Annotated in this window: 46 protein-coding genes (2 of these 46 cut by a window edge); 26 read left to right on the top strand and 20 right to left on the bottom strand. The window is 61.6% G+C overall.

Annotated features, from left to right (window positions below; translation table 11 throughout):
• Positions 1-476, bottom strand: the start of a protein-coding gene (locus CWE01_RS27355) for a hypothetical protein (protein ID WP_177410519.1). The gene continues 1024 nt to the left of window position 1, outside the view; 476 of the gene's 1500 nt are visible here — the first part of the coding sequence; it begins with the start codon at positions 474-476; the stop codon falls past the left edge of the window.
• Between the two features lie 626 nt (positions 477-1102).
• A complete protein-coding gene (locus CWE01_RS27350) occupies positions 1103-2125 on the bottom strand; it encodes a zinc-dependent alcohol dehydrogenase family protein (protein ID WP_100943678.1) in 1023 nt (340 codons plus the stop codon).
• A 201-nt stretch (positions 2126-2326) separates the two neighbouring features.
• Between CWE01_RS27350 and CWE01_RS27345 the strand changes: the two genes are divergently transcribed.
• Positions 2327-3241, top strand: a complete 915-nt coding sequence (locus tag CWE01_RS27345; RefSeq protein ID WP_100943677.1) for a LysR family transcriptional regulator — start codon at positions 2327-2329, stop codon at positions 3239-3241.
• A gap of 23 nt (positions 3242-3264) precedes the next feature.
• Here CWE01_RS27345 and CWE01_RS27340 read toward each other — a convergent pair whose 3' ends face one another.
• Complete coding sequence (locus tag CWE01_RS27340; protein WP_157815286.1) at positions 3265-3711, bottom strand: hypothetical protein; 447 nt, start codon at positions 3709-3711, stop codon at positions 3265-3267.
• Between the two features lie 319 nt (positions 3712-4030).
• Between CWE01_RS27340 and mexE the strand changes: the two genes are divergently transcribed.
• From mexE to CWE01_RS27290, 10 genes are all read left to right on the top strand, one after another.
• On the top strand, positions 4031-5290 hold the full coding sequence (gene mexE, locus CWE01_RS27335; protein ID WP_100943675.1) for a multidrug efflux RND transporter periplasmic adaptor subunit MexE: 1260 nt from the start codon (positions 4031-4033) through the stop codon (positions 5288-5290).
• A gap of 12 nt (positions 5291-5302) precedes the next feature.
• On the top strand, positions 5303-8482 hold the full coding sequence (locus CWE01_RS27330) for an efflux RND transporter permease subunit (RefSeq protein ID WP_100943674.1): 3180 nt from the start codon (positions 5303-5305) through the stop codon (positions 8480-8482).
• Positions 8479-9906 (top strand): efflux transporter outer membrane subunit, encoded by a 1428-nt coding sequence (locus CWE01_RS27325; protein WP_100943673.1) that lies wholly within the window; start codon positions 8479-8481, stop codon positions 9904-9906. Before CWE01_RS27330 ends, CWE01_RS27325 begins: the two co-directional genes overlap by 4 nt.
• Before the next feature lie 237 nt (positions 9907-10143).
• Positions 10144-11433 (top strand): HAF family protein, encoded by a 1290-nt coding sequence (locus CWE01_RS27320; protein WP_100943672.1) that lies wholly within the window; start codon positions 10144-10146, stop codon positions 11431-11433.
• 150 nt (positions 11434-11583) lie between these two features.
• Positions 11584-11847, top strand: coding sequence for a hypothetical protein (locus tag CWE01_RS27315; protein ID WP_100943671.1), 264 nt, complete (start codon positions 11584-11586; stop codon positions 11845-11847).
• A 187-nt stretch (positions 11848-12034) separates the two neighbouring features.
• On the top strand, positions 12035-14134 hold the full coding sequence (locus tag CWE01_RS27310) for an EAL domain-containing protein (protein ID WP_100943670.1): 2100 nt from the start codon (positions 12035-12037) through the stop codon (positions 14132-14134).
• Between the two features lie 112 nt (positions 14135-14246).
• On the top strand, positions 14247-15146 hold the full coding sequence (locus tag CWE01_RS27305) for a bestrophin family protein (protein WP_100943669.1): 900 nt from the start codon (positions 14247-14249) through the stop codon (positions 15144-15146).
• Between the two features lie 88 nt (positions 15147-15234).
• Positions 15235-16287 carry a lipopolysaccharide assembly protein LapB gene (locus CWE01_RS27300; protein ID WP_100943668.1) on the top strand — a complete coding sequence of 351 codons (1053 nt, stop codon included), beginning with the start codon at positions 15235-15237 and terminating at the stop codon, positions 16285-16287.
• Positions 16288-16407: 120 nt separating this feature from the next.
• Entirely contained in the window at positions 16408-17910 is a 1503-nt protein-coding gene (locus CWE01_RS27295) for an ATPase domain-containing protein (RefSeq protein WP_100943667.1), read from the top strand.
• Entirely contained in the window at positions 17907-19580 is a 1674-nt protein-coding gene (locus CWE01_RS27290; protein ID WP_100943666.1) for an ATP-binding protein, read from the top strand. Before CWE01_RS27295 ends, CWE01_RS27290 begins: the two co-directional genes overlap by 4 nt.
• A gap of 10 nt (positions 19581-19590) precedes the next feature.
• Here the strand turns inward: CWE01_RS27290 and CWE01_RS27285 are convergent, their stop codons facing one another.
• The 5 genes from CWE01_RS27285 to CWE01_RS27265 all read right to left on the bottom strand — a co-directional run bounded on the left by CWE01_RS27285 (position 19591) and on the right by CWE01_RS27265 (position 26132).
• Positions 19591-19968: a response regulator gene (locus tag CWE01_RS27285; RefSeq protein ID WP_100943665.1), complete on the bottom strand. Its 378-nt coding sequence runs from the start codon at positions 19966-19968 to the stop codon at positions 19591-19593.
• 77 nt (positions 19969-20045) lie between these two features.
• Positions 20046-21227: a hybrid sensor histidine kinase/response regulator gene (locus CWE01_RS27280; protein ID WP_100943664.1), complete on the bottom strand. Its 1182-nt coding sequence runs from the start codon at positions 21225-21227 to the stop codon at positions 20046-20048.
• Complete coding sequence (locus tag CWE01_RS27275; RefSeq protein WP_100943663.1) at positions 21221-21826, bottom strand: chemotaxis protein CheB; 606 nt, start codon at positions 21824-21826, stop codon at positions 21221-21223. The genes CWE01_RS27280 and CWE01_RS27275 overlap by 7 nt, the downstream gene beginning before the upstream one ends.
• The gene (locus tag CWE01_RS27270; protein ID WP_100943662.1) at positions 21823-22638 is read right to left on the bottom strand and encodes a protein-glutamate O-methyltransferase CheR; all 816 of its coding nucleotides are present in this window, start codon (positions 22636-22638) and stop codon (positions 21823-21825) included. Before CWE01_RS27270 ends, CWE01_RS27275 begins: the two co-directional genes overlap by 4 nt.
• A complete protein-coding gene (locus tag CWE01_RS27265) occupies positions 22638-26132 on the bottom strand; it encodes a response regulator (protein ID WP_100943661.1) in 3495 nt (1164 codons plus the stop codon). Before CWE01_RS27265 ends, CWE01_RS27270 begins: the two co-directional genes overlap by 1 nt.
• Before the next feature lie 263 nt (positions 26133-26395).
• Here CWE01_RS27265 and CWE01_RS27260 point away from each other — a divergent pair, with 263 nt between their 5' ends.
• From CWE01_RS27260 to CWE01_RS27245, 4 genes are all read left to right on the top strand, one after another.
• Positions 26396-26752 carry a response regulator gene (locus tag CWE01_RS27260; protein ID WP_100943660.1) on the top strand — a complete coding sequence of 119 codons (357 nt, stop codon included), beginning with the start codon at positions 26396-26398 and terminating at the stop codon, positions 26750-26752.
• A 68-nt stretch (positions 26753-26820) separates the two neighbouring features.
• Entirely contained in the window at positions 26821-27246 is a 426-nt protein-coding gene (locus CWE01_RS27255) for a cobalamin biosynthesis protein (protein WP_100943659.1), read from the top strand.
• Positions 27247-27306: 60 nt separating this feature from the next.
• A complete protein-coding gene (gene cobM / locus CWE01_RS27250; protein WP_100943658.1) occupies positions 27307-28053 on the top strand; it encodes a precorrin-4 C(11)-methyltransferase in 747 nt (248 codons plus the stop codon).
• A gap of 19 nt (positions 28054-28072) precedes the next feature.
• The gene (locus CWE01_RS27245; protein WP_100943657.1) at positions 28073-28498 is read left to right on the top strand and encodes an NUDIX hydrolase; all 426 of its coding nucleotides are present in this window, start codon (positions 28073-28075) and stop codon (positions 28496-28498) included.
• A gap of 78 nt (positions 28499-28576) precedes the next feature.
• Here the strand turns inward: CWE01_RS27245 and nfuA are convergent, their stop codons facing one another.
• Positions 28577-29161, bottom strand: a complete 585-nt coding sequence (gene nfuA, locus CWE01_RS27240; protein ID WP_100943656.1) for a Fe-S biogenesis protein NfuA — start codon at positions 29159-29161, stop codon at positions 28577-28579.
• A gap of 57 nt (positions 29162-29218) precedes the next feature.
• Positions 29219-30097 carry an EamA family transporter gene (locus CWE01_RS27235; protein WP_100943655.1) on the bottom strand — a complete coding sequence of 293 codons (879 nt, stop codon included), beginning with the start codon at positions 30095-30097 and terminating at the stop codon, positions 29219-29221.
• 115 nt (positions 30098-30212) lie between these two features.
• On the opposite strand from CWE01_RS27235, the gene CWE01_RS27230 reads away from it, so the two are divergent.
• The gene (locus CWE01_RS27230; RefSeq protein ID WP_100943654.1) at positions 30213-30977 is read left to right on the top strand and encodes a helix-turn-helix domain-containing protein; all 765 of its coding nucleotides are present in this window, start codon (positions 30213-30215) and stop codon (positions 30975-30977) included.
• Between the two features lie 9 nt (positions 30978-30986).
• On the opposite strand, the gene CWE01_RS27225 is transcribed toward CWE01_RS27230, so the two are convergent.
• The gene (locus CWE01_RS27225; RefSeq protein ID WP_100943653.1) at positions 30987-33278 is read right to left on the bottom strand and encodes a fatty acid cis/trans isomerase; all 2292 of its coding nucleotides are present in this window, start codon (positions 33276-33278) and stop codon (positions 30987-30989) included.
• Positions 33279-33432: 154 nt separating this feature from the next.
• On the opposite strand from CWE01_RS27225, the gene metH reads away from it, so the two are divergent.
• A complete protein-coding gene (gene metH, locus CWE01_RS27220) occupies positions 33433-37143 on the top strand; it encodes a methionine synthase (protein ID WP_100943652.1) in 3711 nt (1236 codons plus the stop codon).
• 47 nt (positions 37144-37190) lie between these two features.
• On the top strand, positions 37191-37409 hold the full coding sequence (locus tag CWE01_RS27215) for a DUF2970 domain-containing protein (protein ID WP_100943651.1): 219 nt from the start codon (positions 37191-37193) through the stop codon (positions 37407-37409).
• A gap of 7 nt (positions 37410-37416) precedes the next feature.
• Here CWE01_RS27215 and CWE01_RS27210 read toward each other — a convergent pair whose 3' ends face one another.
• On the bottom strand, positions 37417-38490 hold the full coding sequence (locus CWE01_RS27210; protein ID WP_100943650.1) for an ABC transporter substrate-binding protein: 1074 nt from the start codon (positions 38488-38490) through the stop codon (positions 37417-37419).
• 579 nt (positions 38491-39069) lie between these two features.
• Between CWE01_RS27210 and CWE01_RS27205 the strand changes: the two genes are divergently transcribed.
• Together CWE01_RS27205 and CWE01_RS27200 are read left to right on the top strand one after the other, a co-directional pair.
• Entirely contained in the window at positions 39070-40728 is a 1659-nt protein-coding gene (locus tag CWE01_RS27205) for a nitrite/sulfite reductase (RefSeq protein ID WP_100943649.1), read from the top strand.
• On the top strand, positions 40712-41206 hold the full coding sequence (locus CWE01_RS27200; protein ID WP_100943648.1) for a DUF934 domain-containing protein: 495 nt from the start codon (positions 40712-40714) through the stop codon (positions 41204-41206). Before CWE01_RS27205 ends, CWE01_RS27200 begins: the two co-directional genes overlap by 17 nt.
• Before the next feature lie 39 nt (positions 41207-41245).
• On the opposite strand, the gene CWE01_RS27195 is transcribed toward CWE01_RS27200, so the two are convergent.
• Entirely contained in the window at positions 41246-46099 is a 4854-nt protein-coding gene (locus CWE01_RS27195; RefSeq protein WP_256579423.1) for an NEL-type E3 ubiquitin ligase domain-containing protein, read from the bottom strand.
• A gap of 124 nt (positions 46100-46223) precedes the next feature.
• Positions 46224-47246 carry a protease SohB gene (gene sohB, locus CWE01_RS27190; protein WP_100943646.1) on the bottom strand — a complete coding sequence of 341 codons (1023 nt, stop codon included), beginning with the start codon at positions 47244-47246 and terminating at the stop codon, positions 46224-46226.
• A gap of 207 nt (positions 47247-47453) precedes the next feature.
• Here sohB and CWE01_RS27185 point away from each other — a divergent pair, with 207 nt between their 5' ends.
• The 5 genes from CWE01_RS27185 (at position 47454) to CWE01_RS27165 (ending at position 51888) form a co-directional block, all read left to right on the top strand.
• The gene (locus CWE01_RS27185) at positions 47454-48164 is read left to right on the top strand and encodes a histidine phosphatase family protein (RefSeq protein ID WP_100943645.1); all 711 of its coding nucleotides are present in this window, start codon (positions 47454-47456) and stop codon (positions 48162-48164) included.
• Between the two features lie 60 nt (positions 48165-48224).
• On the top strand, positions 48225-48539 hold the full coding sequence (locus CWE01_RS27180) for an SCP2 sterol-binding domain-containing protein (RefSeq protein ID WP_100943644.1): 315 nt from the start codon (positions 48225-48227) through the stop codon (positions 48537-48539).
• 282 nt (positions 48540-48821) lie between these two features.
• Positions 48822-49889 (top strand): phosphotransferase family protein, encoded by a 1068-nt coding sequence (locus CWE01_RS27175; RefSeq protein ID WP_100943643.1) that lies wholly within the window; start codon positions 48822-48824, stop codon positions 49887-49889.
• A 26-nt stretch (positions 49890-49915) separates the two neighbouring features.
• Positions 49916-50683, top strand: a complete 768-nt coding sequence (locus tag CWE01_RS27170; protein ID WP_100943642.1) for an SDR family oxidoreductase — start codon at positions 49916-49918, stop codon at positions 50681-50683.
• 89 nt (positions 50684-50772) lie between these two features.
• Positions 50773-51888 carry a Gfo/Idh/MocA family protein gene (locus CWE01_RS27165; protein ID WP_100943641.1) on the top strand — a complete coding sequence of 372 codons (1116 nt, stop codon included), beginning with the start codon at positions 50773-50775 and terminating at the stop codon, positions 51886-51888.
• Between the two features lie 16 nt (positions 51889-51904).
• Here the strand turns inward: CWE01_RS27165 and CWE01_RS27160 are convergent, their stop codons facing one another.
• The 3 genes from CWE01_RS27160 to CWE01_RS27150 all read right to left on the bottom strand — a co-directional run bounded on the left by CWE01_RS27160 (position 51905) and on the right by CWE01_RS27150 (position 53697).
• Entirely contained in the window at positions 51905-52921 is a 1017-nt protein-coding gene (locus CWE01_RS27160; RefSeq protein ID WP_100943640.1) for an ABC transporter substrate-binding protein, read from the bottom strand.
• A gap of 105 nt (positions 52922-53026) precedes the next feature.
• Positions 53027-53230: a hypothetical protein gene (locus CWE01_RS27155; protein ID WP_100943639.1), complete on the bottom strand. Its 204-nt coding sequence runs from the start codon at positions 53228-53230 to the stop codon at positions 53027-53029.
• The gene (locus CWE01_RS27150; RefSeq protein WP_100943867.1) at positions 53230-53697 is read right to left on the bottom strand and encodes a hypothetical protein; all 468 of its coding nucleotides are present in this window, start codon (positions 53695-53697) and stop codon (positions 53230-53232) included. Before CWE01_RS27150 ends, CWE01_RS27155 begins: the two co-directional genes overlap by 1 nt.
• Positions 53698-54213: 516 nt before the next feature.
• Here CWE01_RS27150 and CWE01_RS27145 point away from each other — a divergent pair.
• Complete coding sequence (locus CWE01_RS27145) at positions 54214-54612, top strand: hypothetical protein (RefSeq protein ID WP_100943638.1); 399 nt, start codon at positions 54214-54216, stop codon at positions 54610-54612.
• On the opposite strand, the gene CWE01_RS27140 is transcribed toward CWE01_RS27145, so the two are convergent.
• From CWE01_RS27140 to CWE01_RS27130, 3 genes are all read right to left on the bottom strand, one after another.
• The gene (locus CWE01_RS27140; RefSeq protein WP_371917164.1) at positions 54609-56018 is read right to left on the bottom strand and encodes a methyl-accepting chemotaxis protein; all 1410 of its coding nucleotides are present in this window, start codon (positions 56016-56018) and stop codon (positions 54609-54611) included. The genes CWE01_RS27145 and CWE01_RS27140 overlap by 4 nt on opposite strands.
• A gap of 400 nt (positions 56019-56418) precedes the next feature.
• A complete protein-coding gene (locus CWE01_RS27135; protein ID WP_100943636.1) occupies positions 56419-56823 on the bottom strand; it encodes a TraR/DksA family transcriptional regulator in 405 nt (134 codons plus the stop codon).
• 264 nt (positions 56824-57087) lie between these two features.
• On the bottom strand, positions 57088-57671 hold the final stretch of the coding sequence (locus CWE01_RS27130) for an AMP-binding protein (RefSeq protein WP_100943635.1). The gene runs 1138 nt beyond the window's last position; only the last 584 of its 1722 coding nucleotides appear in the window; the start codon falls outside the window, past its right edge; it ends in the stop codon at positions 57088-57090.

Below are 57671 nucleotides of genomic sequence, written 5' to 3'. Positions count from 1 at the left end.
GTCAGGTGGCCGCTCATCAGCAGGTTGCGGCGGTTGATATCGCGATTGAGTTCCGACATCGGCAGGCGATGATTGAACGGTCGGACATGTTTGTTATCCACCATCAACAACTCGACCCGGGGATCGTCATAGACAAACAAGGCACTGTAACTACGATGGATATTGTGCATGACCGTGGCCGTCACACCGGCATGGCGCAACGTGGCGACCCGCAGGTTGAAGGTGGCCGGCGAACGTCCGGCAATACTCAATTGCGCCGCCCGCAAGAACGCCAGTGTATAGCTGCTGTCCTTGCCGCCGCCGTGGGCCACCATGACCTTGAATTCACCAATACGCTCGATACCGCCCGCCGCTACGATCAGACGTTGAATCAACAACTGCAGTGCAATACGTTCAGCGCGCGTGAAATAACTCATCAGACGCTGCAACACCTGCTGATAAACATAATTCATTGCCTGCTCATGAATGGAGCTCATAGCCTTTATACACCTGGTTTGAGTTCAGTGTCGGGCAAACAGCGCTCTCATTACCGGCAGTGGCCGGATCAGACGGAAGATTGCCTGCCCCTGTAACCCTGATTGCGGACAGACAACACCCGAAGTATTGCACAGGTCTGAAACACCCACAGCAAGAGCTTTCGAGCATGACCGACGTCACTGATTGCCAGTTAGCGTTGGGAGTCTGCGTGCCAATAACAATATCTTAGGAAGATTCTTACGGCGACCTACAACTATCAACTACCCGCAAGAGATTAACGACATAAGGGGGCGGTTTTCGCCCACTTCCCTGAAGACAAGATATTCCAGGCAGTGTATCCAGGCGGCCCCGAACTGAAACTTCGGAAAACAACAGGACCCTGATAAAGCGGCTGATATTGAACCATAACTCATTCCTTGAGCTGTAAGTGACGGTTCAATTATCAGCACTTACCCGGCGATTAACAGATACAGAATCTGGCAAAAAACCGGTTCAGTTGATGACAGGCCTGGGCGTGAGAAAAAGCCCGGAAAAGTTGTTAAAATATATTTCAGAACAGCCATAAAAAAACCCCATATCGCCTGACGACACGGGGTTTATTCTGGCTCAAACAGTTTGAGTCGACTCAGTTGGGCTCAACTTGCAGCGCTACCCGACCGCGGCACGGACAACCATCCATGAAACGGTGCGCCTCGATAAACTCGTCGAACGGGAAGGTACGGATTTCCAGCGGCGGCAACACACGGTCGGCCGTCAACTGGTTGATATCGCGCAAGGCCCTCTGCAGCGCCGCCTGGTCCTGGACAATGCCCAGTTCCGGCTTGCCGGTGAAGTTGCCGATGCAGTGAACGAAGAACTGGATGTTCTTCTGGAACGCCGCACACGCCGGGAACGGGGTCTGGTTGCCGCCTTGCAGGCCATAGAGCACCAGGCTGCCACGGGGCGCCAGGACATCGCCGAGCATCGACATCTGCGGGCCGCCAAGGCCGTCGAAGACCATGTCGACGCCGCGCCCATCGGTGTACTTGTTGACCTGCATCAGCAGGTCCTGCTCTTCGGTGACAATCACCTTGTCGGCACCCAGGGACAACAGGTACTCGCGCTCTTCCGGGATCTTGGTCGCGGCAATCACCTTGGCCCCCAGGGCCTTGCCCAGTTGCACGAAGGACGGCCCGGCGCAGTGGCTGGCATCGGTGACCAGGGCGTACTGCCCCGGCTTGACCCGCGCCAGGTCGACATAGGCGAAATAGGCGATCAGCAGCGGCGTGTAGTGCACGCTGGCCTCGACCGGGGTCAACACATCCGGATAACGGGTCAGGGCCGAGCGTGGCAGGATGATCTGCTCGCCATAGACCGGGTAATCGTTGGGGCTCTGGGCCGGGAAGCTGGCGACCTTGTCGCCGACGGCCAGGTCATCGACGCCATCGCCGATGGCGGTGACCACACCGGCCATTTCATGACCGATACCGGCCGGCAAGCGGGCCTGGGACGATGCCAGGTTCTGCCGCCAGAGAACGTCATACCAACTGATGCCAATGGCCTCGACACGCACCTGCACTTCGCCCGGCGCAGGCAGGGTGGCCGTATGCTCTTCGCATTTGAGCACCTCGGCCGGACCAAACTTGTGAAAACGGATCGTGCGGGACATCGCAAACCTCGTCAAATGAACCTCTAATGCCACGAACTCTATCCGGGCTTTTCGTGCAAGACCATCAGTGGCTATTAATAGTCGACATGCCTGTCATTGATTGGCGACCATTGTACACAGTTCAAATTTCCGTGCGAATCAACCACTTTTGCCCGTAAGATTGTCCTTCCCCGCCAGTGAATATCCTGTGAAGCGAGCCCGATGAACCGTAACGACTTGCGTCGCGTCGATCTGAACCTGCTGATCGTATTCGAAACCCTGATGCACGAGCGGAGCGTGACCCGGGCCGCGGAAAAGCTGTTCCTCGGCCAGCCGGCCATCAGCGCGGCGTTGTCGCGCCTGCGCAGCCTGTTCGATGACCCGTTGTTCGTGCGCACCGGCCGCAGCATGGAGCCGTCGGCCCGCGCCGTGGAGATCTTCGCCCTGCTCTCCCCGGCCCTGGACTCGATTTCCACCGCGGTCAGCCGCGCGTCTGAGTTCGACCCGGCCACCAGCACCTCGGTGTTTCGTATCGGCCTGTCGGATGACGTCGAGTTCGCCTTGCTGCCGCAGTTGCTCAAGCGCCTGCGCGCCGAGGCGCCCGGCATCGTGCTGGTGATCCGCCGCGTCAACTACCTGCTGATTCCGGCCAAGCTGGGCTCCGGCGAGATTTCCATTGGTGTGTGCTACACCACCGACCTGCCGGCCAACGCCAAGCGCAAGGTCCTGCGCCGCAGCTCGCCGAAGTTGCTGCGGGCCGACACCATGCCCGGCCCGATGTCGCTGGATGACTTCTGCGCACGGCCCCATGCGCTGGTGTCGTTCGCCGGTGACTTGAGTGGTTTTATCGATACCGAATTGGAGAAGCTCGGGCGCAAGCGCCATGTGGTGCTTGCAGTGCCGCAGTTCAACGGCCTGAGTACCCTGATCTCCGGCACCGACATCATTGCCACCGTGCCGGACTACACCGCCGATGCGCTGACGGCGGCCGGTGGTGTGCGCGCCGAGAACCCGCCCCTGGACACCCAGTCCTTCGAACTACACATGGCCTGGCGCGGTTCCCAGGACAACGATCCGGGCGAGCGCTGGTTGCGCTCACGGATCCAGATGTTCTGCGGGGATCCGGACAGCCTCTGACGGTTCTCAGGGGCGGGGCATCATCACGCGCTCCGGCTCGCGGACGAAAAGCTTTTCGGCAAGGCTGTCGCCGTGGCGTGGGTGCCCTCTGCTTTCGTAGAAAACCTCGGCACTTCGAGCAACCGCACCTTGTTACCGCCCTCTTGGGCGGCAGACTGAAACCGCGCCTTCATCTGCTGCGCGACCTTGAAGAGGTCCTGCACGCACTGCCGATCGAAGACACCGTGAAGCTCAAGGTGCTGGCCGCTTTTATCGTGGTAGATCTGCAGCGAGTAGTGGTGCGAACCCGACTCCCCGCCGCGGCCCAGCAATACAAGGGTAAACCCACGCCCCAGGTAGCCACGTAGCTGGTCCTGCAAGGCGTCCTGAATGTCGATGGGCGTTTCCCCGGCCCAGCGCTCGGCGGTAAAAGAGGGAAATAGCGAATCCACTGCTCGTATCATGCTGTTCATCATCACCTCGATGCGCACTCAGCGCTGTCGAGTCCAGCTTACCCTCGTGTCGCACCGGCGGCCGTCAAGTCCCTGTAATCTTGAGTAAAGATTCCCTGACATGTCTGCTACCCATGGGGAGCCGCGGCACGTGAACCGGCGGCGTCCTTTGCATTCCACGCAACAGTGATTTGTCATATCGAGAATAGATAGCCCCCTAACGAAAGGCGCATGCTAGAGGGCTCGAGTCGGATTGATATCATTCCGAATGATAGTTACCTTCGCTTCATTCGATTCGTGCGCAACCGCCCCGCCACAGCATGATCCGCCCATCTCAATAGATTGGCGGACTCCCCCCATGGAACAGTCACTTAAACTTTTGCGCTTTCCTCTGGCTGCCCTGGCGGTCGTGGTGATGAGCGCCTGCGGTAAAGCGCCGGTGGCGGCAGGTGGTGGCGCGATGCCGGCAGCCAAAGTCAGCGTGGCCAAGGTCATCGAGCAGCCCGTCAATGAATGGGACGAGTTCACCGGTCGCCTCGAAGCCCCGGAAACCGTCGAGATCCGTCCGCGCGTTTCTGGCCAGATCGACTCGGTGGCCTTCACCGAAGGCGCCCTGGTGAAGAAAGGCGACCTGCTGTTCCAGATCGACCCACGCCCTTACCAGGCTGAAGTCCATCGCCTCGAAGCCCAGCTGCAACAAGCCCGCGCCAGCGCCAGCCGTAGCGCCAACGAAGCCGAGCGCGGCAAGCGCCTGTTGACCAGCAACGCGATTTCCGCCGAACTGGCCGACACCCGCAGCAGCTCCGCCCAGGAATCCAAGGCCGCGGTCGACGCCACCCAGGCGCAACTGGACCTGGCCAAGCTGAACCTGAGCTTCACCCGCGTCACCTCGCCGATCAGTGGCCGCGTCAGCCGTGCCGAAATCACCGCCGGCAACATCGTCACCGCCGATGTCACCCCGCTGACCAGCGTGGTGTCGACCGACAAGGTCTACGCCTACTTCGACGCCGACGAGCGGGTCTACCTCAAGTACACCCAGCTCGCGCGCCAGGGCAAACGTGGCCAGACCACCCCGGTCTACCTCGGCCTGTCCAACGAAACCGGCAACCCGCACCAGGGCGTGATGAACTTCGTCGACAACCAGGTCAACCCGAAGACCGGCACCATTCGCGGTCGCGCGGTATTCGACAACGCCGACGGCGCCTTCACCCCGGGCCTGTATGCACGCCTGAAGCTGGTCGGCAGCGGCACCTACGCCGCCGTGCTGATCAACGACGAAGCCGTGGGCACGGACCTTGGCAAGAAGTTCGTGCTGGTCATGGACGCCGACAAGAAGACCGTCTACCGCTCGGTCGAACTGGGTCCGAAAATCGAAGGGTTGCGCATCGTGCGCAATGGCCTGAACAAGGATGACACCATCATCGTCAAGGGCCTGCAACGCGTTCGCCCTGGTTCGCCCGTGGATCCGGAAGTGATCCCGATGGCCTCCAAGGAAACCCTCGCGGCCCTGGCCCTACAAAAACAGACCCTGGAAGCCAGCAACCTGCCCCAGGTCACGCCCGCCAAGAGCGCACCGGCACCGGCTACCAAGCTGGCCGTAGCGACTCCACGCGGTTAAGGGATACACACGATGAATTTCTCCCAGTTCTTCATATCAAGACCGATCTTCGCGGCGGTGCTTTCGCTGCTGATCCTGATCGCGGGCGCCATCTCGCTGTTCCAGTTGCCCATCAGTGAATACCCGGGAGTGGTACCGCCGACCGTGGTCGTGCGTGCCAACTTCCCTGGCGCCAACCCCAAGGTCATCGGTGAAACCGTGGCCGCGCCGCTGGAACAGGCGATCACCGGTGTCGAGAACATGCTCTACATGTCCTCGCAATCCACCGCCGACGGCAAGCTGACCCTGACCATCACCTTCGCCCTGGGTACCGACCTGGACAACGCGCAGGTGCAGGTGCAGAACCGTGTGACCCGTACCGAGCCCAAGCTTCCGGTGGAAGTGACGCGGATCGGTATCACCGTCGACAAGGCCTCGCCCGACCTGACCATGGTTGTGCACTTGACCTCGCCGGACAAGCGCTACGACATGCTCTACCTGTCCAACTATGCCTTTCTCAATATCAAGGACGAATTGGCCCGCCTCGGCGGCGTCGGTGACGTGCAACTGTTCGGCATGGGCGACTACTCCCTGCGGGTCTGGCTCGATCCGAACAAGACCGCTTCGCGCAACCTGACCGCCACCGATGTGGTCAACGCCATTCGCGAGCAGAACCGCCAGGTCGCGGCCGGTCAGTTGGGCGCACCGCCCGCCCCCAACGCCACCAGCTTCCAGCTGTCGGTCAACGCCCAGGGTCGCCTGGTCTCCGAAGAAGAGTTCGAGAACATCGTGATTCGCGCCGGCGACGACGGCGAGATCACGCGCCTGAAAGATATCGCCCGGGTCGAGCTCGGCTCCAGCCAGTACGCCCTGCGCTCGCTGCTGAACAACCAGCCGGCGGTAGCAATCCCGATCTTCCAGCGTCCGGGCTCCAACGCCATCGACATCTCCAACGAAGTCCGCGCCAAGATGACCGAGTTGAAGAAAAACTTCCCCGAAGGCATGGACTTCAGCATTGTCTATGACCCGACGATCTTCGTCCGCGGCTCCATCGAGGCAGTGGTCCACACCCTGTTCGAAGCACTGATCCTCGTGGTGCTGGTGGTGATCCTGTTCCTGCAGACCTGGCGTGCCTCGATCATCCCACTGGTCGCCGTACCCGTGTCGCTGATCGGTACCTTCGCGGTCATGCACCTGTTCGGCTTCTCGCTCAACGCCCTGTCGCTGTTCGGCCTGGTATTGGCCATCGGTATCGTGGTGGACGACGCCATCGTGGTGGTGGAGAACGTCGAACGAAACATCGGCCTGGGCCTCAACCCGGTGGAAGCCACCAAGCGCGCCATGCGTGAAGTGACCGGTCCGATCGTTGCCACGGCGCTGGTGCTGTGTGCGGTGTTTATCCCCGCGGCCTTCATCTCCGGGCTGACCGGGCAGTTCTACAAGCAGTTCGCCCTGACCATTGCCATCTCCACCGTGATCTCGGCGTTCAACTCGTTGACCCTGTCGCCGGCACTGGCTGCCGTACTGCTTAAAAGCCACGACGCACCGAAGGATGGTTTCTCCAAGGTCCTCGACAAACTGCTGGGCGGTTGGTTGTTCCGTCCGTTCAACCGCTTCTTCGACCGCGCCAGCCATGGTTATGTCGGTACCGTGACCCGTGTCATCCGTGCCAGCGGCATCGCCCTGGTGCTGTACGCCGGCCTGATGGTCCTGACCTGGTTCGGTTTCGCCAGCACCCCGACCGGTTTCGTTCCGGCCCAGGACAAGCAATACCTGGTGGCCTTTGCTCAACTGCCGGATGCGGCGAGCCTGGACCGTACCGAAGACGTGATCAAGCGCATGTCCGACCTGGCCCTGAAACAGCCGGGCGTGGAAAGCGCCGTGGCCTTCCCTGGCCTGTCGATCAACGGTTTCACCAACAGCCCGAACGCCGGTATCGTGTTCGTGACCCTGAAGCCTTTCGACCAGCGCAAGGACCCGAGCCAGTCGGCCGGTGCCATTGCCGGCGCCCTGAACGGCAAGTTTGCCGGGATCCAGGAAGCCTACATGGCGATCTTCCCGCCTCCGCCGGTACAAGGCCTGGGCACCATCGGTGGCTTCCGCCTGCAGATCGAAGACCGTGGCAACCTTGGTTACGACGAGCTGTACAAGGAAACCATGAACATCATCGGCAAGAGCCGTAGCGTGCCGGAACTGGCCGGGTTGTTCACCAGCTACACGGTCAACGTGCCACAGGTCGACGCCGCTATCGATCGGGAAAAGGCCAAGACCCACGGCGTTGCCGTCAGCGACATCTTCGACACCCTGCAGATCTACCTGGGGTCGTTGTATGCCAACGACTTCAACCGCTTCGGTCGCACCTATCAGGTCAACGTCCAGGCCGACCAGCAGTTCCGCCTCGAGTCCGACCAGATCGGCCAGCTGAAAGTGCGTAACAACAAAGGCGAGATGATCCCGCTGGCGACCTTCATCAAGGTCAGCGACACCTCGGGTCCGGACCGCGTGATGCACTACAACGGCTTTATCACCGCGGAAATCAACGGCGCGGCGGCACCGGGCTACAGCTCCGGCCAGGCCCAGCTGGCGGTCGAGAAACTGCTCAAGGAAGAACTGCCCAACGGCATGACCTACGAGTGGACCGACCTGACCTACCAGCAGATCCTCTCGGGCAACACCGCGCTGTTCGTCTTCCCGCTCTGCGTACTGCTGGCGTTCCTGGTACTGGCCGCCCAATACGAAAGCTGGAGCCTGCCGCTGGCGGTGATCCTGATCGTACCGATGACCTTGCTGTCGGCGATTACCGGGGTGATTGCTTCCGGTGGCGACAACAACATCTTCACCCAGATCGGCCTGATCGTACTGGTGGGCCTGGCGTGTAAGAACGCGATCCTGATCGTCGAGTTCGCCAAGGATAAACAGGAAGAAGGCCTCGACCCGCTGAGCGCGGTACTGGAAGCCTGCCGCCTGCGTCTGCGGCCGATCCTGATGACCTCCTTCGCCTTCATCATGGGTGTGGTTCCCCTGGTGTTCTCCAGCGGTGCCGGTGCCGAGATGCGTCATGCCATGGGTGTGGCGGTGTTCTCCGGGATGCTCGGGGTGACCTTCTTCGGTCTGCTGCTGACGCCAGTGTTCTACGTATTGATTCGCCGCTTTGTCGAGCGCAGCGATGCTCGCAAAGCCGCCCGGGCCCTCAAGCTGGAGGCGCAACAATGAGTAATCTGAAAGCCTTTCTGCCGAGCCTGCTGGTACTGGCGCTGGCCGCCTGTACGGTCGGCCCGGACTACAAGGCCCCGGCCACGGAGAAGGCGAACATCACCGCCGCCACCGATGGCAGCGCCGGTCAGAAGAACTATGACCGCGCACGTTTCCAGGGTATCTGGTGGCAGCAGTTCGACGATCCGACCCTGAACCAGTTGGTGACCCAGTCACTGGCCGGCAACCGTGAATTGCGCGTGGCCTTCGCCCGCCTGAAAGCGTCGCGGGCGATCCGCGACGATGTCAGCACCGAAACCATGCCGACCATCACCAGCCGCGCCAGCGCCGACCTCGCCAAGGGCCAGGTGCCGGGCACCACCGAGCAGCGGGTCAACAGCGAACGCTATGACCTGGGCCTGGACATGGCCTGGGAAGTCGATTTGTTCGGCCGTATCCGCCGCAACCTGGAAGCCGCCGATGCCGACCAGCAAGTAGCCGAAGCCGACCTCTACCAACTGCAAGTCACCATGATTGCCGAACTGGTGGATGCCTACGGTCAACTGCGTGGTGCGCAACTGCGGGAAAAGATCGCCCTGGCCAACCTGAAGAACCAGCAGGAATCCAAGGGTATCACCGAGAGCCTGCGTGACGCCGGTGTCGGCGATCAGCTCGACGTGGTCCGCGCCGATGCGCGCCTCGCGGCGGTCGAAGCCACGGTGCCGCAATTGCAGGCCGAGCAGGCCCGTGAGCGCAACCGTATCGCGACCTTGTTGGGCGAGCGTCCGGACACCTTGACGGTGGATCTGGGGCCGAAGGACCTGCCGGCGATTTCCAAGGCCCTGGCCATTGGCAATCCGGGCGACCTGCTGCAACGTCGTCCGGATATCGTCAGCGCCGAACGCAAGCTGGCCGCCGCCACCGCGCGGATCGGCGTGGCCAAGGCCGATCTGTTCCCCCGGGTCAGCCTCAGTGGCTTCCTCGGCTTTACCGCCGGGCGTGGTTCGCAGATCGGCTCGCCGGCCGCCAATGCCTGGGCCCTGGGCCCGAGTATTACCTGGCCGGCGTTCAACCTCGGTAGCGTCAGGGCCCGTTTGCGCGGTGCCAACGCCGAGGCCGAAGGCGCCCTGGCCAGCTACGAGCAGCAAGTGTTGCTGGCCCTGGAAGAAACCCAGAACGCCTTCAGCGATTACGGCAAGCGTCAGCAACGCCTGATCTCGCTGATCCGCCAGAGCGAATCGAGCCGTGCCGCCGCCGATCTGGCTGCGATTCGCTACCGCGAAGGCACTGCCGACTTCCTGGTCCTGCTCGACGCCCAGCGCGAACGCCTGGCCGCCGAAGACAGCCAGGCCCAGGCCGAGACCGATCTGTATCGCGGCATCGTGGCGATCTACAAGTCCCTCGGTGGCGGCTACGAGCCGCAGACGGTCGCCAGCAGCAACTGATTCAAGACCTCCCGGGGTTGGATGCCCTCCGACCCTTTTTCAGCCCCGCGCCACCTTGGTCGCGGGGCTTTTTTTCGCCCGTGAATAAACACCGGCGATAGCGTTACTGGATATTTCACAAGCTTCGAAATGCTCTAACGAACTGTCATTTCTGACAGTTACCAGCGCGATAAGCCCAGGGGTACGGTAAGCGCGCGCATAGACCCTGCGCACTCACTCATCGCAAGGAGAAGCGTTATGAAACTCCCCTCTCGTCTACTGACTTCGCTCGGATTGGTGATCGCCGGTGTCAACCTGATCACAACGGCCCAGGCTGCCACCTGGACCTATGACGTTACCAATAGCGGGCTTCTCAACACCAATATTACCGATACCAATAATAGTCATCTGTCAGTTGGCGGCGGCACTACAACGGACTTCATCCACATAGCCATATTGAACAGCGCGTCTGGCGCGACCACGGCCCTGCAGTCTTTGTACACCTCCAGCGCGGGAGAACCCGGGGCCTGCACCGCCGAAGCGGTCAGCAATGGTTCGGCAACCACGGCCGTGATCGTCGGCAGTTGCGAAGATGGCAGGAGCGTCAAGCAGGGCGTCAAATGGCTCGCCAGCAATACAGCCGCAGCGCCTCAGCAACAGCTACCGCTGCCCATCCTCGCCGGGCTGCGCCTGGTAGCCGACGTGCAGACCGTGGTGACCGCCGTCAATCTGGCGGGTGTCGTGACAGGCGTCAGCGTCAGCCCCACGGGTGAGCTCACACCGGTGGTCTGGACCTCCGCCGGGGCAGCGAACAGCCTGCTCCCGCCGCTGCTCGGTTCGGTCACCAACTGCAGCGTGGCGGACATCAATGACGCCGCCACCCCGTCGATTATCGGCAATTGCCCGGCGGGTGCCGGAGGCTTTGGGACAAACCAGGCCGTGCTCTGGGCGAATGCCAGTTCCGGCTATAGCACCTTATCCGTACCCAGTGGGGCCAGTTACTGCGTAGCCAGTGAAATCAACCTTAGCGGGCAGATCCTAGGCACCTGCTATTACCTCGGCAGTGGCAGCGGCACTCCCGATACTTACAAAACCGTGCAATGGGCCGCCGGCGGCGGCAGTGCGCCCACGGTGATGTCGACCATCAACGGCAGCACCTCGCTACGTAACTCCGGGGTAGCCATGAATGCCTCGGGGCAGATCGCCGGCAACCGGCTGAAGTCCGAAGGTTTTGTCACCGGGTTCATCTGGGATACTTCAACCGGCACCAACGGGACGTCGATCCCACTCTTGCCAGGCAGCTCAAAAGCAACCGCCAAGGCCATCTCCGACAACGGTATCGTCGTCGGTTGTGGTGAGGTCGCCGGCACCAGCGAAGCCTTCGCTTATCACAGCTCCGGCGGCACCCTCGTCGCGATCACTCCTCTGGCGTCCGGTGGTAACGACTGTGCCAACACCATCTCTCCGAATGGTGCCAATGCGGCGGGCATCAGCGAAAGCAGTAGCGTCAGCGAAGAAAACGACGGGGTGGTCATCAACGGCCCTTAGGGCGAACACGTGAACGATTCAGGGCTGCTATCGAAGACAATTGGTTTGATCCAGAGGAATACTGAAATGACTTCTATCGTTCTTTCCCCATCAGCCTGTCTCCGGGAGACGAAAGCGATGCACACTTCGTCCCCCAAAAGAGGGCCTGCATTGGCCATCCTGATCGCAGCGGGGGTTATCTGCCCGCTGATCGCGACATCCAGCTATGCCAAGCCTGTCTGCGAGCTCATTTGCTACATCGACGACCCCTTCGCAAGCACCCTTTCCTCCCCTTCGGGCCCCAGTGCCAGTGTCAGCTTTGCAGGCGACCCTCGTCCCTATCCCATCGAATACAACTACAGCTACAGCGCCGGCAATAGCTACAGCATCAATCTCCCCGCCGCCATCCCGTCTTACACCCATTTCCGTAACTAAAATCGAACGGGTGCCAACTCCATCTTGATTCGGATTCCAACCCACCCGCCCCGAGCGCCTTTGGCCTCGGGGCTTTTTCCTCCGACGACTTGGCCTTTTCAGGCCATCTCGGGATATGCTCCCGTCCAGGGGCCGAGCCTAGTGGCCATATGCCCCAACAAGACTGAAGGTCTAAAGGGGTTGGGCAATGTCACAATCAGTCTTCCAGTTGTTCCTGACCCGGCGCCTGGCCGCGCTGGCCGGGGCTGATTCGCTACGGGCGATCCGTGAAGGGTTGCTGTGGCTGCTGCCGTGCCTGCTGGTGTCGACGGCGTTCCTGATCCTGTCCGCCTGCGCCCGCCTGGCGGGCCTGCCCGACGACTGGGTGAATTTCCTCGCCGGGCTGCACGAGAAAATCAGCGCCATCCTGCCCTTGCTGGTGGCCGCCTCCATCGGCTATATGCTCGCCATCCGCTATCGCCTGCCCCAGGTGCCGGTGGCGTTCCTTTGCCTGGCCCATGTGGAAATCGCCATCTACCTGCTCAGCGATTTTCCCCGAGCCGCGGCAACCCTGGTGCTGTTTATCGCCATCGCCTCGCCGCTGATCAACGTGCCGATCATGGCCTGGCTGTACCGACAATCCTGGACAAGGCTGGTACGGGAGAACGTGGTCGGCTTCAATGTCCGCGACAGTATCAACGTGGTGCTCCCTGGCCTGATCGCCACCGCCCTGCTGGTCACCGTGCTGTCGCTGCTGCTGGAAATCCCCCTGGTCGCGCAGATGCAGGTGCCCTTCGACCGCGAGGCGCTGGACCATCCCTACCGCTACGGCGCCCTGATCAGCGCCACCAACTCGGTCCTGTGGTTCTTCGGCATCCACGGCCTGCACGCCATGCAGCCGGTGTTCAGCGTCCTCGACGAGGCGGTGAATATCAATCAGATCAACCTCGCCGCCGGGGAACCCCACCGCTATATCCTCAACAGCGGCCTGCTGGGCTGTTTCGCCTTTATCGGCGGCTCCGGCGCCTCGCTGTCGCTGATCGTCGCCGTGCTGCTGTTTACCCGCGACCGCTCCCTGCGCCTGCTGGCCCTGGCCGCGGTGCCGCTGTCGTTGTTCAACGTCAATGAAATCCTCCTGTTCGGCCTGCCGATCATCCTCAACCCGCGCCTGTTCATCCCTTTTCTGATCGCCCCGGTACTCAATGCGCTGATCGCGGTGGCGGTGACCCAGGCCGGCTGGATCGCACCGATGGTCACCGGCATGCCGCTGAACTCGCCGGTGCTGCTCAACGCCTACCTGAGTACCAACGGCGACTGGGCCGCGGTGATCCTGCAACTGACGCTGCTGGGTATCGGCAGCCTGATCTACGCCCCCTACGTGATTGGCCTGCACCGTCACCAGGACGCCGACAACGGCATCTATATCAAATCCTTCGACACCACCTTCCGCAGCCTCGAGGAAAAGGGCCGGCTGTTCGAACTCGACCCGGTGGCGGCCTCGTACAAGAACGACGCCCGCCGTGCCCAGGAAGTGGACCGCATCCGCCAGATCAGCGAATACGAGTTCTACCTGGAGTTCCAGCCGCAAATCTCCAAGACCACCGGCCTGTGCACCGGTTGCGAAGCCCTGATGCGCGCCCGCGACAAGGACGGCAACACCCAGCCGCCCTGGGAATTCCTCAAGTGGCTGGCCCAGGCCAACCTGATGCCGGATGTCGACCTGTGGGTGGCCTCCCAGGCGCTGGAGCAATATCGACGCTGGCGCAAGCTGGGCTTTGAACTGCCGATGACCATCAACGTGACCGGCGCCACCTTGTGCGTGCCGGAGTACGGCGAGCGCCTGCTGGAGATTCTCGCCCGGGCCCAGGGCATGATTTCCGTCGAGCTGACCGAGGACGCCCTGGTCGGCGATGTCCAGGTGATCAACCGCCTGATCGAGCGCCTGCACGGCTTCGGCGCCAAGCTGTACATCGATGATTTCGGCACCGGTTATTCGGCGTTGAGTTACCTGCACCAGTTCAGGATCGATTGCATCAAGATCGACCGCAGTTTTGTCGTCGCCCACTGCCATCCCGAGGGTGCGCGGGTCTTGAATGGCATGCTGCGGCTGTGTGAAACCCTGAACCTGGGGATCATTGTCGAAGGCGTGGAAACCCAGGAGCAGTACGATGCCCTGCATTCGTCGACGGAACTGGTGATCCAGGGCTGGTACTTCAGCAAGGCGATCCCCGGTGAACGGATGCCGGAATTCGCTCGCCAGCGCCAGGCACTGGCGCTGGCGGGCAACGGCTTGATGCTGCCCGGATAGTGCCGCCATAGAGCCCTTCGATCATCCTGTCGGCCAGGGTGATTGGACAGCAGCGGGTAGCGGAGCTTAAGGTGGAGTCCCGTCATTGTTCCCAAGTCCCAAGACCCTCGCCATGATCGTCCGTTCCAAGCCGAACCTGATCGCCATCCTGTTTTCCCTCAAGGGCTCGATTGCCAAGCGCATTGCCCTGCGCTGCCTGCTGGTAACCGTGCTGGCCTCGGTCATTGTGCTGGTGGAGACCTGGCATCCGGCCTATTTCTCCAAGGTCAATGCCACGCCCTTCACCTTGCTCGGCTTGTCCCTGTCGATCTTCATGAGTTTCCGCAACAACGCCTGCTATGACCGCTGGTGGGAAGGTCGCAAGCAACTGGGGCAATTGATCATCGACGTGCGCTCGTTGATTCGTGAAAGCCAGGTGCTCGGCGATGGGCCGCAACGGACCGCGCTGCTGCGCGAGCTTTGCGGTTTTGCCCACGGCCTGATTGCCCGCCTGCGCCTGGAGGACGAACGCCAGGCCATCGAACCCTGGCAGCAGGAAACGCCCACCGCCGGGCACCCGAATGCCACCGACCAGTTGCTGCAACGGATCGGCGCGCGCTGCTCGGGGTTCGCGGCACAAGGGCTGATCAGCGAGTACCGCTACACCGTCTTCTCGGCACTGCTGCTCAGCCTCAGCCAGGTCCAGGCCAGTTGCGAGCGGATCAAGCACACGCCGCTACCCTTCCCCTACAACCTGCTGCTGCACCGGACCATCTACCTGTTCTGCATTCTCCTGCCCTTCGCCATGGCCGAACCATTGGGCTGGCTGACCCCGGTGTTCACCGCCATCGTCAGCTACACCTTCCTCGGCCTGGACGAGATCGGCGACGACCTGGAAGACCCGTTCGGCTTCGATGAAAACGACCTGCCGTGCAACGCGATCCTGCGCACCGTTGAACGCGAAGTCCTCGCCAGCCTCGGATACCGCGAGCTGCCGCTGGCGCTGGAACCGGTGGACTATGTGCTGACCTGAGGCGGGCTGATCCGTGGCGCGGGTTTGACTCCTGAGCGCGGCTGACCGAAGCTGGTACATTCAACGCTCGCCAGCTCACGGACACTGCATGACGAAGCCTCGCCGCTACCTGCTTACCAGCCTGTTGCTCCTGCTTGCCCTCGGCCTTGTCTGGCACTGGCTGCCCGGCAAGCCTGCCGCTCCCCAGGCCCCGCATATCAATTACGGCCAGGCGCTGAAGCAGGCGCATAACGGCCTGCCCGGCGCGGCGCGGGTGCTCTATCAGCAACTGGCGCGAAAAGACCTGACGGATGCCCGCCGCGCCGCCCTGCATGCCGAATTGCCCAACTACCCCAGCCCCCAGGCCTTGAAGCTGGCCGATGCGGACTTGCAGAATCCTTCGCCGGTGGTTCGTGAAGCAGCGATCCAGAGCATTGTCGGCCTGGTGCCCGGGGCCCAGCGCAGCCTGTTGCTCGGCCCGGTGCTGGAAGATCATGAGCAATCCGTGCGCTTCGCCGCCGCCAACGCCATGCTCGGTTTGTCACCAGACGACCAGGGCTTGTATTACGGCCCGTTGCAACAGGTGGTGGACGAGTATGAGCGGACCCTGGCGGCCCAGCCGGAAAGCGCCGAGGCGCAGTTCCAGCTGGCGCGGTTGTATTTGCACGAGGGGCAGTTGGACAAGGCCCAGGCGGCGCTGGAGCATGTTTCGCGGCTGGAACCGGACAACCTCAAGGCGCTGGTGGCCCAGGTCGAACTGCTCGACAAACGCAACCAGCCGGACCAGGCCAGGCAACTGCTGGCCAAGCAATTGCAAGTGCAGCCGCAATCGGCCTATCTGCAACATGCGCTAGGGGTCTGGCTATTGCGCCACGGCCAGACCGAGCTCGCGGTGCTGGGGTTGGCCAAGGCGGTGGAACTGCAACCGGAGAACGCCGAGTACCGCTACAAGCTGGCCACCACCCTGCATGATTTGCAGCAGATCGAAGCGGCCCAGCGGCAACTGGAGGACATCGTCCAGCGCCAGCCGTCGAACCGCAAGGCGCGGGTGCTACTGATCAACTACTGGAAGGAAACCGGGCAGTTGCAGAATGTGCAGATCCTCCTTGCCCAGCTGGAACAGCAGAACCCGGATGATCCGGCGTTGCAGCAAGGACTGTAGGAGATGGCATTCAGCAGGAAGAGATCGTGTTCAGCCGGTTGAATCGAGCAATAATTTTGAACCCCGATAAAAGCCGAAGGTCCAGTACAAGACCACTCCTAGGGAACAAGAGGTCTGGACTTGACTACATCATTTGCCCCCATTCCCCCCAAGGCGGCGACCGGTATTGAAGGGCTGGACGATATCCTCTGCGGCGGTTTGTCCCGCGGCCACGTCTTTCTCCTCGAAGGAGAACCGGGAACCGGCAAGACCACTGTAGCCCTGCACTTCCTGCTCGCCGGTGCCCGCGCTGGCGAACGCTCGCTGTATATCACCCTCTCGGAAACCGAACGCGAACTGCGCCAGGGCGCCGCATCCCACGGCTGGGAACTGGACGAGAACATCAACCTGTTCGAACTGACCCCGCCGGAAAGCCTGCTCAATGCCGACCATCAGCAAAGCCTGCTGTACTCCTCGGACCTGGAGCTGGGCGAAGCCACCAAGCAGATTTTCGAAGTGGTGGAACGGGTCCAGCCGACCCGCGTGGTCCTCGACAGCCTGTCGGAGATTCGCCTGCTGGCCCAGAGCTCACTGCGCTATCGCCGGCAGATCCTGGCAATCAAGCACTACTTCGTACGTTATGACGCCACCGTCCTGCTGCTCGACGACCTCACCACCGAATCCCTCGACAAGACCGTGCACAGCGTCGCCCATGGCGTGATCCGCCTGGAGGAACTGACCCCCAACTACGGCGCCGAACGACGTCGCGTGCGGGTGGTGAAGTACCGTGGGCAGAAATACCGCGGCGGTTTCCATGACTTCACCATCATGGGTGACGGCCTGCATGTCTTCCCGCGCCTGGTGGCGGCCGAACACCGTGGTCGTTATGTGCGCAAGCAACTCACCAGCGGCATCACCGAGATGGACGCACTGCTCGGCGGCGGCATCGAAACCGGCTCCAGCACCCTGATCCTCGGCCCCGCCGGCACCGGCAAATCGCTGATCGCGATGGTCTTTGCCGCCGCCGCGGTGGCCCGTGGCGAAAAAGCCGCGTTGTTTATTTTCGATGAAGAACTCGGCTTGCTGTTCGAACGCATGCGCAATATCGGCATCGACCTCCAGGCCCTGCAAGAAGGCGGCAACCTGTTGATCGAGCAGGTCGACGCCGCCGAACTGTCGCCGGGAGAGCTCTCCCATCGGGTGCGCCGCTGCGTGGATCAGGGCGGGATCAAGACCGTGGTGATTGACAGCATCAACGGTTACCAGGCCGCGATGCCGGAAGAAAATGCGCTGATCCTGCATATGCACGAATTGCTGCTGTACCTCAATCGCCAGGGCGCGGCGACCTTCATGACCGTCGCCCAGCACGGGCTGGTGGGTGATATGCAGGCCCCGGTGGACATCACCTACCTGGCGGACACCGTGATCCTGTTGCGTTACTTCGAGGCACTGGGCAAGGTCCGCCGGGCTATTTCCATCATCAAGAAACGCACCGGGGCCCACGAATCGACGATCCGCGAATACCGCATCAATGCGCGCGGTATCACCATCGGTGCACCGCTGGAGGCGTTCCAGGGAGTCTTGCGCGGTGTACCGACCTACCTCGGTGAAAGCCTGCCCCTGCTCAAGGAAGAGGGTTCGTGAGTGCCCCTGACGCGGTCTCCGAACGGGCCATTATCCTGGCGCCGCTGGGGCGCGACAGCCAGATTGCCCTGAGGATTCTCGCCGAGGCCGGCTTTCCCGCAGTCATCGCCAGGGACCTGGGAGTACTCAGTGCCGAGCTGGAGCAAGGCGCCGGTTTGATCATCATCGCCGCCGAGGCCCTGCGCGAGGCGGACCTGGGGCCCCTGCAAGCGTACTTGCGGCAACAACCGGCCTGGTCCGACCTGCCGATTGTGCTGCTGACCCACCACGGCGGGCCGGACCAACCACCCTCTTCCCGGCTCGGCGCGCTGCTGGGCAATGTGACCTTTCTCGAGCGCCCATTCCACCCGGTGACCCTGATCAGCCTGGTGGCCGCCGCCATCCGCGGACGGCGCCGCCAGTATGAAGCGCGGGACCGGCTGCTCGACCTCAGTCAAAGCGAACTGCGCCTCAAGGACACCCTCGAAACCCTCGAACAACAGGTTGAAGAGCGTACCGCGCAACTGCGTCACAACGAGGAAGCGTTGCGCCAGTCGCAGAAAATGGAAGCCGTCGGCCAACTCACCGGCGGCATCGCCCATGATTTCAACAATATGCTCACCGGCATTATCGGCAGCCTCGAGTTGCTCAAGCGCCGGCTGGCCCGTGGCCGCCTCGAGGACCTGGACAGCCTGATCGACCTCGGCGTGACTTCGGCCAACCGCGCCGCCGGCCTGACCCACCGCCTGCTGGCCTTTTCCAGGCGCCAGTCGCTGGACTCCAAGCCCGTCAATATGAACGAGCTGGTGAGCTCCATGGGCGAGCTGCTGCACCGCAGCCTCAATGAAAGCATTCGCCTGGAAATGGCCCTCGGTGAAAGCCTGTGGACCGCCGAAGCCGACCCCAACCAGCTGGAAAGCGCCCTGCTCAACCTGGTGCTGAATGCCCGCGACGCCATGCCGGACGGCGGCAACCTGCTGGTCAGGACCTTCAACCAGGCGCTGGACCTGGCGTTTACCGAAACCCAGGCCAACCTGGAGCCCGGCGACTATGTGGTGTTGCAGGTTCGCGATACCGGCAGCGGCGTGCCACAAAGCATCATCAACCGGGTCTTCGATCCGTTTTTCACCACCAAGCCGATCGGCCAGGGCACGGGCCTCGGCCTGTCGATGATCTATGGTTTCAGCAAACAGTCCGGTGGCCATGTCGCCATCGACAGCACCGTCGGCCAGGGCACCACGGTCAGCCTGTACCTGCCACGCTACCAGGGCACGCCGGTGGTCCAGGACGAAGCGCTGTATTCACCCCATGCCCCCTACGCCGAAGACGGTGAAACGGTACTGATCGTCGAGGATGATCCGGCGGTGCGAGTGCTGGTCAGCGAGGTGCTCGGTGAGCTGGGCTACCGCTTCGTCGAGGCCAGCGACGCCAATGGCGCGATACCGATCCTCGACTCCGGCCAGCGGGTCGACCTGTTGATCAGCGACGTCGGGCTACCCGGGATGAACGGCCGGCAACTGGCGGAAATCGGCCGGCAACTGCGGCCCGGGCTGAGGATCCTGTTTATCACCGGTTACGCCGAACACGCGGCGGTGCGCGGCGGTTTCCTCGACCCGGGCATGCAGATGATCACCAAGCCCTTCACCTTCGAACTGCTGACGGCCAAGGTTCGCGAGATGATCAGTGTTTGAATAGGAAGGGTCAGGCCAGCAGCTTGCGGATCTGCTCCTGCAGGACATCCAGGTCGAACGGTTTGGCCAGGATCGGCGCGCTCTGGGCGATGGGGCTGTTCGACTCACGGATTTCCGCCGGATAACCACTGATAAAGATCACCTTGAGGTCCGGACGCAGCTTGACCGCAGGCTCCGCGATCTCGACCCCGGAAATGCCGCCGGGCAAACGAAAATCGGTGATCATCAGGTCCAGGTTGGGTTTGCTCGCCAGGATCGAGAACGCCTGTTCGCCGTTTTCCGCTTGCAGTACCCGATAGCCCTCGCTGGAGAGATAAGCCGAAAGGACCATCAGGATCGAGGCATCGTCCTCGACGATCAATACGACGTCTTGTGCATCTTCACTCATGGGAAGCCTTTATTCTTGAAATTGCTGCCAATACGACCATCGGCTCAGCCAGAGGTTGCGTCTGATGTCGGCTTTTCCTACAAGGGCAGGCAAACGCAGAACGAGGCCCCTTCGCCAAGGGTACTCTCGACAGTGATACGACCACCATGGGCCGCGACAATCTGCTCGGAAATAAACAGGCCCAGGCCCAACCCGCTGGCGGCATGACTGCCGGAGACCCGCTCGAACTGCTGGAAAATCCGCGCCTGGTCATTTTCGCTGATGCCGATGCCGCGGTCACGCACTTCGACCCGTGCCTCGTCCCCGTGGCGGTACACACCCACCTCGATCGGGCTTTTGGCGCCGTAGCGCAAGGCGTTGGTCAGCAGGTTGGAGATCACCTGCTCGATGCGGAACTCGTCCCATTCGCCTTCCAGTGACGTCTCGCCCGAATAGCTGATCGTCGACTCGGCCGCGGCCACCTGCGGGGCGAAGTTCTCCAGCAGCCTGGCCACCAGGTGCACCAGGTCCAGGCGTACGGGGCGGATCGACAGCTTGCCGGTGCGAATACGCGAGACATCGAGCATGTCTTCGATCAGCCGAATCAGGCTCTGGATCTGCCGCTCGTCCCGCGCGACCATGTTGCGCATCTTGTCCAGGCTGAAGGCATCGGCATTGTCCCGGGCCAGGTGCATCTTGCGCAACTGGGTCTCCAGGATCAGCCCGTTGAGTGGCGTGCGAACCTCGTGGGAGACGATCGACATGAAGTCATCACGCATGCGCACGGCATGCTGCAACTCTTCCTGGGTCACCTGCAGCTTGCGCAGCAGTAACTCCTGCTCGCGGCGACTTTGCTCCAGGGCCTCGACATGCAGCTTCATCGCCTTGCTCTGCCGGTAGAGCTCGACAAAGATGCTGACCTTGCTCTTCACCGCGTGGGTGTCGAGGGGCTTGTGCAAAAAGTCCACCGCCCCGCTCTCGTAGCCTTTGAAGGCATAATTGCGCTCACGGCCGGCGGCACTGACGAAGACGATGGGAATATTCTTGGTCTTTTCGGTGCCACGCATCAGCTCGGCCAGTTGGAAACCGTCCATGCCCGGCATCTGCACATCGAGAATGGCCATGGCGAATTCGTGCTGCAGCAGCAGCGACAGCGCCTCATCCGCCGAGAGCGCCTTGTAGACAAGGCGGTCCTCGCGCTTGATCAGCGCTTCCAGCGCCAGCAGATTCTCCGGCAGATCGTCAACGATCAGCAGTTTGGCCTGGATAGTATTCAACATGTGATTCGTTCCAGCTCGACAAGCAGGCGGCCAATGCCCTGCAAAGAAAGAAGGTAGTCCGGCTGGTGCAATGCCAACGCGGCTTCGGGCATGGTCGCGACCCGGGCGTCATTCGGGTCCTGCACCACGGTCAAGCCGCCCTGGCGCTGGATCTGTACCAGACCCGCGGCGCCATCCTGATTGGCGCCGGTCAAGAGTATGCCCATCAGTCGCGAACCGTAAGCGTCCGCCGCCGAAGCAAAGAGATAATCGATCGAGGGCCGGGAATAATGCACCCGCTCTTCGCGACTGAACGAAAAGCTGCGGTCCTGCTCGATGGACAGGTGATACCCGGGAGCGGCGAAGTACAGGGTGCCCGGCACAATGCTTTCCTTGTCGTCCGCCTCTTTCACCGGCAACGCCAGGCGCCGCCCGAACACTTCGGCCAACTGGCTGCGGTGCCCGTCCGGCATATGCAGGACGATCACCACCGGCAGGCTGAAGCGCGCCGTCAGCGCGCCGAACACAGTCATCAGGGCCTCGACGCCACCCGCCGAAGCCCCCACCACGACCGCTTCGACTCGCTGGCGGTCGGTGCTTTGCAGTAACGGGTCGCTCATGATTTACGGTAGATCCGTTCTTGTTTGACCAATGCCTCGAACCGCTTGCCATAGGCTGAAAAATCCAGCGTCTCCTTGCTGCCCAGCACCAGGAAGCCCCGATGGCACAACGACTCATGGAACAGCCCAAAGGCTCGATCCTGAAGCTTTTTATTGAAATAAATCAATACGTTACGACAAGAAATAAGCTGTGTTTCAGAGAATACACTATCCGTCGCCAGGCTGTGATCGGCAAAGGTCACGTTTTCCCGTAAGGTCTTGTCGAAAATCGCGTAGCCGTAGGCCGAGTTGTAATACTCGGCAAAATCGCGCTTGCCGCCAGACGCCCGGTAGTTGTCGGCATAGGTGCGCACATTGTCCAGGGTAAAGATGCCCTGCTTGGCCTTTTCCAGCGAACGGGGGTTGATGTCGGTTGCATAGATGATCGTGCGTTCGAGCAAGCCTTCTTCACGCAACAGGATCGCCATGGAGTACACCTCCTCCCCGGTACTGCACCCGGCGATCCAGATCTTGATCGACGGATAGGTCTTGAGCAGCGGCACCACCTCCTGGCGGATCGCGAGGAAATGGCCGGGATCGCGAAACATCTCGCTGACCGGAATGGTCAGGTACTGGAGCAACTGCATGAACGCCGCCGGATCGTGCAACACCCGCTCCTGCAGTGCCGAGATGGTCGCGCAATCGAGCTGGAGCAAGGCATGTTGGACCCGGCGCTTGACCGAGGCGCCGGAGTAATCGCGAAAATCGTAGCTGTACTTGAGGTAGATCGCCTCGATCAACAACCGCAACTCGATGTCGGTACTGCGCTCCACTAGATCCGTTCCATCTTCGGTAGCCACACACGGATCAACGAGAACAGTCGATCCAGGTCAATCGGCTTGGCCAGGTAGTCATTGGAGCCGGCCTGCAGGCAGCGCTCCTGGTCGTCCTTCATCGCCTTGGCCGTGACCGCAATGATCGGCAGCTTGCGCCAGCGCGGGTCCTTGCGGATTTCCAGCGTGGCTTCGTAACCATCCATCTCGGGCATCATCACATCCATCAACACCAGGTCGATGTCCTCCACTTCGTTGAGTCGCTGGATCGCCTCGCGACCATTACGACCGATTTCGACAATCGCGCCCTTGTGCTCCAGCGCGCTGGTCAAGGCAAAGATATTGCGCACATCGTCGTCCACCAGCAGGATCTTGCGCCCTTCGAACACCTTGTCGCGGCTGCGGGCGGTCTTGAGCATGCGCTGTCTTTCATGGGACAGCTGCGATTCGACTTTGTGCAGAAAGAGTGTCACTTCATCGAGCAGGCGCTCCGGCGAACGCGCGCCCTTGATGATGATCGAGCGCGAATACTTGTGCAGCTCGGCCTCTTCGTCCCGGGTCAGGTTGCGCCCGGTATAGACGATCACCGGCGGAAAGGCGCGGATGTCTTCGGTGGACATGCGCCGCAGCAGTTCGTTGCCGAGCATGTCCGGCAACTTGAGGTCGATGATCATGCAGTCGAAGACATTGGTGCGCAGCAGATCGAGGGCCTCCTGGGCGAACCCCACGGCGGTGATCTCGATATCGTCGTCGCCGATCAGGCGGGCGATGCTGTCGCGTTGCAGGTCGTCGTCCTCCACCAGCAGCACGCGCTTGAGCTTCTGGGTCAGCTTGGCCTCCAGGCGCGTGAAGATCTCCTTGAGTTCGTCGCGGGTGGTCGGCTTGAGCGCATAGCCCATGGCGCCCATGTGCATGGCGGCCTCGACACGGTCCTCCACGGAAATCACATGCACCGGTATATGTCGGGTCGGCGCCTGTTCCTTGAGGCGCTGCAACACCGTCAGGCCGGAGTGATCCGGCAGGCGCATGTCCAGCAGGATCGCGTCGGGAATGAACTCGGCGGCGAGCTCAAAGCCCTCGTCCGCGCCATGGGCCACCAGGCACTGGTAGCCCAGCTCATGGGCCAGGTCGTAGAGAATCTGGGCAAACTTCTGCTCATCTTCGATCACCAGAATACAGCGAGTGGTGAACGGGCCTTTTTCACGGTCATCGGCAAAGCGCTGGATCGGCGCTTCCACCACCACCGGCGGCAGCTTGCGCGGCGGGTCCAGGGACTCCAGCGGTGCCGGGGGCGCCACCACCGGCGCGGGGCCGACGCCGTCGCGGCGTTCCACATACCGCTCTGGCATCACCAGGGTAAAGACGCTGCCTTGGCCGGGCTGACTGGCCACATTGATGGAGCCGCCGAGCAGCGCCGCCAGGTCGCGGGAAATCGACAAGCCGAGGCCGGTGCCGCCATAACGGCGGTTGGTGGTGCCGTCCGCCTGGCGAAACGCCTCGAAAATGCTCTCGTGCTGTTCGGCGGCGATCCCGATGCCGGAGTCGCGGACGGCAAAGGCGATACCGACACCGGGCTGGCGCGACACGCTCAGGCTGACCCGGCCGGTCTCGGTGAACTTGATGGCATTGGACAACAGGTTCTTCAACACCTGCTCCAGACGCTGGCGGTCGGTGAACAGCGTCGTCGGCAGGTCGCCGCGCAACTCGACCTCGAACCCCAGCTGTTTGTCGCTGGCCAGTGGCAGGAACATGTTCCGCAGCCCTTCCACCAGGCGTTCGATGCTGGTGTTTTCCGGGCGTACCTCCAGCTTGCCGGCCTCGACCTTGGAGATATCGAGAATGTCGTTGATCAGGTTGAGCAGGTCGTTGCCGGCGCTATAGATCGATTCGGCGAACTTGACCTGTTCCGCCGTGAGGTTGTCCTCGGGGTTCTCCGCCAGCAGCTTGGACAGGATCAGCGAACTGTTGAGCGGCGTGCGCAGCTCGTGGGACATGTTGGCAAGGAATTCGGACTTGTACTTGCTCGAGCGTTGCAGCTCCTCGGCGCGCTCCTCGAGCTGGACCTGGGCCAGGTTCAACTGATTGTTCTTGAGGTCCATCGCATCACGCTGCTCGGCCAGGGCCTGGGCCTGCTCGGCCAACTGCTCGTTGGTCTGCTCGAGTTCGCTCTGCTGGCTTTCCAGGTGAACCTGGGATTCCTTGAGCACCTGGGACTGCTCTTCCAGTTCTTCGTTGGCGGTCTTGAGCTCTTCCTGCTGGACCTGCAGCTCTTCGTTGAGCTGCTGGGTCTCGGCCAGCACTTCCTGCAAGCGCTGGCGGTAACGCGCGGCCTCGATGGAGGTGCCGATATTGTCAGCGATCAGTTCCAGCAGTTCGACGTCACGTTCGTTCAGGGGGCGCAGGAAACCCAGCTCGATCACCCCGTTGACCCGATCGTCGTTGGTGGTCGGTACCACCAGCACACTGCGTGGCGAGCCCTCGCCCAGGCCAGAGCTGACCTTGAAGTAATCCACCGGTACTTCGTCCAGGCGGATCAGGCGGCCTTGGCCCGCAGCCTGGCCGACCAGGCCTTCATCGTTGAAGATCGCCTGTTCCTGCTGATCCTGCTCGCGGGAAAAACCATAGCTGGCGACACGGGTCAGGCCGCCATGCTCCTCGCGGACATACAATGCCGCCACTGCAACGCCCATGTACTGGGCACAGAATTGCAGGATATTGCGCCCCAGCAATTGGAGAGTCAGTTGGCCAAGCACCTGCTCGGCCAGTTCAGTCTGGCCGCTACGTAGCCAGGCTTGCTGTTCCAGGCGCTCCGCACTCTTGAGTTGTGCCGCGAAATTTTTTGCATAGCTATTTGAGAGTGTTAACAGATCACGTCGACCAATAAAGGCCAGCAAGGCACTCAAACCCAATACGAAGGTGAGATAGAGGCCGATGACCCAGACGGTGGTGCGACTCACGGTTTCATTGCGTGCCAGACGCAGTTGCTGCTCCATGTCGACCGCGTTTTCGAATTCGTTGCGAATCTCGTCGCTCAGACGCTTGCCGCGTCCGGCCTTGATCGCCGCCTTGTAGTCGCCACTCGCACGCTGCAGATCGATCATCGCCTGCGCGTACTCGGTCCAGGCGCCCTGCAAGGCTTCGATACGCTTGAAGCGGTCCACTTGCTGCGGGTTATCCGCCACCAGTTCCTGCAAGCCGCGCAGGTCGGCAATGATCTTCGGCTTGGCGACTTCGTAGGGATCGAGGAAATGCTCGTCACCGGTGATCAGGAAACCGCGCATCCCGGTTTCCAGATCCACCGACAGTTTCATCGCATCGTTGGTATTGTTGATCACCCGGTCGGTATGCTCGACCCACTGGATCACCGACAGCAGATAGGTGATCAGCGAGACGAAAAAGATCGCGCTGAGGACCCCGACGCCCAAGGGCAGGCTGATGTTGCGGCTCAATAACTTGCGAAAGCTTTGTTCATCCACCGAAGACGACGAATTCATTTCAGGGCCCGGATTAAAGTTATTGATTATCAAGGAGTCTGCCGTATGTACGAATAAAAGACTGCCTTTTTTCTCACAGCTTAGAATGCAATTTCCCAGGCCGCACTGCCGTGACGTGATGACGGACCTTAGCCTATCATCTTGTACACTTGGCTTTTTTTGTACAAGCACGGGAACTTGTCCGGCCTGGCGGCTTACTGATGCAGGAAGCCGCGCGTTTCAGCGACCTTGATCCACCCTCCATTTTTTCGGGATGTACCCTTATGTCAGCAGTCACCTCCACCATCCTTGTCGTCGAAGACGATGCCATCGTGCGCATGCTGATCGTCGATGTCCTGGAGGAACTGGAGTTCAATGTCCTCGAGGCCGACGGCAGCGACACGGCCCTGGATATTCTCAGGCAGGCCGATACCCGTATCGATCTGCTGATGACCGATGTCGGACTGCCCGAAATGGATGGCCGCGAATTGGCCAAGGTCGCCTGCCAGCTGCGCCCGGGACTGCCGGTCCTGTTTGCCAGCGGCTATGCCGAAAGCATCGAGCTGGCGCCTGGCATGCAGGTGATCGGCAAGCCCTTCTCCATAGATCAGCTGAGACTCAAGATCAAAAGCATTCTATAAACCAATGATTTACATCAAAAATATATTCCATAACTCACTTGAGCTTCGCAATCCCCCGAGCCCCATTCATGACTGAAACCCAGACAGCGCCGATACTTGCGATTGGCCTCGGCTGCCGCCAGGGCTGCAGCGCCTCGACCTTGCTGGGGTTGCTGGAGCAGTCGTTGCAGGCCCACGGGATCGAGCTCAAGGCGATCAAGGGACTGGCGAGCATTGATGGAAAGAAGACCGAGCCGGGATTGCTCGAGCTCGCACAGCGCCTGAACCTGCCACTGGTGTTCTTCAGCGCGGCCGAGTTGGCAGCTTACGAAACACGTCTGAGCCATCGTTCCCGCCCGGCCTTCGAGCAGACCGGCTGCCATGGCGTTGCCGAAAGTGCCGCGCTGGCCCTGGCCGAACAGTTGGGACAAGCCCGTGCGAATCTGCTGGTTTCACGCCAGAAGAACCCCATGGCGACCTTTGCACTGGCCTGGACCGGGCAAAACCCTCGATAATCCCCTCTCCTGCATGAACATTGTTCATGTGAGGCCTTGTACAGCCGTTCAGAGAGTGTCATGACCGTCTATTTCATCGGCGCCGGCCCCGGCGACCCGGAACTCATTACCGTCAAGGGCCAACGCCTGATCCGCAGTTGCCCGGTAATCATCTATGCCGGCTCCCTGGTACCTGAAGCCGTCCTGCAAGGCCACTGCGCCAGCCAGGTGGTCAACAGCGCCGAATTGCACCTGGAACAGATCATCGACCTGATCAAGGCCGCCGACGCCCTGGGCCAGGATGTGGCGCGGGTGCATTCGGGGGATCCGTCGCTCTACGGCGCCATCGGCGAACAGATCCGCCCCCTGCGCGAACTGGGCATCGCCTGTGAAATCGTCCCCGGCGTGACCGCGACCGCCGCCTGCGCGGCCTTGCTCGGCGCCGAGCTGACGCTGCCGGATATTTCCCAAAGCGTGATCCTGACCCGTTATGCCGACAAGACCGCGATGCCGGCCGGCGAAGAGTTGGCCAGCCTGGCCCAGCACCAGGCAACCATGGCGATTCACCTGGGGGTCAAGCACCTGGCTAAAATCATCGAAGAGCTGCTGCCGCATTACGGCGCGGACTGCCCGATCGCGGTGATCCATCGCGCGACCTGGCCCGATCAGGACTGGGTGCAAGGGACGCTCGCGGATATTCTGGCCAAGGTCGAAGCCAAGGGCTTTCGTCGCACGGCCTTGATCCTGGTGGGACGCGTTTTGGGCAGCGACCACTTCAGCGAGTCTTCGCTGTATCGGGCCGGCCATGCCCACCTTTATCGACCGTGATCACCCGGGGGATAACCCGATGTCCGAACCATTGTTCTCCGGCGCCAAGCTGGCCCTGCTCTGCGGCGATGAGCTGCTGACCTATCTGCGTGACATGAAGGACAGCATTCCCTATCCCGGGCACTGGGACTTTGCCGGCGGCGGTCGTGAGGGCGAGGAAACCCCGAGCGAATGCGCGTTGCGGGAGCTGGACGAGGAGTTTTCCCTGCGTATCGGCGCTGAGCGCATCGAATGGGCGCGGCGTTATCCCAGTGTCACCCAACCCAATACCCATTCGTGGTTTCTGGTGGGGCAACTGAGCCGCGAGGAAATCGAGGCGATCCGGTTTGGTGACGAAGGCCAGTATTGGCGAATGATGTCGATTGCCGAGTATCTGGAGCACCCGCTGGGTGTGCCTTATCTGCAGGAGCGCTTGCGTGATTACCTGGAGAATACAGCCCGCTGAATCGCCTCCATAAAAAAACGGTGCTCACGGGCACCGTTTTTTATCCAACCGGACGCAGCGAACGCCCTGCTACCGAACTCAGTAGTAGGCGTTTTCTTTCTGCGTATGGTCAGTGACATCACGTACGCCCTTGAGCTCGGGAATCCGCTCGAGCAAGGTACGCTCGATGCCTTCGCGCAAGGTCACGTCGGCCTGGCCGCAGCCCTGGCAACCGCCACCGAACTGCAACACGGCAATGCCGTCTTCAACCACCTCGATCAGGCTGACCTGACCGCCGTGGCTGGCCAGCCCCGGGTTGATTTCGGTTTGCAGGTAGTAGTTGATACGCTCGTTGACCGGGCTGTCGGCATTGACCATCGGCACCTTGGCGTTTGGCGCCTTGATGGTCAGCTGGCCGCCCATACGGTCGGTGGCGTAATCGACCACGGCATCATCGAGGAAGGCTTCGCTGAAGGAATCGATCCACGCGGTGAAGCTTTTCAGCCCCAGCGCGGTGTCTTCAGGCTTTTCTTCACCCGGCTTGCAGTAGGCAATGCAGGTTTCGGCGTACTGGGTACCCGGCTGGGTAATGAAAACGCGGATGCCGATCCCCGGGGTGTTCTGCTTCGACAGCAGATCAGCCAGATAATCGTGGGCAGCATCGGTAATGGTTATGGCGCTCATGGAATCTCCTCACAGACTTGCCGCCAGTTTACGCCAATCGGGCCGCCGGACAAAGTCCTAGTATTTTTGTCGGGAAAGCAGCGGTCGCCAGCGGATCGCCCCCACCAGCAATGCCGAGAAAATCAGCGCACTGGCGATCCAGCCCGCCGGGCTCGGCCAGGCGCCGAGCAGCAGCATCGAGCCGAGGATGGCAAATACCGGAATCAACAGGGACAGTGGCGCTACCCGCGACAGCGGATACTCGCGCAACAGCAGATTCCAGCCCCAATAACACAGGTGTGTAGCGCCGTAGACCTGGAATGCCAGGGATAACAACAGGCCCGGGCCCAACTGATCCGGCAGTGCGACAAAGGGCGCCGCGCCATGCTTGAGCCAGGTGAGCAGGAACAGCGGCAGCGGCGCGAACAGGCTGGCCCAGACCACGAAGGCAAACACCTCTTTGACCCGGGACAGCTTGATCAGCACATTGCCCAGGCTCCAGGCGACGGCGCTGAGCACGATCAGCAGCAACCCGGCCCGGCTCTCGCCCGCCGGGTTGTCGCGCAACACGCAGGCCAGGCCCACGGCCGCCAGCAGCGCGCCGAGCAGTTGAGGCCGGCTCAACGACTCGCGAAACAGCAGCACGCCCCAGCCCAGGGTGAAGAAGGCACTGGTCTGGATCAGCAACGCCGCCGTTCCGGGGGGAACCCCCAGGCTGATGCCGAAATTGATCAGCCCCCACATGGCGACCCCGAAAATCATCCCGTACGCGGCGATCCAGGACATCGCCACTTGTGGCCGGCGAATGAAAAACACCCATGGCAGAGCGGCCAGGGTAAAGCGCAGCGCCGTCAGCAGCAGCGGGTCGATATGGCTCAAGCCCAGCTTGGTGATGGGGAAGTTCAAGCCCCAGACAGCCGTGACCAGCACGGCGAGCAACAGGTGTTTTTTCTGCATGGCAAAGATCCGAAGGGTCAGGCCCGGCGATACGACTCGCCGGTACCCGATTACTTTGCCGTTGCAAGTGATGGCCCGCTTGCAATTGAAGGTCAATTCAAATTAAAAATGGGCCATGCCTATTTTCACCGCCGACTTTTATCCAAGCACCTCATGCGAAGTGGTCGTCACCCGCCACGACTACGCCGACGGCCGGGGCTTCGACCACCATCGCCACGAACGCGGTCAGTTCGCCTATGCGGCGTGCGGGGTCATCACGGTCTTTACCGACCAGGGCGACTGGGTCGTGCCGCCGGGTCGCGCCATCTGGGTTCCGGCCGGGCTCCCACATGCCATGTGCATGCGCGGCCCGGTGACCATGCTCAACGCCTATGTCCTACCGACCGCCCAGCAACGCCTGGCGCTGGCCGAAGACTGCCAGGTACTGGGGGTTTCCGAGCTGCTGCGGCAGTTGCTTGAGCAGGCGGCGCAGGTCCCGACCGCCCTCGGCGAGCGCGATGAGTACCTGCTGGGCCTGTTGCTCCACGAGATCGCCCGGATGCCCAAGCTGGCACTGAACGCCCCGCTCCCCAGGGAGCCGCGCCTGGCGAAGATCTGCCGTCGGCTGCTGGACCAGCCGTCCCTGGAAATCGCTATCGACGAGATGGCCCAAGACGCAGGCATGAGCCGGCGCACCTTCACCCGGCTGTTCCGCCAGCACACCGGTGTCAGCTTCGTCGAATGGCGCCAACAGGCCTGCCTGCTGGCGGCGATCGTCCGCCTGGGCAACGGCGAGTCGGTGACGCGGGTGGCCACGGAACTCGGCTACAGCAGTCCGAGCGCCTTTGCCACGGTATTCCGCCGCGCGCTGGGCGAATCCCCCAGTCGCTATTTCCAGTGACCCCGACCCTCAAAGGTTCTCGTAGCGGTTCATATCCAGCACACCCGCGTTGACCGGGTCGGTTTCCTTCAGATAGGTCGTCAGGTCATGGAAATACTGCCAGAACAGCGGATGACTGCGACGAATCCCCCAGCGCTGGACGATCTGCTCGAACCCGGCGGCGTCCTTGGCCTGCTCCATGGCGTCGACAAACGCCGGCACTTGATCGGCCGGAACATTGAACATGAAGTTCGGGTAGCTGCTCAGCACGCCCGGGTAAATGGTCAAGGTATCCAGGCCCGGCTGATAGCGATAAGCCTCGCCCAACATAAAGGCCACATTGCTGTGGGCACGGTTGCGCAGCAGGCTGTAGATCTCGCGCTTGCCGTCGCGGGTCTCGATGCGCAGCATCGTCGCTTCCGGCAACTGGTCGATGACCTTGAGCCCGGCCGCCGGGCGCGAGGTCAGGCGACTCAGGGACTGTTCGGCCTCCTGCAATCCCGGGGTGATATTCGGCCGTGAACAGTAGGCGCCGTCACAGCGATTGATCGGGTCCGGATGGGCATTGAGATCGCCATAGCGCAGCAGCAACTGCCGGGCGAAGTCGCGCTTGGGGTCCTTTTCATCGAGTTTCAGGGCACTCGGCTTGCTGTCGTCGATACGCTCATAGTCCAGCCACATCTTGATCTTGCCGCTGTTCTGGTACCAGTCGTCGAGATAGGCGTCGCGGGAATCCGCCGGCATCAGGCGCAGGAAATTCTGCTCGGCGCCGTTGCGGATCAGGTCGAAATACAGCCGCGTCTGCGCCTGGTGCGAGACATTGCCGAACACGTCGAAATTCACCGCCAACTGGTAATAGGTGCGCTCCAGCAACGGGTAGTCGAACAGCCACATGGTCTGCGGCACCTCACCGATCAGGCCCTTGCTGACCGTGGCGCTGTCGAAATGACGGAAAATGCTCAGCAGCGCATTGTCGTTGCCGGCCCACAGGCTCGACCAGCTCGGCGCCCGGACATTGGCGTAGGCGTCCCGGCGCAAGGCTTCATACTCGTTGCGCTTGTCGCGATAGGCCAGCCACAGGCTCAGCACGCTGCCGACATCGTCGATCTGCCCGGGCATCGCCAGCAGCGGTGTCGCCGCACCGCGATAACTCGGGTCGGTGATGTACAGGTCATGTTCCGGCGCCTGGAAAAACGCCCAGAAGTTGTCGCGAATCACATCGGTGGCAATCTGCCCGCGACAGACCGGCCCCCGGATAAAGGTATCGACGAAGTACTCGGCGTTATCGAGCATGAACTGATAACGCGCCGCCGCCGGAATCGCCTCGAAGGTCTCGAACGGGTTGGCCCGGCGCCGCGGGCCGTAGCCCGGCAAGGCCGTGACCTGCCAGTTGCCGCTGTAGAACAGGGTCTTGATCCGAGCCATCTTCGCCGCGCTCAGGGCATAGGTGATATGGGTCTTGTGCACGATCACGCCCTGCACCGGCCATAACCGGTAATACACCTGGACGCCCGGGTCATCGTTCGGCCGGCGGGTGTTGATCAGGTCGATGGGCTGGCCGCTCGGCGTGCGCGAACGCACCCATTGGAAGAAGTGCCCCGACTCGCCGCCGTCGAAATAGATGTGCGCGAGGAACCAGTGCTCATAGAGCCAGCGCGCCACCAGGCTTTCCCGCGCCCCCGGGGCGTTGAGCAGGTTTTCCCATTGGGCGATCTGCCACGATTCCTTCGCGTTCGGTGCCAGGGCCTGCTCGTCCATCGGCGCGCCGGAGGCCAGCCAGCGCTGCAGCGTCTGGTACTGCTGGTCGGTCAGCCCGGTCACCGCCAGGGGCATGCCCTCTTTCGGGTGGGCACCGGCATAGGCGTCGAACTCGCCGGGCATCGGGCACATATTCTCGCGGTTCAGGCCCAGCACAATGTCTTCCGGCAGCTTGGCATTGGGCGTCAGCGGCGCCCGATGGCCCAGTTCGAGCATGCGCGCCATCAGCGCCGCCTGGCTGCCCTGGGCATCCAGCACGGAGTAGAACTGCTTCTGCTGCCATTGGCGCGGGGTATGCCCGTCGATATACAGGCGGGTGGGCTCGGAAGCCTCGCTCCGGTCGCCGTTGTACACCGGGATCTTCGAGCCGCCGCGCGCCGCGCCTTCGGCACTGCCCAGATTGAGCTGGCAAGCTGCATCGTAGCAGGCATGGCAGGCCACGCACTTCTCGGTGAAGATCGGTTGAATGTCGCGGGTATAGGAAATCGCCGGAGCCAGACCTTGCGCCTGAGTGACAGCGCTGAGCATTAGCAGTAGGAAAGCGCTGATAAAGCGGTAAGGCATGACCCTGGTCCTGAGAATAAAAAAACGCATCGATTCTACAGGGTCATCGTCCATTCAACATGAGCGATATTCATGCGAAAACCCGGAAGGCTATAAAAGCACACAGGTTTGCTATTATCGCGGCTCTTCTGTATCCGTCTTTCCAGGTAGTCCCATGTCCGATCGCAGTGCTCGCCTACACGCTCTCCAGCAAGCTCTCAAAGAACGCATCCTGATTCTTGATGGCGGCATGGGCACCATGATCCAGAGCTACAAGCTCGGGGAAGAGGACTACCGCGGCAAACGTTTCGCCGACTGGCCCAGCGACGTAAAGGGTAACAACGACCTGTTGGTCATCACCCGTCCGGATGTGATCGGCTCGATCGAGAAGGCCTACCTGGATGCCGGCGCGGACATCCTGGAAACCAACACCTTCAACGCCACCCAGGTGTCCCAGGCCGACTACGGCATGGAAGGGCTGGCCTACGAACTGAACGTGGAAGGCGCGCGCCTGGCGCGCAAGGTGGCCGACGCCAAAACCCTGGAGACCCCGGACAAGCCACGTTTCGTCGCCGGCGTGATCGGCCCGACCAGCCGTACCTGCTCGCTGTCGCCGGACGTGAACAACCCCGGCTACCGCAACGTGACCTTCGACGAACTGGTGGAGAACTACACCGAGGCCACCCGTGGCCTGATCGAAGGCGGCGCCGACCTGATCCTGATCGAGACCATCTTCGACACCCTCAACGCCAAGGCGGCGATCTTCGCCGTGCAAGGCGTGTATGAGGAGCTGGGCTTCGAACTGCCGATCATGATCTCCGGGACCATCACCGATGCCTCCGGCCGGACCCTGTCCGGCCAGACCACCGAAGCCTTCTGGAACTCCGTGGCCCACGCCAAGCCGATCTCGGTGGGCCTGAACTGCGCCCTCGGCGCCAGTGAGTTGCGCCCTTATCTGGAAGAGCTGTCGAACAAGGCCGGCACCCACGTTTCCGCGCACCCCAACGCCGGCCTGCCGAACGAATTCGGCGAGTACGACGAACTGCCGGAAGAAACCGCCAAGGTCATCGAGGAGTTCGCCCAGAGCGGTTTCCTGAACATCGTCGGCGGTTGCTGCGGGACCACCCCGGCGCATATCGGCGCCATCGCCAAGGCCGTTGCCGGTTACGCGCCACGGGCCATCCCGGACATTCCAAAGGCTTGCCGCCTGTCCGGCCTGGAGCCGTTCACCATCGATCGCCAGTCGTTGTTCGTCAACGTCGGCGAGCGGACCAACATCACCGGTTCCGCGCGTTTCGCCCGGTTGATCCGCGAGGACAACTACACCGAAGCCCTTGAAGTCGCCCTGCAGCAGGTGGAAGCCGGCGCCCAGGTGATCGACATCAACATGGACGAGGGCATGCTCGACTCGAAGAAGGCCATGGTCACCTTCCTCAACCTGATCGCCGGCGAGCCTGATATCTCCCGCGTGCCGATCATGATCGACTCCTCCAAGTGGGAAGTGATCGAAGCCGGCCTCAAGTGCATCCAGGGCAAGGGCATCGTCAACTCCATCAGCATGAAGGAAGGCGTCGAGCAGTTCATCCATCACGCCAAACTGTGCAAGCGCTACGGCGCCGCCGTGGTGGTGATGGCCTTCGACGAGGCCGGCCAGGCCGATACCGAAGCGCGCAAGAAGGAAATCTGCAAACGCTCCTACGATATCCTGGTCAACGAAGTCGGCTTCCCGCCGGAAGACATCATCTTCGACCCGAACATCTTCGCCGTCGCCACCGGCATCGAGGAACACAACAACTACGCCGTCGACTTCATCAATGCCTGCGCCTATATCCGTGACGAACTGCCCCATGCACTGACCAGCGGCGGCGTCTCCAACGTGTCGTTCTCGTTCCGCGGCAACAACCCGGTGCGCGAGGCGATCCACTCGGTGTTCCTGCTGTACGCGATCCGCAACGGCCTGAGCATGGGTATCGTCAACGCCGGCCAGCTGGAAATCTACGACCAGATCCCCGCGGAGCTGCGTGACGCCGTCGAGGACGTGGTCCTCAACCGCACCCCGGAAGGCACCGACGCCCTCCTCGCCATCGCCGACAAGTACAAGGGCGACGGCAGTGTCAAGGAAGCCGAGACCGAGGAATGGCGTGGCTGGGCGGTCAACAAGCGCCTGGAACATGCGCTGGTCAAGGGCATCACCACCCACATCGTCGAAGACACCGAAGAGTCGCGCCAGTCCTTCAAGCGCCCGATCGAAGTGATCGAAGGCCCGCTGATGTCCGGCATGAACATCGTCGGCGACCTGTTCGGCGCCGGGAAAATGTTCCTGCCCCAGGTGGTGAAATCCGCCCGGGTGATGAAGCAGGCGGTCGCCCACCTGATCCCGTTCATCGAACTGGAAAAAGGCGACAAACCGGAAGCCAAGGGCAAGATCCTCATGGCCACGGTCAAGGGCGACGTCCACGATATCGGCAAGAACATCGTCGGCGTGGTCCTGGGCTGCAACGGCTACGATATCGTCGACCTCGGCGTGATGGTCCCGGCGGAGAAGATCCTCCAGGTGGCCAAGGAGCAGAAGTGCGACATCATCGGCCTGTCCGGCCTGATCACCCCGTCCCTGGATGAAATGGTCCATGTCGCCCGGGAAATGCAGCGCCAGAACTTCCACCTGCCGTTGATGATCGGTGGTGCGACCACCTCCAAGGCCCACACCGCGGTGAAGATCGAACCGCGCTACAGCAACGATGCGGTGATCTATGTCACCGACGCCTCCCGTGCCGTCGGCGTGGCGACCCAGTTGCTGTCCAAGGAGCTCAAGCCCGCTTTCGTCCAGAAAACCCGCGAGGAATATGTCGAGGTCCGCGAGCGCACCGCCAACCGCAGTGCCCGTACCGAGCGCCTGAGCTACCCGGTGGCTATCGCCAAGAAGCCGCAGTTCGACTGGAGCACCTACCAGCCGGTCAAACCGACCTTCACCGGCAGCCAAGTGCTGGACAATATCGACCTCAAGGTCCTGGCCGAATACATCGACTGGACCCCGTTCTTTATCTCCTGGGACCTGGCCGGCAAATTCCCGCGCATCCTCGAAGACGAAGTGGTCGGCGAAGCCGCGACCGCCCTCTATGCCGATGCCCGGGAAATGCTCGACAAGCTGATCAACGAAAAGCTGATCAGCGCCCGCGCGGTGTTCGGCTTCTGGCCGGCCAACCAGGTGCAGGACGATGACCTGGAAGTCTATGGCGCCGACGGCCAGCCAATAGCCAAGCTGCATCACCTGCGCCAGCAGATCATCAAGACCGACGGCAAGCCGAACTTCTCCCTGGCCGACTTCGTCGCGCCGAAAGACAGCGGCCTCACCGACTACGTGGGCGGCTTTATCACCACCGCCGGGATCGGCGCCGAAGAAGTCGCCAAGGCCTATCAGGACAAGGGCGACGACTACAACTCGATCATGGTCAAGGCCCTCGCCGACCGCCTGGCCGAGGCCTGCGCCGAGTGGCTGCACCAACAGGTGCGGAAAAACTACTGGGGTTATGCCAAGGACGAGCAACTGGACAATGACGCGCTGATCAAGGAGCAGTACAGCGGTATTCGCCCGGCGCCCGGTTATCCGGCCTGCCCCGACCACACCGAGAAAGGCACCCTGTTCGCCCTGCTCGACCCGGCGGCCAGCGAAGGCAAGGCCGGCGACAGCGGCGTGTTCCTCACCGAGCACTACGCGATGTTCCCGGCGGCGGCGGTCAGCGGCTGGTATTTCGCCCATCCGCAGGCGCAGTACTTCGCCGTCGGCAAGATCGACAAGGACCAGGTCGAAAGCTACACCGCGCGCAAGGGCCAGGAGCTGAGCGTCAGTGAACGCTGGCTGGCGCCGAACCTGGGCTACGACAACTGATCCATTGGCTATGCTCTCCACACACAACCTTGTGTGTGGAGGATTCCATGGACGATCCGCTCGACAACAAGCCGCCGACCTTCTGGCAAATGCTCCACAGCGTGATGGCGGCGGCCTTTGGCGTACAAAGCGGGAAAAACCGCGCCCGTGACTTTACCCACGGCAAACCGAGTCACTTCCTGATGATCGGGGTTCTGTTCACCGCGGTCTTCGGCCTGACGCTCTACGGCGTGGTCAAGCTGGTGCTGCACTTCGCCGGGGTCTGAGCCCGCCTCAGGGCAGCACGGTTTTCAAGCTGAACGGATAACGGTAGCTGTCCGGCTTGCCGCCGGCACTCAGGGCCTTGAAGTCGACGTGGTAGTCCTCGCTGACACTGAACTTCAACAGCTTCTGGGCCTGGGCCTTGTCGATCAGCTCCAGCGCCTGGATCTGTCGCTCGCGACCGCCATGACGGCTAAAGTCGATACCGTCGGCATGGTCACGCAGCAGCACCATCGCCCAGCCTCCCAGCGCAAAATGCCCGGCAACCAGTACGCTCAGGCGTCCGTCGAGGCGCGCCCGGAGAATCTCCGGGGAGCTGTTGACGGCACTGAACAGCACATCGCGGCCCGGCCGACGCCCGGCCTTTGCAAAGGCGGCCATGGCGCCCAGGGCCATTTCGTCATTGGCCGACCAGACCAGCGACGTCTGCGGGTAGCGCCGGATCATCTGTTCGGCCTGATCAAAGGCCCGCTCGCGACTCCACTCGCCGTAGACCAACTGGCGCAGGTGAACCTGCGGCGACTCCGCCAGGGCCCGGCGCATACCTTGCTCGCGCAACTGCGAGGCGGGGGTGAGTTTCATCCCGGAAAAGGCCAGTAATTCGATGGGCTGGCCCGGCGCCTGCAACAGGCGTTGCCGGATCAATTCCTTGAGCATCAGGTAACCGCCCTGCTCGTCGTTCTGCACCAGGCTGCCGAGCAACTCCGGGGTATCGCCGAAGTGCCGGCTCTGTTCCAGCGTCAGCGTGTTGTTGACGATAAACAGCTTCACCCCACGGCCCCGGGCCATGCGCAGGATCTGCGGGGCCACCGCCTGTTCATTGACGATCAGCAGGTAATCGGGTCGTGGGCTGGCTTGCAGGACTTCATAGGCCTGGGCAAGGGTGGTTTGCGGGTCGCGCTCGCCATAACGCACCGTGAGGTCCATGCCGAGATTGCTCGCGGCCGCCTGCATGAAGTGGGTGTAGCTGTGCCAGAAAGGTTCCGTGGGGTGACCCGGATTGAGAAACACCACCGTGGTGGCCTGGGCCACCATCCAGAACGGCAGGCTCAGGATCAGCAATCCTTTGCAGAGAGTCTTCAACATGTCACCGCGCCCCGGAAAATAGCGGCATATCATACAGGCAAAATGCCTGTACCTTGCGGCAGACCATCGGAACTGTCCGACAATACTCCCCATGACAACGGCGCTGAAGTCCGGCAGGACACCCTCCTCCACAGACACGAATCCACTCGTACCTATGGAGGAGGCAACGACGGCAGCAGCGGCCGTCTTATTTGTGACTGACCCAGAATACAGCGGTGGCCACCACCAGGATGATCAGGAACAGGATCGCCCAGGCATCGACCGTGCTGTCGCTTTTCCTTGCTTTGACTGGATTGCTCATCGCATCGCCTCTTGTCGGTTTTATCGGTGATTGCTGCAAACTCGCTGATAGTTAAGTAGAGAATTGCCCATACCACAAATAGGGTTATGGATCGTCGACGAACGTTAGTCGTTTTGGTTCTGTGCATATACTCAAACATCACTTTTACGCATAACTGCAAACTGCTATCGTGCGCCGGCTCCGTCAATGGAGTGCGCGGCCGTGCGCGCAGAATTGTTGAGATACGCCGGGAGCCTGGAGCGCCCGGGGTATTTATGAAGCCTGAGAACAGGATCTATATGTACGTATACGACGAGTACGATCAGCGGATCATCGAGGACCGCGTCAAGCAGTTCCGTGATCAGACCCGACGCTATCTGGCAGGTGAGCTGAGCGAAGAAGAGTTCCGCCCGCTGCGTCTGCAAAATGGCCTGTATGTCCAGCGTTTCGCCCCGATGCTGCGGGTTGCCGTGCCTTATGGTCAGCTGACATCGCGCCAGGCGCGAATGATGGCGCGGATCGCCCGCGACTACGACAAGGGCTACGCCCACATCAGTACCCGGCAGAACGTCCAGTTCAACTGGCCGGCGCTGGAAGACGTGCCGGAGATCCTCGCCGAGCTGGCGACCGTGCAGATGCACGCGATCCAGACCAGCGGCAACTGCCTGCGCAACGTCACCACCGATCAGTTTGCCGGTGTCGCCGCCGACGAGTTGATCGACCCGCGCCCGTGGTGCGAAATCGTCCGCCAGTGGACCACCTTCCACCCGGAATTCGCCTACCTGCCGCGCAAGTTCAAGATCGCCATCAACGGCTCGACCTCGGACCGCGCGGCCATCGAAGTCCACGACATTGGCCTGGAGCCGGTGCATAACGCCGCCGGCGAGCTGGGCTTCCGGGTCCTGGTCGGTGGTGGCCTGGGCCGTACCCCGGTGGTCGGTGCCTTTATCAACGAATTCCTGCCGTGGCAGGACCTGTTGAGCTACCTCGACGCGATCCTGCGGGTCTACAACCGCTACGGCCGTCGCGACAACAAGTACAAGGCGCGGATCAAGATCCTGGTCAAGGCCTTGACCCCGGAAGTCTTCGCCGAGAAGGTCGACGCGGAGATGGTCCACCTGCGCGGCGGCCAGACCACCCTCACCGAGGCCGAAGTCCATCGCGTCGCCAAGCACTTCGTCGATCCGGACTACAAGGTCCTGGACAACCAGGTCGCCGAACTGGCCGAACTGGACCAGCAACACCCAGGCTTCGCCCGCTGGCGTACCCGTAACACCCTGGCCCACAAAAAGCCCGGCTACGTGGCCGTGACCTTGTCCCTCAAGCCCACCGGCGTAGCCCCGGGCGACGTGACCGACAAGCAGTTCGATGCCATCGCCGACCTGGCCGAGCGCTACAGCTTCGGCCAACTGCGCACTTCCCACGAGCAGAACATCATTCTCGCCGACGTGGAACAGAGCCAGCTGTTCACCCTCTGGGGCGAACTGCGCGAGAACGGTTTCGCCACGCCGAACATCGGCCTGCTGACCGACATCATCTGCTGCCCGGGCGGTGACTTCTGCTCCCTGGCCAACGCCAAGTCGATCCCGATCGCCGAGGCGATCCAGCGCCGCTTCGACGATCTCGACTACCTGTTCGATATCGGCGAGCTGGACCTGAACATTTCCGGTTGCATGAACGCCTGCGGTCACCACCACGTCGGCCATATCGGCATCCTCGGGGTGGACAAGAAAGGCGAAGAGTTCTACCAGGTGTCCCTCGGCGGCAGCGCCAGCCGTGACGCCAGCCTGGGCAAGATCCTCGGTCCGTCCTTCGCCCAGGACGCCATGCCCGACGTGATCGAGAAACTGATCGACGTCTACGTGGAAAAACGTACCGAAGACGAACGCTTCATCGACACTTACCAGCGTATCGGTATCGACCCCTTCAAGGAGCGCGTCTATGCAGCGAATCATTAAGAACAACGCCGTTATCGACGAAACCTGGCACCTGCTGCCCAAGGACGCGTCCTTCGACGGCATCTCCAACTGCGACGACCTGATCGTGCCGCTGGCCCTCTGGCGCGAACACGCCCACGCCCTCAAGGCCCGCGATGGCGGCCTGGGCGTGTGGCTGGACGCCGATGAAGAAGCCGAGGAAATCGGCGATGACGTGCAACACTTCCAGGTCATCGCGCTGAACTTCCCGGCCTTCACCGACGGTCGCAACTACTCCAATGCCCGCCTGCTGCGTGACCGTTACGGTTACAAGGGCGAACTGCGGGCGATTGGCGATGTGCTGCGCGACCAGTTGTTCTACCTGCACCGCTGCGGTTTCGACGCCTACGCCCTGCGCGCGGACAAGGACCCCTACGAAGCCCTGGAAAGCCTCAAGGACTTCTCGGTGACCTACCAGGCCGCCACCGACGAACCGCTGCCGCTGTTCCGTCGACGCTGAGCCTGTCCGGCGGGGTGCCTGCAAACACCCCGCCACGCTTCAAGCGTCCAGTTCCGCCTCCGGGATTCGCTCCAGTACCTCGTGGGTCAACACCAGCGCTTCCCTGGCTTGGGCCTCCCGCCAAGCCCCGAGTTGATCACCCATCTGTGCCTCCAGTTCGATATCGACGAACTCGTGCCAAAGAGGATCACTTCTGCTCGTACGCCGGGCATCCAGCGCGAACACAGCAGTTTGGTGCTGCTCATCGATAGCCTTGAATCGCGAAGGATGATGCTCCTTCAGGTAGCTGGCCCAGAACTCGCGGTCGGCCAAGGCCCGCGCATACGCCGGGGTCCGTTCCCGTGCCAGTATCCTGGCATAGGCCGCATCCAGATTTTGCTGCGTCACCCGGGCCAATTCGGTAAAGGTCATGTGCCTGGGCTGGCCCGGCAAATGAAGTCGCTCCGTCAGGCCGATACGGTAGGCCAACCTCACCTCCACCGGGTCGACCTGTGGCGTGTCGGACAGCCTCAGCCGCGCCTCGATATCCGCCTGGGCCAGGCTCTCGACTTCATCCAGGCGCCACAAGCCTCGGGCCAGCTTCAGCAGATTCAGTTCGGTAGCCGCCGCAGTGCTCGCGGCCATTGCCCGCGCCTGGTTCACCAGGACCCTGACCTCCATGTCGCTGAAGATCAGCTGCGCACCATCGGAACAGGTCTGCGGATGGGACGCCGAGACAAACAGCTCTTCGCGCAGTTCACTGTATTGGCTGACCGCATCCACGACCTGCCAGACCCGCAGGCTCAGATCCTCGCGCGCCTCGCGATATTCCGCGGTAGCGGTCAGATCCGATAGCAGCTTGAAAAAGTCCGCGGAGCCTTGCTGCCGGTGCAGCAACTGCCATTGATGTTCTTTCAGGAACTTCTGCTCGGCGGATACAACTCCCAGCCAGTGGTCATATTCGTGAAGCGACGTGGTTCGGCGCAGGGCATGAGGGCGCCGGCGGCCCGGGGTATCGATGCCGAAATTGATACCGGTTTCGCGCTCGTAACGCTGCAATCGTCGCATGCCCTCGGCCGAAAGCGCCGGATTGTCGTGAAGGTGGGTAACCCGGTTGATGGAGGCGGGACCTGCGTACACCGCCTCGGGGATTGTCGAGATCCGATTCTCCCGCAGGTCCACACACTGCAAATGGCGCAACCTCGACAACCCGACAGGCCAACGATCCAGCTCTGCATGGCGCAGCAACAGACTCTCCAGCTCGCTTATTTGGCTGACATCCGGCGGCAGGACCAACAGGTTGTCCGACAAATTCAGGAATTTCAATTTGGTCAATCGGGCAAGTACCTCGGTTCCCTGGGGTGTCAGCACAATCTGGTTGCCTGGCAAGTGCAGGTGGGCCAGTTCGGACATTTGTCCCAGTTCCGCCGGTAGACTGCTCAGATGGTTGAAGCCCATCGATAGCCAGCGTAGCTGCTTGAAGTGCGTCAGAAATGAAACTTCCGTACTGGAGAGTCCCATATCATTCATGAACAGGAAGCCGACATGACTGAAGTCGGCACTAATCGGTGGCAGGTCGCCAACCCGCATGCCCAGCAGATCCAGCTCGTAAAGCTGTTGCCCGCCCAGCAGGCTCCGATGGGATTGCCTTCTCCAACAGGCCAGGATCGCATCAACCACCCGCTGTTTGTTGTCGGTAGCCACCGGCGTCACTTGCAGGGTTCCCCGTACACGCCTCCAAGTCTGACGTTGCACCCAGTTATCCAGCGTGGTGAACAACGCCTCATACTCCTCCCGCAGGCGTTCGAGCTCCACCAGGCAGGCAGATTCGGGCATATGGAGTGAAGTGAGAAAACTCCCCACCTCTTCCGAGGAGAATCCCGGATACAGGTCACGCACACGACCGATCAACCGCTCGGAATAACCAAGAATCCTGCCGACATCACTCATCGGATAGCCGATGCGCCCCGAAGCCAGGCGCATCGGCGGCCTGAACCAACGGCTGAAAGGCAACAGGCCAAGCGTATCCTGGGCGAAATGAGGGTCTCGGGCAACCTGAGCGACAATCTGCTCTTTCAGCCAAGCACCTTGTTCCGCGCCGCCGAATCCGAGGGCAACGCGATCAGCCTCCGGCAGCGCACGAACCATCGCGTCGAAAATGTTATCCGCACGCCCCAGGAGCGTCCCCGAGTGATCGAAGGCGTTGTACTGTCGTCCGACTTTGAGAATCACCCGGGGCGTGGCGATATCCGGATCCCCCGCCACGTCAAGTGTCTCGCTGGTAAAGAGCTGTTCACGCAATTCAATCCGCAGCCCCTTGGCCGGCCAGCCGGGTAATCGCTCAAGTGTATGCAGCGCGAGACGGTCGGCCTGGGCGTATTGCGGAGCCAGCAAATACCAGCTCTCGCACACCCGGTTAAGCTGCAACTGCTTGAGGTACCAGCGGATTTCCTCCGAGAAGCGTAGCGGCACCCGCTCATTCAAGAGCTCGAGTTCGGCGCTACGGGCATGGGCGATCAACTCCCGGGCGACACTTCCCGGCAAGCCGGGGAACACCCCGAGAATACGCTTGACCCTATCGTCATCGGTTTTCTCGCTCGCCGCATACAACTCGTCGAACAGCCATTGCCTTCGCTGTCCGGCCGATTGCCTGAGGCGTTGGCTCAATACCCGGATACGCGCCCCATTGTCCGTCAGCTCAGCACCGAGCAGCGTGTGGCGCTCAGGCTCGCTCAACATATTCAGCGTCGACTTGAGCAGGTCGCCATTCTTGAGCTGTGACTCGATGATCTGCAACGAGGAGAACTGTTCGCCAGTGCGCCGACCGTACTCCGCCATGACCTCACCCAAACCATTGAGCACCTGGATGACCCGATTTTCCGGCCAGTCGGGCAGCGACGTCAGCACCCGCAAACGCAGATCGCCCTGCTCCAGCGTTCGCGATATGGCGTCGGGCACCTCGCCGATAAAATCGCTGATGGCCTGGTCGATCCTGAAGCGCTTGATCGTATCGAGCAGCAGCGCGGGCACCGGCTGATTGTCCGTCAGGGCTTTGCGCAAGACATTCTCCTGGGCGGAACACAGCTGGCGAATTTGTAACCGCAACTGGTCGCCCAGTCCGATCATCGGTTCGCCGAGGCGCCGGAACAATTGCTCCACGGGCCAGTCCGCGACTCGCTCGTAAATCGTTTGCCAGCCCCCCGTACGGTTGAACCTGAGCGGCACGGCATGAAAGTCTTCGCCTCCCGGGTGCTCAATCTGCCATTGCAGGCGAGCCATGTCATACCTCACGGCATACAGCTTCCCCGAGAGAGGGAGATAGAGGTTGTCCTGGAACGGATAAAGCCCTATCTCATTGGCCTGGAGATCCTCAGGCAGACGGATATCTCGCTCGTAGGGAGCAAGGTCGGCCTTCCACAAGCGGCGCTGGCCTCCCGGCGCTGCAACGGCGATCAAGGCGTCGACTGAAGACGGGGGCCGCGTCCTGAACAGTGCCTTGCCGCCCTTCACCACCACGGCCCCGGCCGCCAACAGGGCGAGATCTTCAGCCACACCCAGCAGATAGTCGAGGGCCTCGCGTTTTTCCCCGAGGTGCCAAGCCGCGAATCCGTTATAGACCGCCACAACCATCTTCACCACGGCCGCCGCCAGGATGATCTGGCCGATCACCGGTACGAACGACAAGGCCAGTGCCAGCAGGCTCAGACCCGCTTCGCGGTAAGCGTCCAGACGCGCCTGGCGCACCCGGGCATCGACGTCGGCCGTGGGCACCGCCAGTTGCCGCGCATGCGCCTTGATCTGGCGGTAGCGTTGCTGCTGGAAACTTTCGAACAGGTCGCCGGTGATAGGTACTTCACTCAACGGGATATATTGAAAGATCGCCGGCACGGGCGGCCACTTTCGATCCTCGGACAGCAAGTTGGCATTCAGGGTACGAAAAAACCGCAACCGCTGTTCTTCGGGGACAAAGCGACTGAAGAACTGCTGGTAAGACAGGTCTCGAAGCTTCAGGGTCAAGGCATGTTCGAAACGGAGAAAGCTGCCGTACCACTTCAAAGGACCGCGCGGATCATCCGGAATATAGGCAACACAGGGCAACTCAGAGCCCTCCCTGAGCACCGCCCCAATGACCACCCAGCCGCTCAATTCGATATCGAACATCTTCATTCGGCTGCAATGAACCCTTTCTCCACCGAGCCTCAACTCTGTTTCGCCCTCGACCAGCGACATGACCAGATCATAGGTCGCCGCGGTGATCTCCCCCTTCATGTAGGCGATATCAGCGGTCACCGCCAGCGTCTGTTTGTCATACTCGGCAAAGTGCTGCTTGACTGACAAAGCTCCGCTGGCCGACGGCTGACCGGGAGGATTGAAAACACTGTCGATATGCGCCTGGTACAAGGCCCCCAAATCAAGCGTTCGACAAGCCCAGGCAAAGTCTTCTGGTGCCAGCGAGACGTTGATGCCCGGAGCGCCACCGGGAAACTGCACAGCGGCCTTGCCGGCCAGCGCCCCCCGTTCGGTCTCCCCCGCCTCGAAGTTCTGCAAGGCCGCCTCCAGCAGTGTTTGGCTGCGGAAGAAGGTAAAGAGCTTGTCCTCGAAGATACTGGACAGGTAAGTGGCATCGACCCTGACAAACCGGCCGCTTTGCACTGCCTGGTCACTATTGATCTGCCTTTCCAGCGCCTGGACCAGAAGCGGCATGCAGAACACATCAATGTTCTGGAAACGCGCCATGATCTGTTGGACTTCATGCCTCGATGTTTCCAGCGCCAACAGATGTTCACGAAATAACAGGCGTATTTCCGGAGCGGCCCGGTAGAGCCAAACGGGAATCTTCTCCTTGATCGTATCGAAATGAATGCCCACCTCGGCAGGTGCGGGACTGTGCTCAATGACTGTTGTTTCTTCCACGGCAATCAACCTGGATATCCATTAGAGATTCCAGCTTATTGAGCGCCTGGCGGGGAGAGGAGGTACTTATTGAGGGGGATGGTTTCTGTCCGGGGCGATCGACAGAAACCATCAAGGTAGCGGTTTACCAGAAACGTTGCTGGGTCAAACGACCCCACCCATTGACCAGCACACGCTCCAGCGAGCTGCTGGCCGCCAGACCGACCCGCTCTTGCAGGCTCTTGCGTTCGGCATAATGCAGGTGAAACAACTCGGCACTTTTTGCCCGGTCGGCCAGGTATTCATCGCTGGTCTTCAGTTCATCCACCAACTGTTTGTCCAGGGCCGCCACACCCAGCCAGATTTCGCCGGTCGCCACTTCATCGATGGCCAGTTGCGGACGGTACTGCGAGACGAAGTTCTTGAACAGGCGATGGGTAATGTCCAGGTCCTGCTGAAACTTCTCACGACCTTTTTCGGTGTTTTCGCCAAACACGGTCAAGGTACGTTTGTACTCGCCAGCGGTCAGCACTTCGAAATCGATATCGTGCTTCTTCAGCAGCTTGTTGACGTTGGGCAACTGCGCCACCACGCCAATCGAACCGAGGATGGCAAAAGGCGCACTGATGATCTTGTCGCCGATGCAGGCCATCATGTAGCCGCCGCTGGCCGCGACCTTGTCGATGCAGATGGTCAGCGGGACGCCGGCCTGACGGATACGCGCCAGTTGCGAGGAGGCCAGGCCATAGCTGTGGACCATGCCGCCGCCGCTTTCCAGGCGCAACACCACTTCATCCTTGGGCGTGGCCAGGCTGAGCAATGCGGTAATCTCGTGGCGCAGGCTTTCGGTGGCCGAAGCCTTGATATCGCCGTCGAAATCCAGCACGAATACCCGCGGCTTGGACTCCGGCTGCTTCTTGTGTTTTTTCTCGCTCTTGGCCTGCTGCTTGCGCAGGGTCTTGAGCTGGTCCTTGTCGAACAGGCTCTGCTCCAGGCGCTCGCGCAGGCCCTTGTAGAAATCGTTGAGCTTGCTGACCTGCAACTGCCCCGCCGACCTGCGCCGACCTTTGCTGCGCAGCGTGGCCGCGGTCACCAGGACCACGACGATTGCAATGACCAGGGTAACGGTTTTAGCCAGAAAACTTGCGTACTCGGCAAGAAACTCCACGGTGACTCCTTACAAAACCAGGCGGCCCCCGGCTGTGGGGACTCACGACGACCCAGCATACCGTCGAGGCGGCCTTGCGGCCAGTTGTGGCACCGCCTGAATTGTGTCTCTAACAAACATTTCAAACGAGCGTATGTTTTTTTATTGACAGGCTTCCGTCATCCTCATAACCTCGCCAGACCTTCAACGTACCGGGACGACGCGGACGTGGGCAGCATTTATCTGATTCGACATGGCCAGGCTTCCTTCGGTGCGGACGACTACGACGTCCTGTCAGCGGTCGGCATTCGTCAGGCCGAGGTCCTCGGCAAGCATCTGGCCGACCTCGGCCTGAGCTTCGACCGCTGCCTGGCCGGCGACCTGCGCCGCCAGCAGGACACCGCGCGCATCGCCCTGCAGCAGTGCGACGCCACCGGCCTGCTGGTCCCGCCCCTGGAAACCGATGCGGCCTTCAACGAGTTCGACGCCGACGCGGTGATCCGCGCGCTGTTGCCCGGCCTGCTGCCGGAAGAACCCGAAGCCCTGCACATCCTGCGCAACGCCGCGCAAAACCGTGGCGAGTTCCAGCGCCTGTTCGCCCTGATCATCGAGCGCTGGCTCAGCGGCAAGCATGACACCCCGGAGCTGGAAAGCTGGCTGGGGTTTGTCGCCCGGGTCGAGGGCGGGCTGCGGCGGATTCTCGAGCAGGCCGACAACAGCCAGAAAATCGCCGTGTTCACCTCTGGCGGAACCATCACCGCCCTGCTCCACCTGATCACCCATATTCCAGCCAGGGAAGCCTTCGAGCTGAACTGGCAGATCGTCAACACCTCGCTCAACCAGCTCAAGTTTCGCGGTCGCGAGGTGGCCCTGGCTTCCTTCAACAGTCAAGCGCACCTGCAACTGATGAAGGCCCCGGAGCTGATCACCTTTCGATAAGCTCCGGCCAACCGTGACCCTTGGGGTCGTTGCCGTATTTACCCATAAAAGGATCGAACCATGACCTCTGTAGCCCACGCCGTAGAAGCAATGCGACACAAGTTCAACCCAGCCGCCGCCGCTGGCCTGGACGTTGTCTTCGGTTTCCGTATCGATGACACCCAGCACTTCTCGCTGATCGTCAAGAACGGCACCTGCGAACTGCTGGAAGGCGAAAACCCGGACGCCAACGTGACCCTGGTGACTGACGGCGAGACCATGAAAGGCATCGTCAGCGGCGAAACCGACGGCATGCAGGCATTCATGGGCGGCAAGCTGCGCGTTGAAGGCGACATGATGCTGTCGATGAAGCTGAGCGAGCTGTTCCCGAGCTGATCCACGCCCGCAGAACAGTCGAAACCCGATAGCCCGCAATGCCCACCCAGGCATCGCGGGCATCGGGTTTCGTGCGTTATATCCACCACCGTCGCGAGCAAGCCTGCTCCGGCAATGGGCATTCTTGCCAAGCAGCGCTTTCCCTCTACGCGGGCCTATCAGGCACGCTGATCATCCTGCAACACCCCGGCCTATAACAGCGGAGCGCGCTTGTAGGCAGACAGGGCGAGCATTAGATTAGTCAATAATCTCTGGCCTCCAGAATAAGCAGAAGGGATAAGCATGACGCTTACTGACCAGTCCACCCGTATCCGTGCCGGCGAAGAGCTGGATGCCGGTTTGATCGACCCGTACCTCAAGGCCCATATTCCGGGCCTGCATGGCCTGCCGACCATCAGCCAGTTCCCCGGCGGCGCCTCGAACCTGACCTACCTGATCCGCTACCCGGAACAGGAATTTGTCCTGCGCCGGCCGCCGTTCGGTCACAAGGCCAAGTCCGCCCACGACATGGGCCGCGAATTCCGTATCCTCAACCAGCTCAAGGACGGTTTCCCGTACTGCCCCAAGGCCTACGTGCACTGCACCGACGAATCGGTGATCGGCGCCGAGTTCTATGTGATGCAGCGGGTCGAGGGCATTATCCTGCGCTCCGACCTGCCGCCGGAACTGGGCCTGGACGCCGCGCAGACCGAAACCCTGTGCAAGAGCTTCATCGACCGCATGGTCGAACTGCACCAGGTCGACTACACGGCCTGCGGCCTGGCTGATCTGGGCAAGCCCGAAGGCTACGTCGAGCGGCAGATCCGTGGCTGGAGCGAGCGTTACGAAAAAGCCCTGACCCCTGACGCGCCGAGCTGGGAAGCGGTACGCAGCTGGCTCAACGACAAGATGCCCGCCGACCATCCGACCTCGAGCATCGTGCACAACGACTACCGCTTCGACAACGTGATCCTCGATCCCCACAACCCGATGCAGATCATCGGCGTACTCGACTGGGAACTGACCACCATCGGCAATCCGCTGATGGACCTGGGCAACACCCTGGCCTACTGGATCGAAGCTGGCGACCCGGCCCCGGTGCAATTGATGCGCCGCCAGCCAAGCCACGCGCCCGGCATGCTGACCCGCCGCCAGTTCGTCGACTACTACGCCGAACGCTCGGGGATCGCCATCGACAACTTCGACTTCTACTACACCTACGGCCTGTTCCGCCTGGCCGGCATCGTGCAGCAGATCTACTACCGCTTCTTCCACGGCCAGACCCAGGACAAACGCTTCGCGCAGTTCATTCACATGAACAAGCTGCTGGAGCAGATGAGCCTGAAGGTCATCCAGTCGTCCAGCCTCTGACCGCGCCTACAACCAGGAAAATCACCATGTCCAAGACCCAGTTGTTCGACCTCGACGGCAAGATCGCCTTTGTTTCCGGCGCCAGCCGCGGTATCGGCGAGGCCATTGCCAAGCTGCTGGCCCAGCAAGGCGCCCATGTGATCGTCTCGAGCCGCAAGCTCGAAGGTTGCCAGCACGTGGCCGATGCGATCATCGCCGACGGCGGCAAGGCCACCGCCATCGCCTGCCATATCGGCGAAATGGAACAGATCAGCCAGGTCTTCGCCGGTATCCGTGAGCAGTTCGGGCGCCTGGACATCCTGGTCAACAACGCCGCCACCAACCCGCAGTTCTGCAACGTGCTGGACACCGACCTCGGCGCCTTCCAGAAAACCGTCGACGTTAACATCCGCGGCTACTTCTTCATGTCGGTGGAAGCCGGCAAGCTGATGCGCGAACACGGCGGTGGCAGCATCATCAACGTGGCCTCGATCAACGGTATTTCCCCGGGCATCTTCCAGGGCATCTATTCGGTGACCAAGGCTGCCGTGATCAACATGACCAAGGTCTTCGCCAAGGAGTGCGCGCAGTTCGGCATCCGTTGCAACGCCCTGCTCCCGGGCCTGACCGACACCAAGTTCGCCTCGGCCCTGGTCGGCAACGAAGCGATCCTCAAGACCGCCCTGCAACAGATCCCTCTCAAGCGTGTTGCCGCACCGAGCGAAATGGCCGGAGCGGTGCTGTACCTGGCCAGCGATGCCTCCAGCTACACTACCGGGGTGGCGCTGAACGTGGACGGTGGTTTCCTGTCCTGATATCGAAATAAAAATTCCATCAGTTGAATTTATTGAATTTAAATTCTATAAATAGCCCTTCCTGAAAATAATAATCAGAGGGCGTGGTGATGGACGAGTTGGGAATAGGCTTGATCGGCACGGGCTTTATGGGCCGTGCCCACGCGCTGGCATTTCACAATGCCAGCGCCGTATTCGAACTGCCGCTGAAGCTGCGCCTGGTGGCACTGGCGGACGCCGACGCCCAGCGTGCCGAATCCTGCGCCCAGGCCTGGGGTTTCGAGCAAGCCTACGGCGACTGGCAACAGCTGATTGACGATCCCCGGGTCGGGGTGGTGGCCATCACCACGCCCAATCACCTGCATTTCCCCATGGCCATGGCCGCCCTCGCGGCGGGCAAGGCGGTGTACTGCGAAAAACCCCTGGCGGTCGACCTGGATCAGGCCACGCAAATGCGTGACGCCGCCCGCCAGGCCGGCGTGGTCACCCGCGTGGGCTACAACTACCAGCACAACCCGATGATCGACCTGGCCCGCGAGCTGATCCAGAGCGGCGAACTGGGGGAGATCGTCGGTTTCCAGGGTGAATTCAGCGAAGACTTCATGGCCGACCCGACCTCGCCCTGGTCCTGGCGCTGCGAAGCGCAGCATGCCGGCGGCGCCCTGGCCGACCTGGGCAGCCATCTGCTGGCCATGGCCCGCTATCTGCTCGGCGATATCACCGCCGTGTGTGCCGACACCCGCACCGTCCATGGACAGCGCCCGGCCAGTGCCGGCAGCCTGGAGACCCGCACGATTGCCGTCGACGACCAGGTCCACGCCCTGCTGCGTTTCGCCAATGGCGCCCGGGGCGCGATCAGCAGCAGCTGGCTCAAGCACGGCTACAAGAACCACCTGAGCTTCGAGATCAGCGGCACCCGGGGCACCCTGGCCTTCGACCAGGAGCGCCTGAACGAACTGCAACTCTGCCGCGCCGGCCAGAACGGTTTCCAGCGCCTGCTGGCCGGGCCGCATCTACCGCGTTACGCGGCCTTCAGCCCGGCCGCCGGCCATCAGTTGGGTTACAACGAACTCAAGGCCCTGGAGGTCCAGGCGCTGATCGAGGCACTGGCCGGCAAAGGCCGGACAGGGACCGACTTCGAAGAGGCCTGGCAAGTGGAGCGCCTGGCGACGACGATTCGCCGGGCAGCCAGCGAGCGGCGCTGGGTCGACGTCAGCGAGCTGTAAAACCCGCCTGCCGGCATCATTTGAGGCCGGCAGCGACCTTGTTGGCCACATCCACGGGCAACCAGGCCTTCCAGACCTCCGGGTGCTCCTTGAGGAAAGCCTCCGTCACCTGGCGTGGCGGCAGGCGCTCTTCGCTCATTTTCGCCAGCGCCTGGTTCAACACATCAATCGGCAGGTCGACCTTGGCGAAAAACGCCAGCACCTGCGGGTATTGCGTCTTGAACGGCGTCGAGACGCCAATACTCAACTTCGAGGCCAGGGAACGGCTCGGCTTGGGGTCGGGATTCTCCGGGTCGGTCAGGGTCTTCCAGGCTTCGGCATCAAAAGGCGGTTCCTGCAACTGGACCAGCTTGAACTTGCCCAGCAGCGGCGTCGGCGACCAGTAATAGAACAGGATCGGTTTGCCACGCCGGATTGACGAGGTGATCTCCGCATCCAGCGCCGCTCCGGAGCCGCTGCGAAAGTTCACATAACTGTCGGTCAGGCCGTAGGCCTTGAGCTTCTGCTGGTTGACGATTTCCGATGTCCAGCCGATCGGGCTGTTGAGAAAGCGTCCTTTATCCGGAGACTCCGGATCGCGGAACACATCCTTGTAGCGGGCCAGGTCGGCAACTCCGTGCAGCTCCGGCGCCAGGGGCTTGATGCCACGCTCCGGATCGCCCTTGATCACGTACTCCGGCACCCACCAGCCCTCGGTGGCACCCTTGACGGTATCGCCAACCGCCACGACCTCGCCCGCCGCTTCAGCCTTGACCCACACCGGGCTGCGTCCGGCCCACTCCTCGCCGATTACCTGGATATCATTCTTGGCCAGGGCCGTTTCCAGGGTCACGGTGGTGCCGGGGAGCATATCGGTCGGCAGGCCATAACCCTTTTCGACGATATAACGCAGGATGTCGGTGATCAGGCTGCCACTTTCCCAGTTCAGGTCGGCAAAGTGGATCGGCTGGGGCGCGGCCCGAACCGCAAGCGGCATGGCGCCGATACAGAAAACAGCCAGGGCGCTGGCGAACAGCGCGCGAAATCCTTTCATGGAATTACCTCAATCGCAGGTCGTCTATCGGCGAAAAATCCGAAAGCCCGGAAATCTTCAGTCAGCAGAACTGTAGTCGAGGTTCCCGGAATGATGCGCCAGCGATCAGTGAGTATCTGGCGACTGAAGTTGCTGCAACTCACGTCGGACCATGCTGACATACTCGGCAGGCCCCAGGGCATACAATTGCGCCGCCACCCAGTTGAGCCAGGCGCCCTGCAGTTCGGCCTTGCGCTCGAACAGCCGACGGGCCTCGGCACTGGCCTGTCGTACATGCTGGCGATGGAACTCGGCCCGGGTCGAACTCATTACTCGCTGGCCTTGAACGTCAGTTCGCCCTTGCGCCAGCGCGCGGCCTTCTTGGTCACGTCCTTGAGGGTCTTGCTCAAAGTGCCCTGCAACTGTTCATGGGCGGCAAATACCATCACCACGGTATGCCCTTCCTTGAACACGATGCCGTGGCCTTCGGGCACGGTGATATAGGCATAGTCGCCCAGGCCATAGACCGTCAGTTTGATCTCGCGGAACTTGATGTCGAACTTGCCGCCTTCGCGGCTGGGCAATACCGCGGCACGGAAATGATCGCCGACTTTCAGCTCCAGGTGCTGCTTGTCATCGACCACCAGGGAGGTTTCGGTGTCGATCTCGGCAATGTAGATGCCTTCGGCGGTTTGTTCGGTGATATAGACGAAACGCGATTGAAACTGCTTGACCAGCTTGGCCCGAAGATCACCCAGTACAAACAGTGCATGCATATCCAGATTACTGACTGCCAACGAAAAGTCCTCAAACTCGAAAAATGAAGCCGCCCGGCGAGTGTCAGGCAACACAAAACGATCGGTCACTGCCGTCGGTTACCGAATAGAAAGCCCTGATGTTTGCCCGCGCGGCCTGGTGATGCTCACCGGTGCGCAGAAAGCCTAATGGATGCAAGGTCCCATGACTTCTGCGAAGTGTCATCAGCGCTTGAAGGAAAACACCGCATTGCACCGATCACGGGAAACCGGCAACTGAATTTGCGAGGGAAGGCCTTCTTGAAAAAAAGTAATTTCCGACATGCAGGTTGCAAAAAAATGCCCTGGATGAAATCAGCCCCTGGGCACTGGAAGTGATTCTAGAACACGTCAGGCCATTCGGGCCAATCAAACTGCCCGTGGGCAGCATCTTACAAGACAAAAAGTCCTCGATTGTGTCCAGTCTGTCGCAAATATCGGCTGGAAGCCGTCGACGAGGCTACAGAACAGGCCTCTGCGGTCGATAAGCTGGCAAGCGTCATTCCAGGAGTATCGCCGATGATCAACTTGAATGCTTCCTTGATCCCGTCCGCCTTCCTGCTGTCGTCAAGCGAGGACAGCGGCAGTGCCAGCCGTCTTTCGTCCGACCCGTTGCTGAGCGACGACAGTGGATTGAATCTGCTGAGCGACAGCCTGGCGGCCAATGCAAAGGCGGCGCAGGATCGGGTCAAGAAACTCCGGGCACAGATCGAGCAACTGCAGCAAAAACTGCGCAGGGCCAACGCTCGCCTGGCTGCGACCAAAAGCGGCCATCACCCCAACGCAGCCGCGCGCGAGGCCGCTGTCCAGCCGGCCAAGGCCCAGGTCGCCGCCCTCGGCGCCGCGCTGAACGGCACCAGCACCGCGCTGTTCATGGCGGAAAAGCTGATGGCCGGGATGGTTGATACCACGGCTTAGCTTTCCGGTTTGTAGCCCAGGCGCAGTCCGCCCCAATGCCGCCCCTTGATCATGATCGGCACCGACAGGTCATGCATCAGCTCCCCCGTGTCGCGGGTATAGGTCTGCAATAGCAGTGGCTGCTGGTGGCTGCCACAGCGGATCCCCGTGCGATCATCGAACTTGCGCTTGGTCCTGTTGTGCAGCGTGTCGTGCTGTGGATTGCCCGTCAGGGGCTGACAAAACGCCTGGTTATGAGTCGGCACATAACCCTGGGGCGTACAGGCGATGGCGAACACCAAACCTTCATGGCGAGCCAGCAACGGTTCCTGGATCGCCGGCAGGACCTGATCGGTGTAACGGTCGAAACGCGTCTGGTATTTGGCCGGCGAGGTGTTGGCGATCAGCTGGTAGGTGCGGTCGAACAGATCATCGAGACTGATGCGGCTCTGTTCGATATCCGCCTCGAAACGCGCGGCAATCTGTCCAGCCCCTTCGCGGGCGAGGTCGTAGACCCGCTGGTGGTAATCATCCAGGCCAACCTCGGCCAAGCGCTGGCTGATGGTCTCGGCCTGCCCCTCCATCTGGATCGCCGCCTGGGTCAGGTGACGGGTCTGCTGGTCGCTGACGGCCAGGTCGCCGCGCATCTGCTCGACCGCCGTGAACAGGCTGTCCAGTTGCTCGCGGTTGCTCTGCGCACCGCGGGCGATCTCGCCCACCTGTGTTTCGACACTGGCAGCCAGGCCGGCGATATTCGCCAGGTGCCGGCCGGTATCCTCGACCTGCGCCACGCCGCCGTCGAGGTCCTGGGCCAGTTGGCGAATCTGCTCGACGACCTGGGTGGTGCGTTGCTGGATATCGGCCACCATGACCCCGACCTCGTCGGTCGCCGTGGCCGTGCGCCCGGCCAGCCCGCGTACCTCGTCGGCGACCACGGCAAAACCGCGACCATGCTCGCCGGCGCGGGCCGCCTCGATGGCGGCGTTAAGGGCCAGCAGGTTGGTCTGGCTGGCGATCGCCTGGATCACCAGGGTTACCCGCTGGATTTCCTCGCTGCGCAGGCTCAGGGCCTCGATCGTCTCGCGACTGGCATTGGCCTGCTGGCTGAGCCGGTGCATGCGGCCGATGGACTCCGCCAGCACCGTATGCCCTTCAGCGCTGCTGCTGCGGGCTTCACTGGCCGAGCCCAGGGCCTGCTGGCTCAAGTGCGAGGTGGTCTGCTCGGTGTTGATCACCCGTTCGGCACTGGCGACAATCTGCGCCGCAGCGCTGAGCTGCGACTGCACCTTGCCGGCCAGTTGCTTGACCGAAAAAGCCACGCCGGCGGCGGACAGGGCGTTATGACTGGTAGTGTGGGAAAGGTCGCGGGTCAATTGCGTCAGGGCATCGCCGCCGCTCTGCACGGCTAACGCCGGGGCCTGGCGCATCCGCAGGCGCGGCAGCCAGATCAGCAACAGCGCCAGGGGCAGGCAAACGCCAAGGGGCCAGCCGGCAAAGGCCATGGCCGACAACAATAGCGCCAGTCCCACGCTCTGTATCAACGGTGTCAGCCAGCGCAGCGCCGGTTTCGACGGCACGTCCACGTGCGACCCGACCCCAGGCAGAATTCCTTCTCCAGACATGTACTTACCCACCGTGAGCTTCTAGTTGTTTTTCTGCATTAAACGCCACTATCGGGCCATTAGCCATGGTCCGTTAGTTGTAGGCCGTTTGCGTCAACAATAGCTGCTGTGGGGCGGGTGTGGAGGTGGGTTTACTGGCGATGGACAGACAGGAATACCGCGTCGTCCGGATCGCCAGCAAGCTGGCTCCTACAAGGGGCAGCGATCAGGCTTGGCGCTGATGCTTGTCGATCTGCTCGTGACGTTCCTGAGCTTCGATGCAGTACTTGGTGGTCGGGCTGATCAGCAGGCGCTTGAGGCCGATCGCCTCGCCGCTGTCGTCGCACCAGCCGAAGGAGTCGTCGTTGATGCGCAGCAGCGCCTGTTCCAACTGCGGCAGCATGCGCTGGTCGCGGTCGATGGCGTTCACCAGCCAGGTGCGTTCTTCTTCAACGGAAGCGGCGTCAGCCGGGTCAGCCGGGGTATCGAGACTCTCGATGGCAATACGGTTCTGCTCGATACGCTCGTGGGTTTCGACTTTCATCGCTTGCAACAGCTCGGTAAAGAAAGCCAGTTGCTCGGCGTTCATGTAGTCGTCCGCCGGCATGGCCAGCAACTTTTCCTTTGTCATTGATTTCTCTATAGAAAATACGTGCATTAAGGCGAATTAGGGAGCGTTCTGTGCACCTGAGGGGATGCACAGAAAGGCGCCGTCCATTCCAAGCGCCACCCGGCACTCAATTTACGAGGGGCGGCAGTCTAAGGCCGAGTTATCGAGTCAGCAACTGAAATGACAGCAAAAACGTCCGATGCGCCCACACAGGCGCTCTGGCGCCCGTCCCGTGGAGACGTATCGGAGTGTGTTTATAACAAGAAATTCACTGCAAAGCGTCAGTTAAGGAGACAAATGGTCACGTAGCGCACGACGTAGCACTTTGCCCACCGTGGTCTTGGGCAGTTCCTCGGTGCGAAACTCGACAATCCGCGGCACCTTGTACCCCGTCAGATACTCCCGGCAATGCGCCAACAACTGGGCCTCGGTCAAGGCCGGGTCCTTGCGCACCACGAAGATCTTCACCCGCTCCCCGGTGACCTGATCGGCAACGCCGATGGCCGCCACTTCCGCGACGCCGGGGTGCAGGGCGACCACATCCTCGATCTCGTTGGGGTACACATTGAAGCCCGACACCAGGATCATGTCCTTCTTGCGGTCCACCAGGCGGATGAAGCCCTGTTCGTTCATCACCCCGATATCGCCGGTCGACAGCCAGCCGGCCCGGTCCAGCACCTGGGCGGTTTCCTCCGGTCGCTGCCAGTAGCCTTTCATCACCTGCGGGCCGCGGACCTGCAATTCGCCCTCCTCGCCCAGCTCTGCCAGCTCGCCGTCTTCGCGCATGAAACGTACCCAGGTCGAAGGCAACGGCACGCCGATGGTGCCGCTGAAATCCCCCTCGCGCATCCGCGCGATGTCGATGGGGC

This window comes from Pseudomonas sp. QS1027 (assembly GCF_002814235.1).
GTDB lineage: Bacteria > Pseudomonadota > Gammaproteobacteria > Pseudomonadales > Pseudomonadaceae > Aquipseudomonas.
This window is presented reverse-complemented; position numbering and strand designations above follow the sequence as displayed.

Coding starts and splice junctions, on each gene's coding strand:
- CWE01_RS27350 (WP_100943678.1), bottom strand. CDS start 2,125: ATGTCCCGCACGATCCGTTTTCACAAGTTTGGTCCGGCCGAGGTGCTC.
- CWE01_RS27345 (WP_100943677.1), top strand. CDS start 2,327: ATGAACCGTAACGACTTGCGTCGCGTCGATCTGAACCTGCTGATCGTA.
- mexE (WP_100943675.1), top strand. CDS start 4,031: ATGGAACAGTCACTTAAACTTTTGCGCTTTCCTCTGGCTGCCCTGGCG.
- CWE01_RS27330 (WP_100943674.1), top strand. CDS start 5,303: ATGAATTTCTCCCAGTTCTTCATATCAAGACCGATCTTCGCGGCGGTG.
- CWE01_RS27325 (WP_100943673.1), top strand. CDS start 8,479: ATGAGTAATCTGAAAGCCTTTCTGCCGAGCCTGCTGGTACTGGCGCTG.
- CWE01_RS27320 (WP_100943672.1), top strand. CDS start 10,144: ATGAAACTCCCCTCTCGTCTACTGACTTCGCTCGGATTGGTGATCGCC.
- CWE01_RS27310 (WP_100943670.1), top strand. CDS start 12,035: ATGTCACAATCAGTCTTCCAGTTGTTCCTGACCCGGCGCCTGGCCGCG.
- CWE01_RS27305 (WP_100943669.1), top strand. CDS start 14,247: ATGATCGTCCGTTCCAAGCCGAACCTGATCGCCATCCTGTTTTCCCTC.
- CWE01_RS27300 (WP_100943668.1), top strand. CDS start 15,235: ATGACGAAGCCTCGCCGCTACCTGCTTACCAGCCTGTTGCTCCTGCTT.
- CWE01_RS27285 (WP_100943665.1), bottom strand. CDS start 19,968: ATGAGTGAAGATGCACAAGACGTCGTATTGATCGTCGAGGACGATGCC.
- CWE01_RS27280 (WP_100943664.1), bottom strand. CDS start 21,227: ATGTTGAATACTATCCAGGCCAAACTGCTGATCGTTGACGATCTGCCG.
- CWE01_RS27275 (WP_100943663.1), bottom strand. CDS start 21,826: ATGAGCGACCCGTTACTGCAAAGCACCGACCGCCAGCGAGTCGAAGCG.
- CWE01_RS27265 (WP_100943661.1), bottom strand. CDS start 26,132: ATGAATTCGTCGTCTTCGGTGGATGAACAAAGCTTTCGCAAGTTATTG.
- CWE01_RS27260 (WP_100943660.1), top strand. CDS start 26,396: ATGTCAGCAGTCACCTCCACCATCCTTGTCGTCGAAGACGATGCCATC.
- CWE01_RS27255 (WP_100943659.1), top strand. CDS start 26,821: ATGACTGAAACCCAGACAGCGCCGATACTTGCGATTGGCCTCGGCTGC.
- cobM (WP_100943658.1), top strand. CDS start 27,307: ATGACCGTCTATTTCATCGGCGCCGGCCCCGGCGACCCGGAACTCATT.
- CWE01_RS27245 (WP_100943657.1), top strand. CDS start 28,073: ATGTCCGAACCATTGTTCTCCGGCGCCAAGCTGGCCCTGCTCTGCGGC.
- nfuA (WP_100943656.1), bottom strand. CDS start 29,161: ATGAGCGCCATAACCATTACCGATGCTGCCCACGATTATCTGGCTGAT.
- CWE01_RS27235 (WP_100943655.1), bottom strand. CDS start 30,097: ATGCAGAAAAAACACCTGTTGCTCGCCGTGCTGGTCACGGCTGTCTGG.
- CWE01_RS27230 (WP_100943654.1), top strand. CDS start 30,213: ATGCCTATTTTCACCGCCGACTTTTATCCAAGCACCTCATGCGAAGTG.
- CWE01_RS27225 (WP_100943653.1), bottom strand. CDS start 33,278: ATGCCTTACCGCTTTATCAGCGCTTTCCTACTGCTAATGCTCAGCGCT.
- metH (WP_100943652.1), top strand. CDS start 33,433: ATGTCCGATCGCAGTGCTCGCCTACACGCTCTCCAGCAAGCTCTCAAA.
- CWE01_RS27215 (WP_100943651.1), top strand. CDS start 37,191: ATGGACGATCCGCTCGACAACAAGCCGCCGACCTTCTGGCAAATGCTC.
- CWE01_RS27210 (WP_100943650.1), bottom strand. CDS start 38,490: ATGTTGAAGACTCTCTGCAAAGGATTGCTGATCCTGAGCCTGCCGTTC.
- CWE01_RS27205 (WP_100943649.1), top strand. CDS start 39,070: ATGTACGTATACGACGAGTACGATCAGCGGATCATCGAGGACCGCGTC.
- CWE01_RS27200 (WP_100943648.1), top strand. CDS start 40,712: ATGCAGCGAATCATTAAGAACAACGCCGTTATCGACGAAACCTGGCAC.
- CWE01_RS27180 (WP_100943644.1), top strand. CDS start 48,225: ATGACCTCTGTAGCCCACGCCGTAGAAGCAATGCGACACAAGTTCAAC.
- CWE01_RS27175 (WP_100943643.1), top strand. CDS start 48,822: ATGACGCTTACTGACCAGTCCACCCGTATCCGTGCCGGCGAAGAGCTG.
- CWE01_RS27170 (WP_100943642.1), top strand. CDS start 49,916: ATGTCCAAGACCCAGTTGTTCGACCTCGACGGCAAGATCGCCTTTGTT.
- CWE01_RS27165 (WP_100943641.1), top strand. CDS start 50,773: ATGGACGAGTTGGGAATAGGCTTGATCGGCACGGGCTTTATGGGCCGT.
- CWE01_RS27160 (WP_100943640.1), bottom strand. CDS start 52,921: ATGAAAGGATTTCGCGCGCTGTTCGCCAGCGCCCTGGCTGTTTTCTGT.
- CWE01_RS27155 (WP_100943639.1), bottom strand. CDS start 53,230: ATGAGTTCGACCCGGGCCGAGTTCCATCGCCAGCATGTACGACAGGCC.
- CWE01_RS27145 (WP_100943638.1), top strand. CDS start 54,214: ATGATCAACTTGAATGCTTCCTTGATCCCGTCCGCCTTCCTGCTGTCG.
- CWE01_RS27140 (WP_371917164.1), bottom strand. CDS start 56,018: ATGCGCCAGGCCCCGGCGTTAGCCGTGCAGAGCGGCGGCGATGCCCTG.
- CWE01_RS27135 (WP_100943636.1), bottom strand. CDS start 56,823: ATGACAAAGGAAAAGTTGCTGGCCATGCCGGCGGACGACTACATGAAC.